Source organism: Paraburkholderia sp., from assembly GCF_028283785.1.
Taxonomy (GTDB): domain Bacteria; phylum Pseudomonadota; class Gammaproteobacteria; order Burkholderiales; family Burkholderiaceae; genus Paraburkholderia.
Genome location: NZ_JAPWKB010000007.1, coordinates 57,672 through 112,643, shown reverse-complemented (window position 1 = coordinate 112,643; position 54,972 = coordinate 57,672). Strand labels below are relative to the sequence as shown.

At 63.4% G+C, this 54,972-nt stretch carries 61 protein-coding genes, 1 tRNA gene, 1 pseudogene and 1 riboswitch (2 of these 64 running past the window's edge); of the genes and pseudogenes, 42 read left to right on the top strand and 21 right to left on the bottom strand.

Annotated elements, in window-relative coordinates; all coding sequences use genetic code 11:
- A protein-coding gene (locus PW947_RS09420) for an MFS transporter (protein WP_299631090.1) crosses the window boundary here: on the bottom strand, positions 1-55 show its 5' end (the start). It extends 1,205 nt beyond the left edge of the window; only the first 55 of its 1,260 coding nucleotides appear in the window; the start codon lies at positions 53-55; the stop codon falls past the left edge of the window.
- A 503-nt stretch (positions 56-558) separates the two neighbouring features.
- On the opposite strand from PW947_RS09420, the gene PW947_RS09415 reads away from it, so the two are divergent.
- Positions 559-1,449 carry a tyrosine-protein phosphatase gene (locus PW947_RS09415; RefSeq protein ID WP_299631089.1) on the top strand — a complete coding sequence of 297 codons (891 nt, stop codon included), beginning with the start codon at positions 559-561 and terminating at the stop codon, positions 1,447-1,449.
- Positions 1,450-1,683: 234 nt separating this feature from the next.
- On the opposite strand, the gene PW947_RS09410 is transcribed toward PW947_RS09415, so the two are convergent.
- Both PW947_RS09410 and PW947_RS09405 read right to left on the bottom strand, forming a co-directional pair.
- Positions 1,684-3,000 carry an ATP-binding protein gene (locus PW947_RS09410; protein WP_299631088.1) on the bottom strand — a complete coding sequence of 439 codons (1,317 nt, stop codon included), beginning with the start codon at positions 2,998-3,000 and terminating at the stop codon, positions 1,684-1,686.
- Positions 2,997-3,737: a response regulator gene (locus PW947_RS09405; RefSeq protein WP_299631087.1), complete on the bottom strand. Its 741-nt coding sequence runs from the start codon at positions 3,735-3,737 to the stop codon at positions 2,997-2,999. The genes PW947_RS09410 and PW947_RS09405 overlap by 4 nt, the downstream gene beginning before the upstream one ends.
- Positions 3,738-4,173: 436 nt before the next feature.
- Between PW947_RS09405 and PW947_RS09400 the strand changes: the two genes are divergently transcribed.
- From PW947_RS09400 to PW947_RS09385, 4 genes are all read left to right on the top strand, one after another.
- Positions 4,174-4,347 (top strand): hypothetical protein, encoded by a 174-nt coding sequence (locus PW947_RS09400; RefSeq protein WP_299631086.1) that lies wholly within the window; start codon positions 4,174-4,176, stop codon positions 4,345-4,347.
- Positions 4,348-4,362: 15 nt separating this feature from the next.
- Entirely contained in the window at positions 4,363-4,560 is a 198-nt protein-coding gene (locus PW947_RS09395) for a DUF6726 family protein (protein ID WP_299631085.1), read from the top strand.
- Positions 4,561-4,588: 28 nt separating this feature from the next.
- Positions 4,589-5,317: a hypothetical protein gene (locus PW947_RS09390; protein ID WP_299631083.1), complete on the top strand. Its 729-nt coding sequence runs from the start codon at positions 4,589-4,591 to the stop codon at positions 5,315-5,317.
- Positions 5,318-5,409: 92 nt separating this feature from the next.
- Complete coding sequence (locus tag PW947_RS09385; RefSeq protein ID WP_299631082.1) at positions 5,410-6,090, top strand: flagellar basal body L-ring protein FlgH; 681 nt, start codon at positions 5,410-5,412, stop codon at positions 6,088-6,090.
- Positions 6,091-6,175: 85 nt separating this feature from the next.
- Here the strand turns inward: PW947_RS09385 and PW947_RS09380 are convergent, their stop codons facing one another.
- The 4 genes from PW947_RS09380 to PW947_RS09365 form a co-directional block, all read right to left on the bottom strand.
- Positions 6,176-6,928 (bottom strand): response regulator, encoded by a 753-nt coding sequence (locus PW947_RS09380; RefSeq protein WP_299631081.1) that lies wholly within the window; start codon positions 6,926-6,928, stop codon positions 6,176-6,178.
- Positions 6,929-7,091: 163 nt separating this feature from the next.
- Positions 7,092-7,694, bottom strand: a complete 603-nt coding sequence (locus PW947_RS09375; protein ID WP_299631206.1) for a hypothetical protein — start codon at positions 7,692-7,694, stop codon at positions 7,092-7,094.
- Between the two features lie 472 nt (positions 7,695-8,166).
- Positions 8,167-8,967, bottom strand: a complete 801-nt coding sequence (locus PW947_RS09370) for an SDR family oxidoreductase (RefSeq protein ID WP_299631079.1) — start codon at positions 8,965-8,967, stop codon at positions 8,167-8,169.
- The gene (locus PW947_RS09365; protein WP_299631078.1) at positions 8,964-10,727 is read right to left on the bottom strand and encodes an ABC transporter ATP-binding protein/permease; all 1,764 of its coding nucleotides are present in this window, start codon (positions 10,725-10,727) and stop codon (positions 8,964-8,966) included. Before PW947_RS09365 ends, PW947_RS09370 begins: the two co-directional genes overlap by 4 nt.
- 352 nt (positions 10,728-11,079) lie before the next feature.
- A riboswitch (TPP riboswitch) is annotated at positions 11,080-11,202 on the top strand.
- A gap of 195 nt (positions 11,203-11,397) precedes the next feature.
- On the opposite strand from PW947_RS09365, the gene PW947_RS09360 reads away from it, so the two are divergent.
- The 28 genes and pseudogenes from PW947_RS09360 (at position 11,398) to tatC (ending at position 33,291) form a co-directional block, all read left to right on the top strand.
- On the top strand, positions 11,398-12,537 hold the full coding sequence (locus PW947_RS09360; protein WP_299631076.1) for an FAD-dependent oxidoreductase: 1,140 nt from the start codon (positions 11,398-11,400) through the stop codon (positions 12,535-12,537).
- Positions 12,538-12,629: 92 nt separating this feature from the next.
- Positions 12,630-12,827, top strand: a complete 198-nt coding sequence (thiS, locus tag PW947_RS09355) for a sulfur carrier protein ThiS (protein WP_299631073.1) — start codon at positions 12,630-12,632, stop codon at positions 12,825-12,827.
- 160 nt (positions 12,828-12,987) lie between these two features.
- Positions 12,988-13,803, top strand: coding sequence for a thiazole synthase (locus PW947_RS09350; RefSeq protein WP_299631071.1), 816 nt, complete (start codon positions 12,988-12,990; stop codon positions 13,801-13,803).
- Entirely contained in the window at positions 13,800-14,939 is a 1,140-nt protein-coding gene (gene thiE, locus PW947_RS09345) for a thiamine phosphate synthase (protein ID WP_299631070.1), read from the top strand. The genes PW947_RS09350 and thiE overlap by 4 nt, the downstream gene beginning before the upstream one ends.
- A 94-nt stretch (positions 14,940-15,033) precedes the next feature.
- On the top strand, positions 15,034-15,855 hold the full coding sequence (locus PW947_RS09340) for an ABC transporter ATP-binding protein (protein ID WP_299631069.1): 822 nt from the start codon (positions 15,034-15,036) through the stop codon (positions 15,853-15,855).
- Positions 15,852-16,619, top strand: a complete 768-nt coding sequence (mlaE, locus tag PW947_RS09335; protein WP_299631068.1) for a lipid asymmetry maintenance ABC transporter permease subunit MlaE — start codon at positions 15,852-15,854, stop codon at positions 16,617-16,619. The genes PW947_RS09340 and mlaE overlap by 4 nt, the downstream gene beginning before the upstream one ends.
- A gap of 151 nt (positions 16,620-16,770) precedes the next feature.
- The gene (gene mlaD / locus PW947_RS09330) at positions 16,771-17,346 is read left to right on the top strand and encodes an outer membrane lipid asymmetry maintenance protein MlaD (RefSeq protein ID WP_299631067.1); all 576 of its coding nucleotides are present in this window, start codon (positions 16,771-16,773) and stop codon (positions 17,344-17,346) included.
- 11 nt (positions 17,347-17,357) lie between these two features.
- Positions 17,358-18,311, top strand: coding sequence for a VacJ family lipoprotein (locus PW947_RS09325; protein WP_299631066.1), 954 nt, complete (start codon positions 17,358-17,360; stop codon positions 18,309-18,311).
- A 116-nt stretch (positions 18,312-18,427) separates the two neighbouring features.
- On the top strand, positions 18,428-19,057 hold the full coding sequence (locus PW947_RS09320; RefSeq protein ID WP_299631064.1) for a phospholipid-binding protein MlaC: 630 nt from the start codon (positions 18,428-18,430) through the stop codon (positions 19,055-19,057).
- Complete coding sequence (locus PW947_RS09315; RefSeq protein WP_299631063.1) at positions 19,054-19,359, top strand: STAS domain-containing protein; 306 nt, start codon at positions 19,054-19,056, stop codon at positions 19,357-19,359. The genes PW947_RS09320 and PW947_RS09315 overlap by 4 nt, the downstream gene beginning before the upstream one ends.
- A gap of 239 nt (positions 19,360-19,598) precedes the next feature.
- A pseudogene (locus PW947_RS09310) lies at positions 19,599-20,532 on the top strand (ABC transporter ATP-binding protein).
- Positions 20,529-21,293, top strand: coding sequence for an ABC transporter permease (locus PW947_RS09305; RefSeq protein ID WP_299631062.1), 765 nt, complete (start codon positions 20,529-20,531; stop codon positions 21,291-21,293). The pseudogene PW947_RS09310 and the gene PW947_RS09305 overlap by 4 nt, the downstream one beginning before the upstream one ends.
- A gap of 13 nt (positions 21,294-21,306) precedes the next feature.
- Positions 21,307-21,546, top strand: coding sequence for a BolA family protein (locus PW947_RS09300; protein ID WP_299631061.1), 240 nt, complete (start codon positions 21,307-21,309; stop codon positions 21,544-21,546).
- Between the two features lie 111 nt (positions 21,547-21,657).
- Positions 21,658-22,920 (top strand): UDP-N-acetylglucosamine 1-carboxyvinyltransferase, encoded by a 1,263-nt coding sequence (gene murA / locus PW947_RS09295; protein ID WP_299631060.1) that lies wholly within the window; start codon positions 21,658-21,660, stop codon positions 22,918-22,920.
- Positions 22,917-23,615 carry an ATP phosphoribosyltransferase gene (hisG, locus tag PW947_RS09290; RefSeq protein ID WP_299631059.1) on the top strand — a complete coding sequence of 233 codons (699 nt, stop codon included), beginning with the start codon at positions 22,917-22,919 and terminating at the stop codon, positions 23,613-23,615. The genes murA and hisG overlap by 4 nt, the downstream gene beginning before the upstream one ends.
- Positions 23,616-23,684: 69 nt before the next feature.
- On the top strand, positions 23,685-25,007 hold the full coding sequence (hisD, locus tag PW947_RS09285; RefSeq protein ID WP_299631058.1) for a histidinol dehydrogenase: 1,323 nt from the start codon (positions 23,685-23,687) through the stop codon (positions 25,005-25,007).
- Positions 25,008-25,178: 171 nt separating this feature from the next.
- On the top strand, positions 25,179-26,249 hold the full coding sequence (gene hisC, locus PW947_RS09280; protein ID WP_299631057.1) for a histidinol-phosphate transaminase: 1,071 nt from the start codon (positions 25,179-25,181) through the stop codon (positions 26,247-26,249).
- 105 nt (positions 26,250-26,354) lie between these two features.
- Positions 26,355-26,942 carry an imidazoleglycerol-phosphate dehydratase HisB gene (hisB, locus tag PW947_RS09275; protein WP_299631055.1) on the top strand — a complete coding sequence of 196 codons (588 nt, stop codon included), beginning with the start codon at positions 26,355-26,357 and terminating at the stop codon, positions 26,940-26,942.
- Between the two features lie 283 nt (positions 26,943-27,225).
- The gene (hisH, locus tag PW947_RS09270; protein ID WP_299631053.1) at positions 27,226-27,867 is read left to right on the top strand and encodes an imidazole glycerol phosphate synthase subunit HisH; all 642 of its coding nucleotides are present in this window, start codon (positions 27,226-27,228) and stop codon (positions 27,865-27,867) included.
- A gap of 170 nt (positions 27,868-28,037) precedes the next feature.
- Complete coding sequence (gene hisA, locus PW947_RS09265) at positions 28,038-28,790, top strand: 1-(5-phosphoribosyl)-5-[(5-phosphoribosylamino)methylideneamino]imidazole-4-carboxamide isomerase (protein ID WP_299631051.1); 753 nt, start codon at positions 28,038-28,040, stop codon at positions 28,788-28,790.
- 147 nt (positions 28,791-28,937) lie between these two features.
- Positions 28,938-29,711, top strand: a complete 774-nt coding sequence (hisF, locus tag PW947_RS09260; protein WP_299631050.1) for an imidazole glycerol phosphate synthase subunit HisF — start codon at positions 28,938-28,940, stop codon at positions 29,709-29,711.
- A gap of 1 nt (position 29,712) precedes the next feature.
- Positions 29,713-30,123: a phosphoribosyl-AMP cyclohydrolase gene (gene hisI / locus PW947_RS09255; RefSeq protein ID WP_299631048.1), complete on the top strand. Its 411-nt coding sequence runs from the start codon at positions 29,713-29,715 to the stop codon at positions 30,121-30,123.
- Positions 30,120-30,512: a phosphoribosyl-ATP diphosphatase gene (locus PW947_RS09250; RefSeq protein WP_299631047.1), complete on the top strand. Its 393-nt coding sequence runs from the start codon at positions 30,120-30,122 to the stop codon at positions 30,510-30,512. The genes hisI and PW947_RS09250 overlap by 4 nt, the downstream gene beginning before the upstream one ends.
- A 73-nt stretch (positions 30,513-30,585) precedes the next feature.
- Positions 30,586-30,987 carry a hypothetical protein gene (locus tag PW947_RS09245; RefSeq protein WP_299631046.1) on the top strand — a complete coding sequence of 134 codons (402 nt, stop codon included), beginning with the start codon at positions 30,586-30,588 and terminating at the stop codon, positions 30,985-30,987.
- A 29-nt stretch (positions 30,988-31,016) separates the two neighbouring features.
- Complete coding sequence (locus tag PW947_RS09240) at positions 31,017-31,382, top strand: histidine triad nucleotide-binding protein (protein ID WP_299631045.1); 366 nt, start codon at positions 31,017-31,019, stop codon at positions 31,380-31,382.
- Positions 31,383-31,549: 167 nt separating this feature from the next.
- Positions 31,550-31,786: a Sec-independent protein translocase subunit TatA gene (gene tatA / locus PW947_RS09235; protein ID WP_299631044.1), complete on the top strand. Its 237-nt coding sequence runs from the start codon at positions 31,550-31,552 to the stop codon at positions 31,784-31,786.
- 133 nt (positions 31,787-31,919) lie between these two features.
- Positions 31,920-32,474: a Sec-independent protein translocase protein TatB gene (gene tatB / locus PW947_RS09230; RefSeq protein ID WP_299631042.1), complete on the top strand. Its 555-nt coding sequence runs from the start codon at positions 31,920-31,922 to the stop codon at positions 32,472-32,474.
- Between the two features lie 34 nt (positions 32,475-32,508).
- On the top strand, positions 32,509-33,291 hold the full coding sequence (tatC, locus tag PW947_RS09225) for a twin-arginine translocase subunit TatC (protein WP_299631041.1): 783 nt from the start codon (positions 32,509-32,511) through the stop codon (positions 33,289-33,291).
- 145 nt (positions 33,292-33,436) lie between these two features.
- Here the strand turns inward: tatC and PW947_RS09220 are convergent, their stop codons facing one another.
- On the bottom strand, positions 33,437-34,651 hold the full coding sequence (locus PW947_RS09220) for a Do family serine endopeptidase (RefSeq protein ID WP_299631040.1): 1,215 nt from the start codon (positions 34,649-34,651) through the stop codon (positions 33,437-33,439).
- Positions 34,652-34,672: 21 nt separating this feature from the next.
- On the opposite strand from PW947_RS09220, the gene PW947_RS09215 reads away from it, so the two are divergent.
- From PW947_RS09215 to PW947_RS09185, 7 genes are all read left to right on the top strand, one after another.
- Positions 34,673-35,419 (top strand): Nif3-like dinuclear metal center hexameric protein, encoded by a 747-nt coding sequence (locus tag PW947_RS09215; protein ID WP_299631039.1) that lies wholly within the window; start codon positions 34,673-34,675, stop codon positions 35,417-35,419.
- A gap of 232 nt (positions 35,420-35,651) precedes the next feature.
- Positions 35,652-36,272 (top strand): ubiquinol-cytochrome c reductase iron-sulfur subunit, encoded by a 621-nt coding sequence (petA, locus tag PW947_RS09210; RefSeq protein WP_299631038.1) that lies wholly within the window; start codon positions 35,652-35,654, stop codon positions 36,270-36,272.
- On the top strand, positions 36,272-37,651 hold the full coding sequence (locus PW947_RS09205; protein ID WP_299631037.1) for a cytochrome bc complex cytochrome b subunit: 1,380 nt from the start codon (positions 36,272-36,274) through the stop codon (positions 37,649-37,651). Before petA ends, PW947_RS09205 begins: the two co-directional genes overlap by 1 nt.
- Before the next feature lie 23 nt (positions 37,652-37,674).
- Positions 37,675-38,430: a cytochrome c1 gene (locus tag PW947_RS09200; RefSeq protein WP_299631035.1), complete on the top strand. Its 756-nt coding sequence runs from the start codon at positions 37,675-37,677 to the stop codon at positions 38,428-38,430.
- Positions 38,431-38,524: 94 nt separating this feature from the next.
- The gene (locus tag PW947_RS09195; RefSeq protein WP_006052302.1) at positions 38,525-39,136 is read left to right on the top strand and encodes a glutathione S-transferase N-terminal domain-containing protein; all 612 of its coding nucleotides are present in this window, start codon (positions 38,525-38,527) and stop codon (positions 39,134-39,136) included.
- A gap of 143 nt (positions 39,137-39,279) precedes the next feature.
- Positions 39,280-39,768 (top strand): ClpXP protease specificity-enhancing factor, encoded by a 489-nt coding sequence (locus PW947_RS09190; protein ID WP_299631025.1) that lies wholly within the window; start codon positions 39,280-39,282, stop codon positions 39,766-39,768.
- 20 nt (positions 39,769-39,788) lie between these two features.
- Positions 39,789-39,864, top strand: a tRNA-Thr gene (locus tag PW947_RS09185).
- Positions 39,865-39,972: 108 nt separating this feature from the next.
- Here the strand turns inward: PW947_RS09185 and PW947_RS09180 are convergent.
- From PW947_RS09180 to PW947_RS09125, 12 genes are all read right to left on the bottom strand, one after another.
- Positions 39,973-41,286 (bottom strand): aminotransferase class III-fold pyridoxal phosphate-dependent enzyme, encoded by a 1,314-nt coding sequence (locus PW947_RS09180; protein ID WP_299631023.1) that lies wholly within the window; start codon positions 41,284-41,286, stop codon positions 39,973-39,975.
- Positions 41,287-41,294: 8 nt separating this feature from the next.
- Positions 41,295-43,004, bottom strand: coding sequence for a tryptophan 7-halogenase (locus PW947_RS09175; protein WP_299631021.1), 1,710 nt, complete (start codon positions 43,002-43,004; stop codon positions 41,295-41,297).
- On the bottom strand, positions 42,994-43,569 hold the full coding sequence (locus tag PW947_RS09170; RefSeq protein ID WP_299631019.1) for a hypothetical protein: 576 nt from the start codon (positions 43,567-43,569) through the stop codon (positions 42,994-42,996). The genes PW947_RS09175 and PW947_RS09170 overlap by 11 nt, the downstream gene beginning before the upstream one ends.
- Entirely contained in the window at positions 43,566-44,711 is a 1,146-nt protein-coding gene (locus PW947_RS09165) for a beta-ketoacyl-[acyl-carrier-protein] synthase family protein (RefSeq protein WP_299631017.1), read from the bottom strand. Before PW947_RS09165 ends, PW947_RS09170 begins: the two co-directional genes overlap by 4 nt.
- Positions 44,712-44,726: 15 nt before the next feature.
- The gene (locus tag PW947_RS09160) at positions 44,727-45,494 is read right to left on the bottom strand and encodes a hypothetical protein (protein ID WP_299631015.1); all 768 of its coding nucleotides are present in this window, start codon (positions 45,492-45,494) and stop codon (positions 44,727-44,729) included.
- An 11-nt stretch (positions 45,495-45,505) separates the two neighbouring features.
- Positions 45,506-47,095: a class I adenylate-forming enzyme family protein gene (locus PW947_RS09155; protein ID WP_299631013.1), complete on the bottom strand. Its 1,590-nt coding sequence runs from the start codon at positions 47,093-47,095 to the stop codon at positions 45,506-45,508.
- Between the two features lie 35 nt (positions 47,096-47,130).
- Entirely contained in the window at positions 47,131-47,415 is a 285-nt protein-coding gene (locus tag PW947_RS09150) for an acyl carrier protein (protein ID WP_299631011.1), read from the bottom strand.
- A 100-nt stretch (positions 47,416-47,515) separates the two neighbouring features.
- Positions 47,516-48,793, bottom strand: coding sequence for a cation:proton antiporter (locus PW947_RS09145; RefSeq protein ID WP_299631009.1), 1,278 nt, complete (start codon positions 48,791-48,793; stop codon positions 47,516-47,518).
- A 228-nt stretch (positions 48,794-49,021) separates the two neighbouring features.
- Positions 49,022-49,738 carry an autoinducer binding domain-containing protein gene (locus PW947_RS09140; RefSeq protein ID WP_299631008.1) on the bottom strand — a complete coding sequence of 239 codons (717 nt, stop codon included), beginning with the start codon at positions 49,736-49,738 and terminating at the stop codon, positions 49,022-49,024.
- Positions 49,692-49,910, bottom strand: coding sequence for a hypothetical protein (locus PW947_RS09135; RefSeq protein WP_299631007.1), 219 nt, complete (start codon positions 49,908-49,910; stop codon positions 49,692-49,694). Before PW947_RS09135 ends, PW947_RS09140 begins: the two co-directional genes overlap by 47 nt.
- A gap of 403 nt (positions 49,911-50,313) precedes the next feature.
- Positions 50,314-51,603 carry an MFS transporter gene (locus tag PW947_RS09130; RefSeq protein ID WP_299631006.1) on the bottom strand — a complete coding sequence of 430 codons (1,290 nt, stop codon included), beginning with the start codon at positions 51,601-51,603 and terminating at the stop codon, positions 50,314-50,316.
- Positions 51,604-51,627: 24 nt separating this feature from the next.
- The gene (locus PW947_RS09125; protein WP_299631004.1) at positions 51,628-52,020 is read right to left on the bottom strand and encodes a RidA family protein; all 393 of its coding nucleotides are present in this window, start codon (positions 52,018-52,020) and stop codon (positions 51,628-51,630) included.
- A gap of 135 nt (positions 52,021-52,155) precedes the next feature.
- Between PW947_RS09125 and PW947_RS09120 the strand changes: the two genes are divergently transcribed.
- Entirely contained in the window at positions 52,156-53,040 is an 885-nt protein-coding gene (locus PW947_RS09120; protein WP_299631002.1) for a TrmB family transcriptional regulator, read from the top strand.
- 390 nt (positions 53,041-53,430) lie between these two features.
- On the top strand, positions 53,431-54,555 hold the full coding sequence (locus PW947_RS09115; RefSeq protein WP_299631000.1) for a class I SAM-dependent methyltransferase: 1,125 nt from the start codon (positions 53,431-53,433) through the stop codon (positions 54,553-54,555).
- A gap of 65 nt (positions 54,556-54,620) precedes the next feature.
- Here PW947_RS09115 and PW947_RS09110 read toward each other — a convergent pair whose 3' ends face one another.
- Positions 54,621-54,972 carry the 3' portion of a TIGR03862 family flavoprotein gene (locus PW947_RS09110; RefSeq protein ID WP_299630998.1) on the bottom strand. Its footprint extends 935 nt past the window's final position, so the window shows 352 of its 1,287 coding nt (coding positions 936-1,287); the start codon falls outside the window, past its right edge — the gene reads right to left on this strand; the stop codon is at positions 54,621-54,623.

Sequence of the window (54,972 nt, the reverse complement as noted above, 5' to 3'; positions counted from 1 at the left end):
AGAGCGTGCGGCGCTCGCGGGTTGTCAACTCCGTGAACCACTGAAATGACGCCATCCTGTCTCCGGGGATCGTGTTACGACGCTCGCGCGGTGTCTAGTTCGTGTAAGAAATATTGAGTAGTCGTGCGGCGCTCGACGCGCCGGATACTGGCCCGTATTTTACGGGTGGCACAGGGCATCGAACCAGCCCGAAAAAAACGTGGAAAACAGCCCGAAACGGCTTGCGGATGCTCTGACGCGGTCCGCTGGAAAATTCAAAAAACTCAATGAAATCATCAGTAGAATGGGTATGCCCAAAGGCGGGGCAATCGATTTCTGTTCCTTACTGATTACTACCGTGTAACCCCGTAAAAATTATCGTCCGTTACACTCGCGCGGTCGCGCTTCGTCGTCGACGCCCGAGCCGCCCCAGTGGGGCCGCCTCCACGCAATTTAGTGCCATCCCGCGCGGTGGGCGCCTTACCAAGACACTCAATGAATTTCACCGAGAAAATCAGTTTGCCTTTCGGCGGTGCCCGTAGTGCGGCATCGGTCGCAAACCTGCACGGAAATGTGCACGTGGATGCACCCCGTGCGGTTTCGGGTTCGCGTCGCGCGTTCCTGAAAGGCTCGGCGAGCGTCATGCTGATGTCGGGTCTGGGCAGCAGTTTGCTGTCCGCATGCGGCGGCGGTGTCGGCTCCGATGCGAAGCCGACGGCAAGACTGTCGTCGGTGGATAACTTCCGCGATATCGGCGGCGCGGCAGCCGGTTATCCGACCGTCGACGGCAAGCAGGTGGTGCGCGGCGCGTTCTATCGCTCGAACGTGCTGACCTTGAGCCAGGCCGACGAAGCCACGCTCAATGCGCTCGGCATCGCGATGATCTACGACCTGCGCACACCCGCCGAAGTCTCGCATACGCAAGACGTGATGCCGGTCGGCGCGGCTTATACGAACATCAACGTGACGGGCAGCGCCGATGCGCCGATGAGCTGTTACTTGAACGGCGACATGCAGGGCAACGTGATCGCGGCGATGGAAGAGCAGGAGCGGCACTACGTGACCGATCCGAAGCAGCGGGCCAACTTCGGCGCACTGCTGACGCAACTGGCGAACACGCCGGGTACGCAGCTGATTCACTCGCAGGCAGGAAAGGATCGCGCGGGCTGGGTGGCGGCGGTGCTGCTGAGCATCGCCAACGTGCCGTTCGAAGTGATCATGCAGGACTATCTGCTGACGAATGTCTATTCGTCGCAATCCATCAAGGCGCACGTCGCGGAGATCGAGGCGCAACGCGGCGAAGCCGCCGCGCAAGCCACAGCGCCGATCTTCGGCGTGCAGGACAGCATTCTTCAGGCGGGTTTCGATCAGGTGCAGGCCAGCTTCGGCACGATGCAAAGCTATCTGACCGACGGACTCGGTCTGTCCCAATCTACCATCGACACGCTGCGCGCGCGACTGGTCGGCTGATACCCGTTTGCGCCCCGTTCGGGCGCCCCAAAAAAAAACAGTCCGCCCCACATTTGCAGGCGGACCAGAAAGGGCGGCATCGAGGTTGCCGAGACGAACTATAGGTCGTCTCATCCGATAAAAATCGAGCTGTAAGGTAGCGTAAGTGCGCGCGATGCGTCATCGCGTCGCGGCGCGTTACGCCTTTTGCGTAGTCGGGAAGAGAAGGCGCGGCCGGACGTGGCCGCGCCGCAATCAGTCGGCGCGCGCGACCGGCAACGCGATCCGGATTCGCAAACCGCCATCCGGATGATTGTCGACGTCGCAGCGTCCGCCGCGATCGTGTGCAAGACGCGCGACGATCGCGAGTCCCAGTCCGCAGTGTCCTTCGCCGCCACGCGCCGCATCGAGCCGCACGAACGGTTTCATCGCCGCGGCGATCCGGTCGGGCGGAATGCCGCCGCCGTGATCGCGCACGCAGATCACCCAGTGATCGTCGTCGCGCAACGTGGTGATGTCGACGGGCGGCGCGCCGTGTTCGAGCGCGTTATCCACCAGATTCGTCACCAGCCGGTCGAGCAACGTGCGGGGCAATGTGAATTGCGGCCCGGCTCGAAGATCGAGCGTGAACAGCGGCGGTTCGTCGGCGTCGGGGAGCGGCGCGTCGGCGGGCATCGCGTGTTCGTCCGACACTTCCAGCGACGACGAAAACTGCTCGCGCAGAAACTCTTCCACTTCGACGGGCGCACCGGCATCGGCGGCCTGTCCGGCGAATTCGAGAAACTGCTGGACGATATTGGTCAACGAATCGACGTCGCGAATCAGCCCGGCGCGTTCGTTTTCCGCGACCAGCACGGTCGCCCGCAATTTCATCCGCGTCAGCGGCGCTTTCAGATCGTGTGCGACGCCGGCCAGCATCACCGCCTGGTCGTCGCCGGCTTCGTTGATGCGCCGCATCATGTCGTTGAACGAACCGATCAGATCGCGCAACTCGCGCGGCCCGTGGACGTCCACCGGTTCCGGACGCGCGCCCGAACCGAACGCGCGCGCGGCATCGGCGACGCGCGAAAGCGGTCGCTGCATTTGCCAGACGGCAAATAGCGAGAGGATCAGCGCAGCGGCGAGCATCGACACGGCTTCGATGATGAAGCGCGGGCGCGGCGGCACATCGACCGGCACCACGACCCACATCGACTTGCCCGGATACAACACCCAAAGCCGTGGAGGACGCGAATCGTCCACGGAGATGCGGGTGCCGGGCGGCAGGTTGTTGGCGAGCTGACGCGTCAATTCGATCAGCGGTTTGTCGATCGGCGGGCGCAGACGGATCGTGGACGGCATGTTCCACGTCGGCACGAGATGCACGCGCAACGCGGGTGCGAGTTCGGTGCCTCTGACCGGCTCTCCGTTCACGGCTTGCAGCGCGAGCATCACGCCGCGCGCAAAGCCGTCGACTTCATGACGCGGCGGTTGCACCACCACCATCACGAACCAGCCTGCCTGAATCGCGAACAGCACGGCCGTCGACAGCAACGCCATTCTGCCGAACAGCGTGTTCAACGGATTCCTCATGCGTCGGGCGCGGCTCCGGGCGTGAAGGGCGTGCCGTCGGCGTCGGGGACGAACACGTAACCCTTGCCGCGCACCGTCTGCACGTAACACGGATTGGACGGATCGTCCTCGATCACGCGGCGCAGACGCCAGATCGGCACGTCGAGGCTACGGTCGCGGAAGGCGAGATTGTCGCGATGCACGAGATCGTGAATCAGCACGCGCGACAGCACCTTGTACGGGTTATTGACGAAGATCTTCAGCAGCGCGAATTCGCTATCGCGCAACGCCAGACGCGTGTCGTCGCGCGACAGCGTGCGGGTTGCGAAGTCGAGTTCGAACGGACCGAACTTGTACGGCTTGCGCGCTTCGGGCGCGCTCGTCGTCGACGGACCACGCCGGCGAAGCACCGTCTGGATGCGCGCGAGCAACTCGCGCGGATCGAACGGCTTCGTCAGGTAGTCGTCTGCGCCGAGCGACAGACCGACGATGCGATCCGCCACCGTACCGCGTGCGGTAACGAAGATGACCGGGATGTCGTCACCGGCGGCGCGCAACGCGGTGAGCGCGCGCAGGCCGTCGGTGTTCGGCATCATGATGTCGAGCACAACAACCGACGGACGTTCGCGTTCGAGCCGGCGTTGCAAGTGTGTGCCGTCGTGCAGCACGGACGCATCGAAGCCGTTCGATTGCAAAAACCTGCAAAGCAGATCGCGCACGACCGGGTCGTCGTCAACGATTAGGACCTGTGGATTCATGTCCAAATTTTAGACTGGGGTCTCTGAAGCTCGCCTATCCGTTTTCTTACTATTACTTACGCATCCATACATCGCGGCCGCCGATTTTTGGCGGGTCGCCCGGAGAGGCTTATTGCGTAAGGCGATGCGACAGAGGGTCGTTGCTATCTTTCGCAATACAAACCATTAATGCCTTACCGGGATGCCACCCTCTTTGTTACCGCGCAACACCCAGGGCAAGAAGTCTCACCAAAAAGAAATGCCTCGAAACTCCTCGTAAGCACTGTAGAAAAGCGCGCTTTGCTTCGTGCATCGCAGCGAACAGGGGAGCGCGAAGATTCGTCATGTTGTAGCCGTTCTCGTATTCCGCACGAACTTTCCGCTGTCCTGACGAAGCGAAATATCTGTCACGCGGCGACGGCGGCAACTTTTCGAAACAGCGTCAAACGAGGCTCACATGACGATTCAGAACCCCGTGGGTTCGGTCCCTACGCCGAATACCAGTCTTAACACGCCGCTCGGCCGTTCGTATCCCGGCGCATCCATGCCCGGGATCCCCGATTCGCGGACCGAACCCGAGCCGAAGCCGATTAGCCCGATGATCGGCAATCGCATCAATACCACTGCCTGACTAGAAGAGACCGTCGTGTCGAATTCGCGTTTTGTTACTCGCCTGCTTCGTGCTGCCGCATGGCTGACGTTGGGCGCAGCGTTGCTGCCGCTGGATGGCTGCGCGCTCGCAGCGTTGCCGTGCCGGATTACGTCCGCCGCCGTGAAGATCGTGCCGGTCGTTGGGCACGCAGCCTCGGCGCCGTTCGACGCCTGCGCCGACATCATCGATTAAAGCATTTGCGCCATCCGGAGCACTGGATATGAAACCGCACCTGATCGTCCGTTCGCTGGCCTTGCTATCCGGCCTTTGCGCCGCGCTTGCGCCAGTTGCCGCGACAGCCGGATCGTCCGCGACCGGCGCGGCGGCTTCGTCCAGTGCGTCGAATACAGCGAATGCGCCGTATGCGTTTCGCGGCATTCCGCTGGGCATCACGCTCGACGAATTCCGCGCTGGTTCGACCGTGCGCGCGACGCCGCTGGGCAGCGTGCCGGTCTGCGAAACCGACCTGCTGGCCGGTTCGCTCGGCATGCGTCTGAAGGCGCGCGAAAGCATGGTCGTCGCGTGTCGCTGGGCCCATCGCGGGTCGGATGGCTGGGCGGTCTCGCAAGCCGTCGTGGACGGAACGCCGGCACAGGATCACGTGCTGCGTTTCGCCCGCAAAGACGGTCAGAGCGCGTTGCGGCTCTACGAGATTTCGTTCGTGATCGACGAGGTCACGGCCGAGGATCTGCGCGACGCACTCGGCGAACGCTACGGGCCGCCGCACCTCGTGCGACAGAGCGCGCAAGCGTCGCAGACGGCCGATCACGCTTCGCCGGCGCTGGGCACCTTGCCGGTCTACGTGTGGGAGAACGCGGTCAGTTCGATCACGCTGTGTTTCCTGCCCGCCAGCCGCACCGGCACGTTGACGTATCTGATGAAAGACCCGGACGCCTGGGTCAAATCCGTCGTCAGGCAATGGCAAGGCACCCCGCCCGAAGCGGGTTGAGTGCGGGCCGGCGCCTGCGTCGACGGATTCACGTTTTACCTGCTTTATCTCTTTTAACGCTTTTCTACTATCTGATTCAGGCCGAGGACACCATGACGCCGCTTCGTTTGATTGCCGCGCTCACAGGCGCGATTTTTATCGCCGGCGGGCTCGGTGCGTGCGCCACTCATCAGGATTCGATCGTCGATACGCCGATGCTGCCGCCGCTCTCCGCGATGCCGCTCAACGTCAACACGCAAGGCTCGATCTATCAGGCGGGCGTGTCGGTGGCGTTGTATGAGACGCCGCGTGCGCAGCATATCGGCGATGTGCTGACCATCATCCTGTCGGAGTCGTACACGGGATCGAATGCGGCGACCGCGAACGCGAGTCGCGCGAGCGAGATTTCGGCGGAAGCGGCGGACAAATCCACCGGCGCGGCCGCACGGCTCGCACGGCTGTTCAACATCGGCTCGTCGAGCACGACCTTCAAGGGCTCGGGCAACCTGACCGACACCAACGCGATGAGCGGCACGCTCGCGGTGATGGTGATCGGCACGATGCCGGGCGGCAACCTGATGGTGTCGGGCGAAAAGGTAATTTCGATGAACGGCAACCGCGACCGTCTGCGACTGTCGGGCGTGGTGAATCCGCGCGATATCGGTCTGAACAATTACGTCGAATCGGGCAAGGTCGCGAATGCGCGAATCGAGCAGGCCGGCGTCGGCATGCTCGCCGACTCGACGACGCTCGGCTGGCTTCAGAAGATGTTCCTGAGCGTGCTGACGTTCTAGGTGGTAGAGGGATTCCGGTGGCCGGAATCCCGGTTCCGGCGACGGCGGCGAAGTTGCCGCGCGCCGGATATAGATCGGACGAGAATCAGGCTTCCTGCGACGGCAGCGGCGTGGACACACGTTCCGCCGCGCCGATCTCGCCATCCGGCACGAACACGTAGCCGCGTCCCCAAACCGTCTGCACATAACGCGGTTCCGACGGATCGACCTCGATCAGCCGTCGCAAGCGCCAGATCGACACGTCGAGACTGCGATTGCGGTGCGCCTCGCTATTGCCGTGCAGCTTTTCGAGCAATTGCGCGCGCGTCAGCACCGTCATCGCATGCGTGACGAACACCTTCAGCATCGCGAATTCGCTCGAACGCAGCGCAATCCGCTCACCGTCGCGGCGCAGTTCGCGCGCGGGGAAATTCACTTCGAAACGGCCAAAGCGATACGGCGCGCGCTGTTCCGGTGCGCCCGGCGCGATCGTGCCGCGACGGCGCAGCACGGTGCGGATACGCGCGACCAGTTCGCTCGGCTCGAACGGCTTGCCGAGATAATCGTCGGCGCCGAGTTCGAGTCCGATCACGCGGTCGATCACATCGGCGCGCGCGGTCAGCAGGATCACGGGAATGTCGTTGCCGGCGAGGCGCAGCGCGCGCAACGCGCTGATGCCGTCTAGCTCCGGCATCATGATGTCGAGCACGATCAGCGCGGGACGCTCGGTTTCGAGCGCGCGTTGAAGCGCCATGCCGTGTTCGACTACTGCCACGGTATAGCCACGGCCTTGCAGATATTCGCGCACGAGATCGCGCACGACGGGGTCGTCGTCGACGACCAGAATGGATTGGTTCATGCAGCCGATGGTAAGAGATAGCCCTTACCGCCGGAAGCGGGGGGATGCTTTCTATTCCTTTCCGGAGTAACGGACGGCAAGCTCGCGCCATCGGCTGCGGGCGTGCCGCGATAACGGGGCAGGATAGAAAGCGTGTGCGCTGTAAGGAAGTCGGAGAAGACGCTTACGGGCCAGGAACCGGCTCGATCATCACGTTGGCTTGCGTGGTCTGGATCGGCTGCATGGGAGCGGGTTTCAGTTCGAGCTGATTGACCACCATCTTGTCGATCAGCCCGCCGAGTTTTACCGACGAACTGGAGAACCGGTCGTGGCCGAGGCCGCCGGTCTGATAGCGCGCGGTCACGGCGATCCGGCCTTCCTGGATCAGCGTCAGGTCGATTACCGAAAGGTAAGGCGTCGGTTCCTCGCTGAACGCACGCCGGCCGTACTCGACCGCAGCGTTATACACGATCCGTGCTTCGCATGCGACCGGCGCGGTGCCGGGGTTGTACACGTCGGAGCGTACGCCGCGACGGTACAGCGCCAGTTGAAGCGCAGGCACGAAGTCGCTGACGGACACGTTCTGGTTGACCTCGATACACACCGAATGCACCGACGCCGCCTGTCCGTTGATGAAGGTCGGCGACGAATAGTTCGACGCGATCGCGTAACCGGCCTGGATGACCGAGCCGGTGGCGTCGGCGACCGAAACCAGCGTCCACGCGCAGCCGTTCAGCCCAAGTGTGAGCGATGCGACGGCGGCGAGCCGGGCGCAACGGCGCGGCAGCGCGGCCCACCGGGGACGGTGGCGCGGGGCGGCGCGCGATGAAGGGCGAAAGGCTGTCGAGTGGCTCACGATCGGTTCACAGTGGATCACGGTTAATTCACAACACAGGCGTGCCCGGCCGAAAGCTGGGTCAAGCTGAAAACGGGTGTTGTATTGGACGTCGGACGGCCGACGGGGTTATGAGGTGATCCGGGAGCGCGGATGCCAGATGAACCGAACGGATGAGTCCACATGGCAATCGTCGCCTCGAAGCCGTGTTTTCAAATCGCGGAACAGCCTGCGGGCTTCGAAACTGATTTCAAGGTGTTCAAAAGTCTTAACGCGCGTTTCCGTAAGTAATAATTAGTGAGGATATCGGCGCGAAAACGGGTGGAACCCGGCAAGAATTGCCGGACTCGCGAAGTGGGATTGTTGCATTTGCGCCACCGGAAAACGGGGTGGCATGAGGCTGCGATGCGATGGGACGACGGCGTCAGCCGAGCGTCAGTCCGCCGTCGATATGAATCACCTGACCGGTGATATGACGGGCGTCGTCGGACAGCAGAAACGCGATCAGCGCGGCGATGTCGGCGGGTTCGGCGACGTGGCCGAGCGGCGTGGCGTCGGCGGCGCGGGCCCACGCGGGCGCGTTGTCGGCGCTGGGGCCGCGATCCTTGCGGGTGTAACCGGGCGCGACGCAATTGACGGTGACGCCGTGCCGCGCGAATTCGGCTGCGGCGGTTTTCGCCAGCGATTCGACCGCCGCCTTGACCGCCGACGTCGCGGCGAACGGTGCGTCGGCGCGATAGCGGTGCGCGACGAACGAGCTGAGCGCCACCACCCGGCCGCGCGATGAGGCTTCGAGCAGCGGCGCGGCGCGCGTCAACAAGGCCGCGAACGCGCCGGGCATCGCGGCGAAAGCGGCGTCGAAGGTATCGGCATCGAGTGTTTCGAGGGTCTGGCGTTGCGCGTGTCCGGCGTTTGCAACCAGTTGATCCAGCGCGCCAAACGCGGCGTGCGTCGCGTCGACGATCCGTGCTGCCGAACCGCGTTCCGCCAGGTCGGCGAACACCGTGGCGCACGCCGCGCCGAGTGCGCTGCATTCGCTGGCGACGGCCGCGAGCCGCTCACGCGACGCGTCGTCGGCGCCGCGCGCGTGCAGCATCAACGCGACGCCCGGCGCGGCGAGCCGCCGGGCGAGCGCCGCGCCGATGCCCGAGCCGGCGCCGGTAATCAGCACGACGCGCGAGCGCGACGCGCCGTCCGGACGGTCAGTCTGCCGGACGTCGTTCACGCTTCGAGCGCCTCGTCGGCGCGATCGACTTCGAGCGTTTCGCCGTGGAACGCCGCCACCGACTCCCGATGCGCGACGCTGACGATCGCCGCGTTCGGCAACCGGTCGAGCAGCAGCCGATACAGATGCTCTTCGTTGACCGGGTCGAGCGCGCTGGTGGCTTCGTCGAGGAACAGGAAATCGGGCTTCGCGAGCAACACGCGCGCGGCGGCGAGGCGTTGCTGTTCGCCCGGCGACAACACGCGCGCCCAATGCGCCGATTCGTCGAGCTGGTCCACGTAGCCTTCGAGGCGCGCGGCGCGCAGCACGTCGCGGCACAGCTCGTCGCTGAATGCTTCGGCGGCGGCGGGGTAGGTCAGCGCGGCTTTCAGCGTGCCGATCGGCATGTAGCTTTGCTGCGGCACGAACATCATTTTCGCGCCGACCGGCGCGTCGATCGAGCCGCTACCGAACGGCCACAAGCCGGCCATCGCGCGCATCAGCGTGCTTTTTCCGGAGCCGGACGCGCCACGAATCAGCCAGCGCGAACCCGGTTCGATCGACACATCGCGGATCGCCGACAGCGGCGTGCCGTTCGGCAGCGCGAGTTGCAGGCTTTGCGTGGTGAGCTTGGGGGAATCGACGAAACGCAGATTGACGCCGCCATGCTCGGTGCCCGGCGACATCGATTCCTTCAGACGCGGCGCGCTCATCACACGACGGAATTCGCGCAGACGATTCACCGTAGCGCGCCATTCGACCAACGTGCTGTAACTGTTGATGAACCACGAGAACGAATCGCTGACCGTGCCGAACGCGCTGGAGATCTGCATCAGCGTGCCGAAACTGAACGCTCCCGCGAAATAACGCGGCGACGCGACGAACAGCGGAAAGACGATGGCGACCTGACTGTAGAAATTCAGCGCGATGTTGTAGCGCGCCGTGTACTTCATGAACTGCCACCAGTTGTCGCGAATCCGGCCGAACAGCGTGTGCGCGTGCGTGTTCTCGGTTTTCATGCCGTCGTACAGCGCGATCTGCTCGGCGTTTTCACGCACGCGGATCAGTCCGAAGCGGAAATCCGCCTCGACTTTCTGCATCTGATAGCTGATCGGCACCAGCTTGCGGCCGACGCGCTGGATCACGAACGAACCGACCAGCGCGTACAACGCGGCGGTCCACACCATATAGCCGGGAATCGTGACCGGCGTGCCGCCGAGACTGAAGGTGAGGGCGCCGGCGAGTGTCCAGAGAATCGTGATGAAGGACACCAGCGTGACCAGCGTCGACATCAGGTCGAGTGTCAGCGCGAGCGTGGTGTTCGCGAACGATTGCAGGTCGTCGCTGATCCGCTGGTCGGGGTTGTCTGCGAGACGGTCGCGCTCGATCCGGTAGAACGCGCCCTTGCCGAGCCATTCGTTCAGATAGCGCGTGGTCAGCCATTGTCGCCAGCGGAACCCGAGCATCTGCCGCAGATAGCGCCCCGCCACCGCGAGGATGATGAACGCGAACGCGATGCCGGTGAAGAACAGCATCAGACGCGGGAATTCCTCGACGTTCTTTGCTTGCAGCGCGTTGTAGAAGTCGCGGTTCCACGAGTTCAGGCGCACGTTGATCCAGACCAGCGCGAGATTGATGAGGATCGTCGCGATGAACAGCGACCACGCGGTACCGCGTTCCTCGGAGACCCAGTACGGTTTGATCAGGCTCCAGGTCGAGATCCTGTCGTCGGGATCGAGGGGCTTTTGCGGCGTGCTGCCAGGTGAAATATCGGGTGTCATGAGCATCCTGATGAAGTGCCGGCCCACGGCGTATAGCTGTGTGTGCGACGAATTGGCGAAGCAGACGGCTGTGCCGGCTGCACTGCTGACGCAGCCGTGGCGCGAAGTCTGCCGCCGGTGTCTTAAGCCTGAATTAAGTCGAAACCGCGTGAAGACCCGTCGCGGCGGCCTTCCGGCTGTGTCATTGTGCCAGAGCGATGCGGCACTCCGGCATCGGAACCCATCGCGCCGGATCGCGCTCCCAAACTCGCGCGACACCGCGTCCTGATCTCGCGCTAACAATAGAGAGATAACGACGCCGTCGGTCAGCCCCGCGTTTGCGGGCCGCGCGGCTTTTATGGTCTAATGACCTACGACGAAACAGGGGTGCTTCGCGCACAAATGCAGATCAACGCAGGCGTGTCGGCGAGGCTGAGAGAGACCCTTTGCACCCGATCCGGGTAATACCGGCGCGGGAAGTTTCTGGAATCGCTGGCAGTGTCAGTGGCCAGGTTTCCCTGTCCCCACCGGGCAGCATCCATACCGGATGCACACACGCCCGGCCGGCCTCGCCCGCCGGTTTCGTCCTTGGGTACGTGCGCTTTTCGCCGTACGGAAAGGATTCGATGACCGCCTATTCTTCAGCTTATTGTGCCGGACGTATTCCGTCGATTGTCGCGGAGGCTGCGCGATGACGTCCCACGTCCGTCTCTCCCAACCGGATTTCGCCGTGCTCGGCGGTGGCCTGTGCGGCCGGCTGGTCGCGTGGCAACTCGCCGGCGCGGGCCATCGCGTCGCGTTGTATGAGCGCGGTCCCGCCGACGGCTCGCAAGCGGCGGCGTGGGTCGCCGCCGCGATGCTCGCGCCGCTCGCCGAAGCCGCCAGCGCCGAATTGCTGATCACGCGTCTGGGCGCGGCGTCGCTGGATGCGTGGCCGCGACTGCTCGCCGATCTGCCCGAACCGGTGTTTTTTCAACGTAACGGCACGCTGGTCGTCTGGCATCACGCGGATCGCACGGAAGCGCCGCTGTTCGAGCGTCGCGTGCGTTCCAATGCACCGGACGACCTGCTCGACGGCGGCTTCGTGACGCTCGCGGGCGCGCAACTCGGTGCGGCCGAACCGGCGCTGGCCGGGCGTTTCGCGCAAGGCTGGCTGTTGCCGCGCGAAGGTCAGCTCGACAACCGGCAAGTGCTGAACGCGCTGGCGGCCGGTCTCGCGCAACGCGGCGTCGAAACGCACTGGAACACGGCGATCGGTGAAGGCAGCGTGCCGCCCGCGCGGATCGTGATCGATTGCCGAGGGCTGGGCGCAAAGGCCGTGATGCCGACATTGCGCGGCATTCGCGGCGAAGTCGCCCGCGTGCGCGCGCCGGGAATCGGCCTGACGCGGCCGGTCCGCTTGCTGCATCCGCGCTATCCGCTCTATATCGCGCCGAAGCAGGACGATCTGTACGTGATCGGCGCGACGGAAGTCGAAGGCGAGGATATGTCGCCCGTCAGCGTGCGCTCGGCGCTCGAACTGCTGAGCGCGGCGTTTTCGGTGCATCCGGGATTCGGCGAAGCACGCATCCTCGAACTGAATTCGCAGTGCCGTCCGACCTTGCCGGATCATCGTCCGGCGCTGGTGTGGGACGGGGCGCAAACCTTGCGCGTGAACGGCTTGTACCGCCACGGCTACATGATCGCGCCGGAAGTCGCCGACGAAGCCGTGCGCTTCGCGTCGGCGCTGCTCGATGGCCGGATCGCCGATGCCGACGCTTTCGACGGCTGGCGTCAGGACGCGCGCTGGCGCGAACTGTTCCGGCTCGACGCGGCGCGCGAGCCGGCGTGACACGAACGCAGCCGGGCCGGATCGACACGCGGTCACCGCGCAAGCGACACCGGCTGCACTGAGACAAAAACACGAGACACACACCGAACACCATGAATATCCAGATCAACCAGAAACCGTTGACCTTGCCGGAAGGCGCGACCGTCGCCGATGCGCTGACCGAGTTCGGCGCGCGTCCGCCGTTCGCGGTGGCGTTGAACGGCGATTTCGTCGCGCGTGGTCAGCATGCGGCGCGCGCGCTGCAAGCCGGCGACAAACTCGATGTCGTATCGCCGGTCGCAGGCGGCTAGCAGGCAACTAGCAGACAACTAGCAGACAACTAGCAGACAACTAGCAGGCGGTTCAGGCGATTAATCCGCCTCGGCCCACGCGGCCCGGTCGTGGGCGCAACACGGGCCGCAACGACCTGGCTCCAGTAACAGGCTTCAATCCAGTCGCAAGGATTCAACGATGACTTCTCCCGCACCCGCCGACGCGCTCACGCTGTACGGCCAAACCTTCCAGAGCCGCGTGCTGCTCGGCACGTCGCGCTATCCGTCGCTGCAATCGCTGTCCGATTCGATCGATGCGGCGCGGCCCGGCATGGTCACCGTCGCGCTGCGTCGGCAGATGAACGAGGGCGGCGCGGAAGCCGGCTTCTTCGACCTGCTGAAGCGTCACGGCGTGCCGCTGCTGCCGAACACGGCCGGTTGCCAGAGCGTGGCGGAAGCCGTCACCACCGCGCACATGGCGCGCGAAGTCTTCGACACCGACTGGATCAAGCTCGAACTGATCGGCGACGACTACACGCTGCAGCCCGACCCGGTCGGGCTGATCGAAGCGGCCGCGCGTCTGGTCAAGGACGGCTTCAAGGTGTTGCCGTATTGCACCGAAGATCTCGTGATCGGGCGTCGGCTGCTGGACGCCGGTTGCGAAGCGTTGATGCCGTGGGGCGCACCGATCGGCACGGGCAAGGGCGTGATCAATCCGTACGGACTGCGCGTGTTGCGCGAACGCCTGCCGGACGTGCCGCTGATCGTCGATGCCGGGCTCGGCGTGCCGTCGCACGCGGCGCAGGTGATGGAATGGGGCTTCGACGGCGTGCTGCTGAATACGGCCGTGTCGCAGGCCACGCACCCGGACGCAATGGCGCGCGCCTTTGCGCTCGGCGCGGAGGCCGGTCGTCAGGCGTATCTGGCGGGACCGATGGCGGAACGTGAAACCGCCCACGCGAGCACGCCGGTGGTCGGCATGCCGTTTTGGCATCAAGACGGGAGCGCAGCATGACGGATACCTTGAACCTGAACGGCCGCGATCTGTTCTGGCCGCCCGCCGACGAACTGACGGAAGCCGTCGAGCGGATCCGCGCGAGTCTCGGCGACTGGCCGCCAAGCCACGTGACGTGGCGGATCTGCCTGACCGCGCCGGACGACGTCAACGGCGGCGATCTGATCGTGCTGGCCGACGCGCACGCAGCAACAGAACCCGGCCAGCACGGCGACGACAGCAACGCCGAGCGGATTGCGCGCTGGCAGACGCAGGGCGCGGGCGTCATCGAAGCATTCGACAATCGCGCGACGCTGCACCTGGGCGGCGTGCGTTATTCGCTCGAAGGACATCTCGCGGAAGACTGGATTGCCGCGCTCGCGGCGTTCCTCGATTGCGGTTTCGAGCCGCACAACGCGTTGACGCTGGCGCTCGCCTGGCGCGACGGCGACGAGCGCGATCACACCGGCGAAGACGCGTGGCCGGTCGATCTTGCGCGTTTCCCGCGCGTGACCGGTTTGCCGGACGCGCCCGCGCAGCCGTTCGCGCGCTGCCCGGAACAGTTGGGCCTGTACGCCGTGCTGCCGACCGCCGATTGGGTCGGGCGAGTGGTCGAGCTGGGCGTGAAGACCGTGCAACTGCGGCTGAAGCGCGCGGAGCCGGCGCTGCTGAACAGCGAAATCGCGCACTGTGTCGCGGCAGGACGCGAACACGATGCTCAGGTTTTCATCAACGATCACTGGCAAGCCGCGGTCGAAGCCGGCGCTTACGGCGTGCATCTGGGTCAGGAAGATCTGACCACCGCGAATCTGTCCGCGATTGCCGCGGCGGGCGTGCGGCTCGGTCTTTCGACGCACGGCTATTACGAATTGCTCACGGCATTGCATTTCCGGCCGAGTTACGTCGCCTTCGGCGCACTCTTTCCGACGACTACCAAAGTAATGCCGACCGCGCCGCAAGGTCTGCATCGGCTCGCGCGTTTTGTCAGGTTGTTGCAAGGAAAGGTGCCGCTCGTGGCGATCGGCGGGATCGACCTGCAGGCGTTGCCGCGCGTGCTCGAAACGGGTGTCGGCAGCGCGGCGGTGGTGCGCGCGATCACCGAAGCCACGGACCCGGCGGCCGCTGTATCTGCGTTGCAGCAGGCATTTCAGCGATAATGGTCAAATCAAGTTAAGGGACAGGTCGGCAGAGAGCAGCTTTTGCACGATGACCCTATAATTCGGCCTTCCGTGTAAAAGGACTGTCAGTTTCGTGCCTTCCTCCTCCGAGACCCTTCTCGAGCTGCGTGACGTCGATTTCGGCTATGGCGACCGGCTCGTTCTGACCCATCTGAACATGCGTTTTGCGCGTGGTCAGGTGGTGGCGGTCATGGGCGGCTCGGGCTGCGGCAAGACCACGGTGATGCGACTGATCGGCGGTCTGGTGCGTGCAAATCGCGGCCAGGTGCTGTTTCAAGGGCAGGACGTCGGCGCGCAAACGCGTGACGGCCTGTACGCGCTGCGTCGCAAGATGGGCATGCTGTTTCAGTTCGGCGCGCTGTTTACCGACATGTCGGTGTTCGACAACGTGGCGTTCGCGCTGCGCGAGCACACCGACCTCCCCGAAGAACTGATCCGCGACCTCGTGCTGATGAAGCTCAACGCGGTCGGTCTGCGCGGCGCGCGCGACCTCGCGCCGTCCGAGATTTCGGGCGGCATGGCCCGCCGTGTCGCGCTGGCCCGTGCCATCGCGCTCGATCCCGAACTGATGATGTACGACGAACCGTTCGCCGGTCTCGATCCGATCTCGCTCGGCATCACCGCCAATCTGATTCGCGCGCTGAATCAGGCGCTTGGCGCCACGTCGATTCTCGTCACGCACGACGTGCCGGAGTCGTTCGCGATCGCCGACTACGTGTATTTCCTCGCCAATGGCGGGGTTCATGCGGAAGGCACGCCCGCCGAGTTGCGCGCATCGACCGATCCCACCGTACGTCAGTTCATCGACGGCGCGCCCGACGGTCCGTTCAAATTCCATTACCCCACGCAAACGCCGCTCGCGGCGGATTTCGGCATTGGCGGAGGTCAGGCATGATCAGCTCGCTTGGACGCTCGGTGCTGGGCGGTCTCGGAACCGCCGGCTATGCGACGCGCATGCTGTTGCGCCTCGTGCTCGAACTGTTTCCGTTGCTGCGCCGTCCGCGTCTTGTCACGAAGCAGATCCACTTCGTCGGTAATTATTCGCTGGTGATCATCGCGGTGTCGGGACTGTTCGTCGGTTTCGTGCTCGGCCTGCAGGGTTATTACACGCTGAACCGCTACGGCTCCGAACAGGCGCTCGGCCTGCTGGTCGCGCTGTCGCTGGTGCGCGAACTCGGGCCGGTCGTGACCGCGCTGCTGTTCGCGGGCCGCGCCGGCACGTCGTTGACCGCCGAAATCGGTCTGATGAAAGCCGGCGAGCAACTCACCGCGATGGAAATGATGGCGGTCGATCCGATCAAGGTCGTCGTCGCGCCGCGTCTGTGGGCGGGCGTGATCTCGATGCCTATCCTCGCCGCTATTTTCAGCGCGGTCGGGATCATCGGCGGTTACGTGGTGGGCGTGCTGATGATCGGCGTCGACTCCGGCGCGTTCTGGTCGCAGATGCAAGGCGGCGTGGACGCATGGCGCGACGTCGGCGCGGGCGTGATCAAGAGCATCGTGTTCGGTATCGCGGTGACGTTCATCGCGCTTTACCAGGGTTATGAAGCCAAGCCGACCCCGGAAGGCGTGTCGCGCGCCACGACCAAAACGGTTGTGTACGCGTCGCTGACGGTGCTCGGCCTCGACTTCATTCTGACCGCGTTGATGTTCAGCTAGGCGGTCGATCACCTATCCGGCACGGCGCTTCGGTCTGCGGTGTCCGGTCCGGTATCAGGCCTGTTATATCGCCGTAACCGCACGGCCTGTTTCGCAGCGCGCACGACGCCGCGCGAGACAGCCGGCGCGTAGGTTTCTCTTTGGGATGACGATGAAAAAGACTGCTCTCGACTTTTGGGTCGGCCTGTTCGTGGTGCTCGGTTTCGTGGCGCTGCTGTTTCTTGCGCTGAAGGCCGGCAACATGAGCGCGTTGTCGTTTCAGGCAACGTATCCGGTCAAGCTGAAGTTCGACAATATCGGCGGCCTGAAGGCGCGCGCGCCGGTGAAAAGCGCGGGTGTGACGGTGGGCCGCGTCGCGTCGATCGGCTTCGACAGCAATGCGTATCAGGCCGTCGTCACGATCGATCTCGACAAGGAATACCAGTTTCCGAAAGATTCCTCGGCGAAGATCCTCACGTCCGGCTTGCTGGGCGAGCAGTACATCGGCCTGGAGCCGGGCGGCGACAGCGAAATGCTGAAAGCCGGCGACACGATCGCGATGACGCAATCGGCGATCGTGCTTGAAAACCTGATCAGTCAGTTCTTGTACAGCAAGGCTGCCGATTCGGGCGCATCGAAAACCGGCGCAGCGGCGGGCACCCCCGACGCGACGCCCGCGCCGGCTGCGCCGGCACCTGCTGTGCCTGCCGTTGCTGCGTCATCCGCAGCGTCGGCGGCCGGTCAATAAGGAGAACAACAATGCAGACCATGCGCGTCGGCGGCGTACGTATCGCCACAATGGCGCTGGCGGCGACGCTGCTCGTCGGTTGCTCGACGGTGCAGACCCCCACGAAAGAAGATCCTCTCGAAGGTCTCAACCGTACCGTCTTCAAGTTCAACGACACGGTCGACCAGTACGCGTTGAAGCCGGTTGCGAAGGGCTACGTGTGGATCACGCCGCAGCCGGTTCGGGACAGCGTGACCAACTTTTTCTCGAATATCGGCGATGTCTACATCGCGGCGAACAACCTGCTTCAGCTGAAGATCACCGACGGTGTCGAAGACATCATGCGGATCGTGATCAATACGGTGTTCGGCGTGGGCGGTCTGTTCGACGTCGCGACGCTCGCGAAGCTGCCGAAGCATGAAAACGATCTTGGCCTGACGCTCGGCCATTACGGCGTGCCGGCCGGTCCGTATCTGGTGCTGCCGCTGTTCGGTCCGAGCACGGTGCGCGACGCGGTGGGTTCGATCGGTAATTACTACGTCAATCCGCTGACCTATATCGATCCGCCGGGTCTGAGCTGGGCGCTGTACGGGCTGAACGTGGTCAACGTGCGCGCGAACCTGCTGAATGCGGGCGACGTGCTGGAAGGCGCAGCGCTCGACAAGTATTCGTTCATTCGTAACGCGTATCTGCAACGCCGCCGTTATCTGCTGTCGGAGGGCAAGCCCAACGCGCTGCCGGATTACGGCGACACGCCTCCGCCGAATTACGACGACGCGGAAAGCGCGTCGGGTGCGGCAACCGCAGCGGCGCCGGCCGCGGCCAGCGGCGCTTCGGCACCGCAGGCGGCATCGGCGGCGTCGGCCTCCGACGCCGCTACGACGCCGCCGCTGGATCTGAACGGTGGCCCCGAAACCACCACGGTTCCGGCGAATTCGCTGGTGCCGCCGGGGCGCTTGAACTTCCCTGCGCTGAAGATTCGTTAAAATTTTTGGACCGTAACACCTGGAAACGACTCTCGCAGTTTGAGCATGGATTGCCGCTGAACTCGCGTGCTATCGTCCGCTCCAATGTGTGCACTATTTCTATTGCAGGGTTCGAAATGAAAAAATTCTTCCTCATCCCGTTTATTGCAGCACTGTTTTCGTTTGGTGGCGCGGCGTCGGCTCAGACTGTCGATACCAACTCGCCGGACGGCATGATCAAGACCGTCACGCAGCAGGTGATCGACGCGGTCCGTAGCGACGCATCCATCCAGCAAGGCGACATCAGCCACATCACGCAGCTCGTCAACGAGAAGATCCTGCCGTACACGGACTTCCGCCGCACGACGCAGCTGGCGATGGGCCGCAACTGGCGCACGGCCACGCCGGAACAGCAGCAACAGGTGGTCGAGCAGTTCAAGATGCTGCTGATCCGCACGTATTCGGGCGCGCTGGCGCAGGTTCGCGACCAGCAGATCCAGTACAAGCCGTTCCGCGCGAATCCTGACGACACCGACGTCGTGGTGCGCTCGGTCGTGATGAACAACGGCTCGCCGATCGAACTCGACTACCGTCTGTACAAGACGCCGCAAGGCTGGCGCGTGTATGACATCAACGTGCTCGGCGCATGGCTGATCCAGGCGTATCAGCAGCAGTTCAACGAGCAGATCCAGCAGCACGGCGTCGACGGACTGATCCAGTTCCTGACGCAGCGCAACCAGCAACTCGCGGCAGGCAAGAAGTCGTGAGCACGGTGTCGGTTGAGTCCGCCGCGCGTTCGGTGAACCGGTTCGAAACCGGCACGACGCTGACCCACGCGAGCGCGAAAGTCACGCTCGCGGCCGGTCTGCAACGCATCGCGGCTGGCGCGACCGGCGTCGATTGCGCGCCGCTCGCGCAATTCGATTCGTCGGCGCTTGCGGTGCTGCTCGCGTGGCAACGCGCGGCTGTCGCCCGCGGCGCCGCGCTCGATATCGTCAATCTGCCGGCTGGTCTCGCCAGTCTCGCGCAGGCGTATGGCGTCGACACGCTGCTGTCGGCACGACATTGACGGTTCTCTGAAGTCCTTCCCCAACGCGCCGCTCGACTGAGGTTTCGACCTCGCAACACGGTCCCGCAGCGAGCCGCGCGTGTCACGTCCGGATATCCCGAAGCCAGCTGACGAATCCGGTTCCGCTTCGGTTTGCCCTATAATCAAACACTTTTTGGGGCATCAAACGCCCCAAATTCTGTTTACTTTCGGCACATTTCGCCCCTTTTCGGCGCCGCGCGTCCCCGCGGCGCACTGTCATGCCAGCCATAGAAATCCGTAACGTCAAGAAGCGCTACAAGGAGCTTGCAGGCGCTCAAAGGCGTCAGCTTCACGGTCGAAGAAGGCGAGTTCTTCGGGCTACTCGGTCCGAACGGCGCGGGCAAGACAACGCTCATCAGCATTCTCGCCGGCCTCGCGCGCGCCAATGAAGGCAGCATCGCGGTGCGCGGCCACGACGTGGTCGACGACTTCCGCCTCGCGCGCCGCGCGCTCGGCGTGGTGCCGCAGGAGCTCGTGTTCGATCCGTTCTTCACGGTTCGTGAATCGCTGCGTATCCAGTCCGGCTATTACGGTCTGCGCAAGAACGACGCGTGGATCGACGAAGTGATGGCGAATCTCGACCTCACCGAAAAAGCCGACACCAATATGCGCGCGCTGTCCGGCGGGATGAAGCGTCGCGTGCTGGTCGCGCAGGCGCTGGTACACCGTCCGCCGGTCATCGTGCTGGACGAGCCCACTGCGGGCGTCGACGTCGAGTTGCGTCAGACCTTGTGGAAGTTCATCTCGCGTCTGAATCGCGAAGGTCACACCATCGTGCTGACCACGCACTATCTGGAAGAAGCGGAATCGCTGTGCGACCGGATCGCGATGCTCCGTCGCGGCGAAGTGGTGGCGCTCGAACGCACCAGCACGCTGCTGCAACGCTTTGCCGGCATGCAGTTGTTCCTGCGTTTCGCGCAAGGCGTGTTGCCGGTGGCGCTGCGTCCGCTCGAGGTCGAAAGCGGCAAGCTGAACGGCAATGGCCGTCAGCATCTGTTGCGTCTGTCTAATTACGACGAAGTCGAAACGATCCTCGCGCAATGCCGCGCGGCGGGTTGTACATTCGACGAAATCGAGGTCCGCAAAGCCGATCTCGAAGACGTGTTCGTTCAGGTGATGAACGGTCCGGAAGTGATCGAGGGGCTTGCATGAGCAGTTTCAGCGGGTTTCGCACCCTGTTTTACAAGGAAATGCTGCGGTTCTGGAAAGTCGCTTTCCAGACGGTGCTCGCACCGATCATCACCGCGCTGCTGTATCTGACCATTTTCGGCCACGCGCTGCGCGGTCATGTGCAGGTGTATCCGGGCGTCGAATACACGAGCTTCCTGATTCCGGGTCTGGTGATGATGAGCGTGTTGCAGAACGCGTTCGCCAACAGTTCGTCGTCGCTGATCCAGTCGAAAATCACTGGCAATCTGGTGTTCGTGCTGTTGCCGCCGCTGTCGCACTACGAGATGTTTTCCGCTTATGTGCTGGCGTCGTTGGTGCGCGGGCTGGCGGTTGGTTTCGGCGTGTTCATCGTGACGATCTGGTTCGTGCCGGTGAGCTTCGCGGCGCCGTTGTTCATCGTCGCGTTCGCGATTCTCGGTGCGGCGATTCTCGGCACGCTCGGTTTGATCGCGGGTATCGTCGCGGAAAAATTCGACCAGCTCGCCGCGTTCCAGAATTTCCTGATCATGCCGCTCACGTTCCTGTCGGGCGTGTTCTATTCGACGCACACGCTGCCGCCGGTGTGGCGCGAAGTGTCGCGGCTCAATCCTTTTTTCTACATGATCGACGGCTTTCGCTTCGGTTTCTTCGGGATGTCGGATATCGACCCGCTCGTGAGCCTCGCGATTGTCACCGGTTTCTTCGTGGTGCTGGCCGTGCTGGCGATGCGTTTGCTCGCGTCCGGCTACAAGCTGCGCCACTGACCAGGAGCATTACATGTTGCCCACTCCCGAACAGGTCAAAGCGTATATCGCCGCAGGACTCGCCTGCGAACATCTCGAAGTCGAAGGCGACGGTCAGCATTTCTTCGCGACCATCGTGGCACCCAGCTTCGAAGGCAAGCGCCTGATCCAGCGCCATCAGCTGGTTTATGCGGCGCTCGGCGACCGGATGAAGCAGGAAATCCACGCGCTCAGCATGAAAACGCTGACGCCCGCCGAATGGCAAAACGCGTAATCTGGAAAGTTAGTGCGAATTACACAAGATGGACACGCCGTCGCGAATGGCGCGTCGAATTCAGGCAATCGTGGCACGGCTGACAGCCGGGCCGATCAGGAAATGTCAGGCATGGACAAACTCGTCATTGAAGGGGGCCACCCGCTCGCGGGTGACGTCGTGATTTCCGGCGCGAAGAACGCGGCGCTGCCCATCCTTTGCGCCGGCTTGCTGAGCGCGGAACCGGTGCATCTGGACAACGTGCCCGATCTGCAAGACGTCCGCACGATGATCAAACTGCTCGAGCAGATTGGCGTGCGCGCGGAAAGCGCGAACGGCCGCGTGTCGCTGGACGCGTCGAAGGTGGATAACCTCGTCGCGCCGTACGAACTCGTGAAGACGATGCGCGCGTCGATTCTCGTGCTCGGTCCGCTGGTCGCGCGTTTCGGCCACGCGCGGGTGTCGCTGCCGGGCGGTTGCGCGATCGGTGCGCGTCCGGTGGATCAGCACATCAAGGGCCTGCAGGCGATGGGCGCGGAAATCACGATCGACCACGGCTTCATCGAAGCCCGCGCGAAGCGCCTGAAGGGCGCGCGCATCGTGACCGACATGATCACCGTCACCGGTACGGAAAACCTGCTGATGGCGGCGGTGCTGGCCGAAGGCGAAACCATCATCGAAAACGCCGCGCGCGAACCGGAAGTGGGCGATCTCGCGCATCTGCTGGTCGCGATGGGCGCGAAGATCGATGGCATCGGCACGGATCGTCTCGTGATCCAGGGTGTCGATGCGCTGCACGGCGCGAAGCACACGGTCATTCCCGATCGCATCGAAGCTGGCACGTTCCTGTGCGCGGTCGCGGCGGCGGGCGGCGACGTCACGCTGCGCAACGTGCGTCCGCAGATTCTCGAAGCGGTGACGGACAAGCTGCGCGAAGCCGGCGTGACGATCGAGGAAGGCAACGACTGGATGCGCGTGCATATGGATCGCCGTCCGAAAGCGGTGAGCTTCCGCACGTCGGAATATCCGGCGTTCCCGACCGACATGCAGGCGCAGTTCATGGCGCTCAACGCGATTGCCGACGGCACGTCGCAATGCGTCGAAACGATCTTCGAAAACCGCTACATGCACGTTCAGGAACTGAACCGGCTGGGCGCGAACATCACGATCGACGGCAAGACCGCGCTCGTGACGGGCGTCGGCGCGCTGTCCGGCGCGAAGGTCATGGCGACCGATCTGCGCGCGTCCGCGAGCCTCGTGATCGCCGGTTTGCGTGCCGAAGGCGAAACCATGATCGACCGCATCTATCACCTGGATCGCGGCTACGACCGGATGGAAACCAAGCTGACCGGCCTCGGCGCGAAGGTGCGCCGCGTGAGCGGGAGCCAGGCATGAACGCGATGGCGCAAACCTCGTCCGCACCTGAAGTGAACGCGCCGCTGACGCTGGCGTTGTCGAAGGGCCGGATCTTCGAAGAAACGCTGCCGCTGCTGGCCGCGGCCGGCATCGAAGTGTCGGAAGACCCGGAAACGTCGCGCAAGCTGATCTTGCCGACCACCAGCCCGAACCTGCGCGTGATCATCGTGCGCGCAACCGACGTCCCCACCTACGTCGAATACGGCGCGGCGGATTTCGGCGTGGCCGGTAAAGACGTGCTGCTCGAACACGGCGGCAGCGGCCTGTATCAACCGGTCGATCTCGACATCGCGCGCTGCCGGTTGTCGGTGGCGGTAAAGTCGGGTTTCGACTACGCGAATGCGGTGCGCCAGGGCGCGCGTCTGCGGGTCGCCACCAAATACGTCGAGGCGGCGCGCGAGCATTTCGCGTCGAAAGGCGTGCACGTCGATCTGATCAAGCTGTACGGTTCGATGGAACTCGCGCCGCTGGTGGGCCTCGCCGACGCGATCGTCGACCTGGTCAGCTCGGGCGGCACGTTGCGCGCGAACAACCTGGTCGAGGTCGAGGAGATCATGCAGATCTCGTCGCGCCTCGTCGTGAATCAGGCAGCGCTGAAGCTCAAGCGCGCGGCGCTGCGGCCGATTCTCGACGCGTTCGAACGCGCGTCGCAACACGGCAACGTGGCGGCCTGACCGTCATCTGAAGCAGGCAGCATTCACGAGATTCTGCTTTAAGCGCGCTTTACCGAAACGGATACCCGTATGTCTATCAAGATTCGCAAACTCGATTCCAGCGCCGTCGGTTTTCAAAAGGCGCTGCACGCGGTGCTCGCGTTCGAGGCGAGCGAGGATGAAGCGATCGAACGCTCGGTCGCGCAGATTCTGGCCGACGTGAAGACGCGCGGCGACGCGGCCGTGCTCGATTACACGAACCGCTTCGACCGTCTGGGCGCGTCGAGCGTGTCGGCGCTCGAATTGCCGATGTCGGAACTCGAAGCCGCGCTCGAAGGACTGGAGCCGAAGCGCCGCGCGGCGCTCGAAGCGGCGGCTGCGCGCGTGCGCGGCTATCACGAAAAGCAGAAGATCGAATGCGGCAGCCATAGCTGGCAATACACGGAAGCCGACGGCACGGTGCTCGGCCAGAAGGTCACGCCGCTGGATCGCGCGGGCATTTACGTGCCGGGCGGCAAGGCGGCGTATCCGTCGTCGGTGCTGATGAACGCGATTCCGGCGCGGGTCGCCGGTGTGCGCGAAATCGTGATGGTCGTGCCGACGCCCGACGGCGTGAAGAATCCGCTGGTGCTGGCGGCCGCGTTACTGGGCGGCGTGGATCGCGTATTTACGATTGGCGGCGCGCAAGCGGTCGCCGCGCTCGCGTACGGCACCGAAAGCGTGCCGCCGGTCGACAAGATCTGCGGACCGGGCAACGCGTACGTGGCATCGGCGAAGCGCCGCGTGTTCGGCACGGTCGGCATCGACATGATTGCCGGACCGTCCGAAATCCTCGTGCTGTGCGACGGCACGACCGATCCGCGCTGGGTCGCGATGGACCTGTTCTCGCAAGCGGAACACGACGAACTCGCGCAATCCATCCTTTTGTGCCCGGACGACGCGTTTATCGCGCGGGTGCAGGATGCGATCGACGAACTGCTACCCACCATGCCGCGCCGTGACGTGATTCAGGCGTCGCTGGAAGGGCGGGGCGCGCTGATCAAGGTGCGCGACATGACCGAGGCCTGCGCGATCGCCAACGACATCGCACCGGAGCATCTGGAAATTTCCGCGCTGGAACCGCATCAATGGGGTCAGCTGATCCGTCACGCGGGCGCGATCTTCCTGGGCCGTTACACCAGCGAAAGCCTCGGCGACTACTGCGCGGGGCCGAATCACGTGCTGCCTACGTCGCGTACCGCACGTTTCTCGTCGCCGCTCGGCGTTTATGATTTCTTCAAGCGTTCGAGCGTGATCGAAGTCAGCAGCGAAGGCGCGCAGACGCTCGGCGAGATCGCGGCGGAACTCGCGTACGGCGAAGGCTTGCCGGCGCACGCGCGCAGCGCCGAATACCGGATGAAGCACAGCCACTGATTGCGTTGATCGTGCGCGGCGGTGCCGGGCAATGCGGCGCGCGCGATCAGCGTCGCCGCATGCAAGCCGTGCACGGCCATGCATGCGCGCGCACCATAACTACACTGACCAACACTCCGGGCGGCCGAGTGCCGTTCGAGTCTGTCGCGATCGCGGCCGGGCTCAAGAACTATGACCACACCTCAAGACATCATCCGCCGCGACGTGCTCGCCATGACGAGCTATCCCGTACCGGATTCGACGGGCTTCGTGAAGCTCGACGCGATGGAAAACCCGTTCACGCTGCCCGCGCCGCTCGCTGCCGAACTCGGCGAGCATCTGGCCGGCGTCGCGCTGAACCGCTACCCGCAACCGCGCCCGAACGCACTGCTCGACAAGATCAAGCGGGTGATGAACGTGCCCGCATGCTGCGACGTGCTGCTCGGCAACGGCTCCGATGAAATCATCAGCATGGTGTCGATGGCGGTGGCGAAGCCGGGCGCGAAAGTGCTCGCGCCCGTGCCGGGCTTCGTCATGTACGCGCTGTCGGCCAAACTCGCGAATCTCGCGTTCGTCGGCGTGCCGCTCAAGGCCGATCTGACGCTTGATACCGACGCGATGCTGGCCGCAATCGCCGAACACGAACCGGCGGTGATTTATCTCGCGTATCCGAACAATCCGACCGGCACGCTGTACGACGACGCCGACATCGAGCGCATCATCGCCGCGGCCGGCAAGAGCCTCGTCGTGATCGACGAGGCGTATCAGCCGTTCGCGGGAAAAAGCTGGATGCCGCGCGCCGACGAATTCGACAACGTGGTCGTGATGCGCACCGTGTCGAAGCTCGGCCTGGCCGGAATCCGCCTCGGTTATCTGGCGGGCCGCGCGACGTGGCTCACCGAGTTCGACAAGGTGCGTCCGCCGTACAACATCAACGTGCTGACGCAGGCGGCCGCCGATTTCCTGCTGGATCGCGTCGATGTGCTTGATGCGCAGGCCGCGCAACTGCGCGACGAGCGCACCCGACTCGCCGAAGCCGTTGCCGCATTGCCGGGCACCGAAGTGTTCCCGAGCGCCGGAAACTTCCTGCTGGTGCGGGTTCCGGACGCGTCCGCGTTATTCGAAACGCTTCTGGCGGCGCGGGTTCTGATCAAAAACGTGAGTAAAATGCACCCATTGCTCGACAATTGCGTGCGTCTGACCGTCGGTTCCCCCGAAGAAAACGCGCAATTGCTGGCCGCACTGAAACTCGTGCTGCATTGAACGGCGTGCCGTGCAGCGGCGCCTCGCATGGTTCGACCATGTAGGCGCGGCGCGCGGCGTTCCCAACCACCCCCATCTAATACTGCTTTAATTCGAGGAATTACCATGCGCCTTGCGGAAGTCGTTCGCAACACCAGCGAAACGCAGATCCGTGTGAAGATCGATCTGGACGGCACGGGTCAGCAAAAGCTGAAAACCGGCGTGCCGTTCCTGGATCACATGCTGGATCAGATTGCCCGGCATGGCTTGATCGATCTGGATGTCGAGGCGCATGGCGACCTGGAAATCGACGACCACCATACGGTCGAAGATGTCGGCATCACGCTGGGTCAGGCGGTCGCGAAGGCGATCGGCGACAAAAAAGGCATTCGTCGCTATGGCCACGCGTACGTTCCGCTGGACGAAGCGCTGTCGCGCGTCGTGATCGACTTTTCCGGCCGTCCGGGCCTCGAATTCCACGTGCCGTTCACGCGCGCCCGGATCGGCACGTTCGACGTCGATCTCTCCATCGAATTTTTCCGCGGCTTCGTGAATCACGCCGGCGTAACGCTGCATATCGACAACCTGCGCGGCCTGAACGCCCATCACCAGATGGAAACCGTGTTCAAGGCGTTCGGGCGCGCGATCCGCATGGCCGTCGAACTCGACGACCGCGCGGCCGGGCAGATTCCGTCCACCAAGGGCAGCCTGTAACGTCGCAGCGCGAGCTGCGCCGGTTACGCGCAACCTGACGAGCGCCGGGTGATTACCCGGCAACTACAGGTCCGAACCGCAGACCTGTCCCGATGGATAGTCTGCCCGACTCGCGATGTCGCGGGCATCGGCCGTTCGGCCAGGTTCACAGCGTGGGGCCGTCCGGGTTAGTCTTGTCGTTGTCGGTCTGGATGCGGATTCGCGTCCGATGGTTTCGATGTAGCCGACGCTCGTGTTTCAAACGCGGCGTCGGCGGTCTGAAGGCTTTGCAGCCTAACTTGAAATGAAAACTTCGATAGCGATTGTGGATTACGGAATGGGCAACCTGCGCTCGGTGGCGCAGGCATTGCGCAAGGCTGCGCCGGAAGCGGACGTGGCGATCGTCGATCGTCCGGAAGCGATTCGCGCGGCCGACCGCGTCGTGTTGCCCGGCCAGGGCGCGATGCCCGACTGCATGCGCAGTCTCGCCGAGTCCGGCTTGCAGGAAGCGGTGGTCGAAGCGTCGCGCAGCAAGCCGCTGATGGGCGTGTGCGTCGGCGAGCAGATGCTGTTCGACTGGAGCGCGGAAGGCAACACGCCGGGCCTCGGCTTGCTGCCGGGCAAGGTGCTGCGCTTCGACCTCGAAGGCCAGGTGCAGGACGACGGCTCGCGTTTCAAGGTCCCGCAAATGGGCTGGAACCGGGTCCGTCAGACGCAGGCTCACGCGTTGTGGGAAGGTGTCGCTGACAACAGCTTCTTCTACTTCGTGCATAGCTACTACGTGGCCCCGGCCGACGCCGCAGTTACCTCGGGCGAGACCGTGTACGGCGGACCGTTCACGTCGGCGGTCGCGCGCGACAACATCTTTGCCACCCAGTTTCACCCGGAGAAAAGTGCCGAAACCGGTTTGCGCGTCTACCGCAACTTCGTCCACTGGAATCCGTAAAGCGGCACTTCTGTACCGGTTCCTGCGCGCTGCCGTACGTTCCACGCGGCAAGGCAGCAAGGGCACCGAAAGACTTGTACTAAACTAGCGGAACGGCGCGGCGCCGTAGCGGCTTTGTCCGATGGCCCGAGCCTGACCTTCAACCCCTTCCCAGACAACACCCGATTGCTATGCTGCTGATCCCCGCCATCGACCTGAAAGATGGTCAGTGTGTACGCCTCAAACAGGGCGATATGGACCAGGCGACGATTTTCTCCGAAGACCCGGCTGCAATGGCTCGACATTGGGTCGAGCGCGGCGCGCGGCGTCTGCACCTCGTCGACCTGAATGGCGCGTTCGCCGGCAAGCCGAAGAACGAAGACGCGATCCGTTCGATCATCCAGGAAGTCGGCAGCGAGATTCCCGTGCAGTTGGGCGGCGGTATCCGCGACCTGAACACCATCGAACGCTATCTCGACGACGGCCTGTCGTACGTCATCATCGGTACGGCGGCGGTGAAGAACCCCGGTTTCCTGCAAGACGCGTGTACCGCGTTCGGCGGCCACATCATCGTCGGTCTGGATGCGAAAGACGGCAAGGTCGCAACCGACGGCTGGAGCAAGCTGACCGGTCACGAAGTCGTGGATCTCGCGCGCAAGTTCGAAGATTACGGCTGCGAGTCGATCATCTACACGGACATCGGCCGCGACGGCATGCTGCAAGGCATCAATATCGAAGCCACCGTGCGCCTTGCGCGCGCGGTCAAGATTCCGGTGATCGCGAGCGGCGGCCTGTCGAATCTGGCAGATATCGAATCGCTGTGCGAAGTCGAAGATGAAGGCATCGAAGGCGTCATTTGCGGCCGCGCCATCTACTCGGGCGACCTCGATTTCACCGCCGCGCAAAGCCACGCGGACCGTCTGCGCGAATCGGACGACGCTTAATCCGCCCGACGCGCCGCTCCGGTCGCTCGCCCGGAGCGTTGTTCGCGCGGCATGGCCGCGCGAAACCGGCATCGTGCCGCTTTCGAAACCATCCACCGATGCGACGAAAGCGGCCTCATCAGCGGTATTGGCAAGAAACGCAAGATCATGGCTCTAGCTAAACGCATCATCCCCTGTCTGGACGTCACCGCAGGACGCGTGGTCAAAGGCGTCAATTTCGTCGAACTGCGCGACGCGGGCGACCCCGTGGAAATCGCGCGCCGCTACGACGATCAGGGCGCCGACGAACTCACCTTCCTCGACATCACCGCCACGTCCGACCAACGCGACCTGATCCTCCCGATCATCGAAGCGGTCGCGTCGCAAGTGTTCATCCCGCTGACGGTCGGCGGCGGCGTGCGCGCGGTCGAAGACGTGCGACGCCTGCTGAACGCGGGCGCGGACAAGATCAGCATGAACTCGTCGGCGGTTGCGAATCCGCAGCTGGTGCGCGACGCGACGGACAAATACGGCTCGCAGTGCATCGTCGTGGCAATCGACGCGAAGCGCGTCTCGGCCGACGGCGAACCGCCGCGCTGGGAAGTGTTCACGCACGGCGGCCGCAAGGCAACCGGCCTCGAAGCGGTCGAATGGGCGCGCAAGATGGCCGAACTCGGCGCGGGCGAAATCCTGCTGACCAGCATGGATCGCGACGGCACCAAGAGCGGTTTCGACCTCGCGCTGACGCGCGCCGTGTCCGATGCGGTGCCGATTCCCGTGATCGCCTCCGGCGGCGTCGGCTCGCTGCAACATCTGGCCGACGGCATCACCGGCGGTCACGCGGACGCCGTGCTGGCCGCGAGCATCTTCCACTACGGCGAACACACGGTCGGCGAAGCGAAGCGCTTCATGGCCGATCAAGGCATTTCGGTGAGGTTGTAACGTGGTGAATCCCTCCGGCGTCAACTGGCTCGACAAGGTGAAATGGGACGCGAACGGCCTCGTGCCGGTGATCGCGCAGGAAGCGTCGACCAACGACGTGCTGATGTTCGCGTGGATGAACCGCGAAGCGCTCGTCAAGACCATCGAGCTGAAGCGCGCGGTGTACTTCTCGCGCTCGCGCCAGCGGCTGTGGTTCAAGGGTGAGGAGTCCGGCCACGTTCAGCACGTCCATGAAGTGCGGCTCGATTGCGACGAAGACGTCGTGTTGCTGAAGATCGAGCAGGTATCGGGCATCGCCTGTCATACCGGCCGTCACTCGTGCTTTTTCCAGAAATTCGAAGGCGCGGCAGACGATGGCGACTGGGTCGCCGTCGATCCCGTGCTGAAAGACCCCGAACACATCTACAAATGACGCAATCCGCTGATTCCACGCAAACCACGCCTTCGACGACCGACACGCTGATGCGCCTCGCGGCCATCATCGACAGCCGCCGTGGCGGCGATCCCGACGTGTCGTACGTGTCGCGCCTGTTCCACAAGGGCGACGACGCGATCCTGAAGAAGATCGGCGAAGAAGCCACCGAAGTCGTGCTGGCCGCGAAAGACGCGCGTCATGGCGGCGCGCCGGCACCGCTGGTCGGCGAAGTGGCCGATCTGTGGTTTCACTGCCTCGTGATGCTGTCGCACTTCGAGCTCAGTCCCGCCGACGTGCTCGCCGAACTCGAACGCCGCGAAGGCTTGTCGGGAATCGAGGAAAAGGCGCTGCGCAAGGTGCGCGAGCGTGAGCAGAACGGCGGCTGACAGAGCCGGTTTCGCCGTCATCCGGAGCCGTTTTCCAACGCCCATTCGTTGCAACCCACGGGAGCACGCCAGCATGGAACAGCCGCAAGGCGGATATCCGCCGCCTGCCTATCGCAATGCCCTTGGCGGCGATCACGAGCGCGAGCGCGGTCTGCGCACGCTGACGCACGTTCTGTACGCGCTGTACGCGTTTCACTGGCTGACGGGCGGCGTGGCAATGCTGGTGGCGATCATCATCAACTACGTGAAGCGGGCCGATGTGGCCGGCACGCCGTTCGAAGCGCATTTCGAATGGCAGATCCGCACGTTCTGGTGGTGTCTGCTGGGTTATCTGATCGGCGGCGCGTTGTTCTTCGTGCTGATCGGCATTCCCATTCTGTGGGTCGTCAGTATCTGGATGCTGTACCGTATCATCAAGGGCTGGCTGTATCTGTACGATAACAAGCCGCTGCTGACCCCGCGCGCGTGGTTCTGACCACCGCACGCTTGCGCTTCAGGAACATCATGAGCCACGATCCGAACTGCCTTTTCTGCAAGATCGCCAAAGGCGAAATTCCGTCGACGAAAGTCCACGAAGACGACGAGTTCGTCGCGTTTCGCGACATCCGCCCAGCAGCCGAAACCCATGTGCTCGTGATTCCCCGAAAGCACATCCCCACATTGTCGAACTGCACCGAAAGCGATGCGCCGCTGCTTGGTAGAATGCTTGTTCTGACGGCGCGACTGGCGGAACAACTGGGCGTCGCCTACACGGGCGGCGAGACGGGTTTCCGCACGGTCATCAACACCGGGCCGGGCGGCGGGCAGGAGGTGTATCACCTGCATGCGCATATCCTGGCCGGGCCGCGTCCGTGGCAGCGAATGGGCTGACGTCGTAGTGTGCCGCTGTGGTGCATAGGCGACGCATATCGTCACGACATGCTTCGGCCATTTTGGCTATGCACAATGGCAGTCGCGTTGCGTGCTTCAATTCAGGCCGAAAGGCATAAGATGTTCGTCACGTCCGATACGTGGCGGCGGGGTCAAGGAGAGTAGTCATGGGTTCGTTGAGTATCTGGCACTGGCTGATCGTGCTGTTGATCGTCGCTCTGGTGTTCGGCACGAAGAAGCTGCGCAATATCGGTGGCGATCTGGGTGGCGCGGTCAAGGGTTTCAAGGAAGGCATGCGGGAAGCCGAAACGCCGGCCGACGCATCGAAGCACGAACTGCCGCGTAACGGCGCAGTCGACGTCGAAGCCAAGGAAAAGACGCCGAACTCCAGCGATTTCCGTTAAACCGGCATTCGCTTGCGATAGAAGGCGCGGAATCCGTCGCGCCTTCGCGTCGCCTGTTTCGCGTCCCAACCGGCGCTCGTGGTGGCTGGTTGGCACTCAGCCCGCTTTAATCGCGCACTGACGGAAATCCCTCATGCTGGACCTCGGTCTCACCAAGATGGCGCTTATCGGCGTCGTCGCGCTTGTCGTGCTCGGGCCGGAGCGGTTGCCGCGCGTCGCGCGTACGGCCGGCGCGCTGTTCGGCCGTGCGCAGCGCTACATCAACGACGTCAAGTCCGAAGTCACGCGCGAAATCGAACTCGACGAACTGCGTCGCATGAAGACCGAGTTCGCGTCGGCGGCGAGCAATGTCGAAAACACCATCCACGACAATCTGAACAAGCACGAGTCCGAGCTGAACGACGCGTGGAATTCGGGTACGTCGGTGTCGCCGAGCATCGCCGGCGGTACGGTCACCGAAGCCGACGCGGGCGGCATCACAGATTCATCCTGGCAAAGCATTTACAGCGGCAACGCCGGTCCGGTCGGCACGACCCCGGCGAAGCGCAAGAACTGGCGCGTCAAGCAGGCGGCAATGCCGGCGTGGTACAAGCGCGCCACATTGCGTCGCACGCGGGTCCAGTCGGGCGCCGCGCGCGTCGCGCGTCACACGCCGGCCACCTTGCGCCGGCCTACGCGCTTCTTCTGATGTTCCTGGCATTCATCTCTTACCGAGGGCCGGTGTGAGCGACCCGCAGCAAACCCCCCAGAGCGAAGGCACTGAAGAGACCTTCATTTCACATCTCGTCGAATTGCGCGATCGCATCATCCGCGCGGGCATCGCCGTGATCGTCGTGTTCGTGTCGCTGGTGTATTGGGCGCCCGATATCTTCCGGTTGCTCGCGCGACCGCTGATGGCGAATCTGCCCAAAGACGGCAAGATGATCGTCACCGACGTCACCGGTTCGTTTTTCGTGCCGATGAAAGTGACGATGCTCGTCGCGTTCGTGATCGCGTTGCCTATCGTGCTGTATCAGATCTGGGCGTTCGTCGCGCCGGGCCTGTATCAGCATGAAAAGAAGCTGGTCGTGCCGCTCGTCGGCAGCAGCTACGTGCTGTTCCTGTGCGGGATGGCATTCGCGTATTTCGTCGTGTTTCCGACCATTTTCCGGGTGATGGCGCATTACAACGCGCCGTTGGGCGCGGAAATGACCACGGACATCGACAATTACCTGAGCTTCGTGCTGACCATGTTTTTGGCCTTCGGCGTGACGTTCGAAGTACCGATCGTCGTCGTGCTGCTGGTCCGCATGAACATTCTGACGGTGAAGAAGCTGCGCGAAATCCGGCCGTACGTGATCGTTGGCGCATTCGTGATTTCGGCGGTGGTGACGCCGCCGGACGTGTTCTCGCAACTGATCCTCGCGGTTCCGCTGATCGTGTTGTACGAGGCGGGCATCATCGCGGCGCGTCTGATCGTCGGCAAGCAGCCGGCGGTTGCGAAGGAAGACGGCGCACCTGGTTGACGGGTGCGCGCAGCGCGTTATCCGCATGACGCTGGAAAAGCAAAAGGGGCAGTCCGCGAGGACTGCCCCTTTTGCTTTTCCACGCCGTTCGCGAACGACGTTGCCTGATCTTACCGCTCGACTGAAGCCACTCAACTCAATCGCTTCAACCGCCGTCGTCGCTATCGTCGCTTTGCTCGGCCGGTTGCTTCGGCGGCGGCGGGCGCTTGCCGATCGTCACATTCAGATCGAGTTCGCGATTCTTGCGCACCAGATGCACCTTCGCGTCGGTGCCCGGCTTGATCTGCGCGATCACGTTCAGAAGACGCGTGGTGTCGGTGATGTCCTGACCGTTCACGCTCAGCAGGATATCGCCCGGCTTGATGCCCGCGCGGTCGGCCGGGCCGTTCTTCAGCACGCCCGCGACGATCGCGCCGCTCTTCTGGTCGAGCCCGAACGATTCCGCAATCTCCGGCGTCACATCTTGCGGCTCGACGCCGATCCAGCCGCGCGTCACCGAACCGGTCGTGATGATGCTTTCGAGCACGCTGCGCGCCGTCGAAACCGGAATCGCGAAACCGATACCCAGCGAGCCGCCGGAACGGGAGTAGATCGCGGTGTTGATGCCGAGCAGATTGCCGTTCACGTCGACCAGTGCGCCACCCGAGTTGCCGGGATTGATCGCCGCGTCGGTCTGGATGAAGTTTTCGAACGTATTGATGCCGAGGTGATTGCGGCCAAGCGCGCTGACGATACCCATGGTCACCGTCTGGCCGACGCCGAACGGATTGCCGATTGCCAGCACGACATCGCCGACGTGCGTCTGATCCATCCGGCCGAGCGTGATGGTAGGCAGGTTGGTCATGTTGACCTTCAGCACGGCGAGATCGGTTTCCGGATCGACGCCGATCACTTTCGCGTTGGTCGTGCGACCATCGGCCAGCGCGATTTCAATCTGATCGGCGCCGTCGACGACGTGCTGGTTCGTTAGAATGTAACCTTCCGAACTCACGATCACACCTGAGCCGAGATTGGCCGCAGGTTGTTCCTGTTGTCGGCGGTTGTTGTTCTTGTCGCCGAAGAAGTAGCGGAACAGCGGGTCTTTGGCGCGCGGGTCGGGCGGCAACGAACCGTCTTTGCTGGAGAACACGTTGACGACCGCGGGCATCGCCTTTTGTGCGGCGTCTGCGTAAGAGGCCTGGGCAGGACCGTTGCCAATGCCAGGTGCGACTTCCCGCAGTGCGACGATCGGCTCCGCGAGCTGCTTGCCGAACTGCCCCTGGCGTTGCAGCCATTGCGGTTTGAGGGTGGCGACAATGAACATGAGCGCCAACAGCACGGTCACCGCTTGGGCAAAGAACAGCCAAAAGCGTCTAAGCATCTGAAGAGATTAGAGGTCTACATGGATCGGATCGAACTTGAATTGTACTTGAACAATCTTCTGCAAACCGCCAGGTTCAAGGACTACTGTCCGAACGGTTTGCAGGTTGAAGGGCGCCGCCGCGTCAACAAGATCGCGACCGGCGTGACGGCATCGCTGGCTTTTCTGGAAGCGGCGCTGGAGTGGGGCGCGGATGCCGTGCTCGTGCATCACGGCTACTTCTGGCGCAACGAAGCACCGCAGATCACCGGCCGCAAATACGCACGTCTCAAGACGCTGCTGTCGAACGATCTGAATCTGTTCGCGTATCACCTGCCGCTCGACGACCATTCCGAGTACGGCAACAACGCGCAACTCGGTGCGAAGCTCGGACTGAGCGGCGACACCCGTTTCGGCGATAACGATCTCGGCTGGATGAGCGTGCTGCAAACGCCGGTTTCGCTCGCCCACTTCATCGCGCAGGTCGAACAGACGCTCGGCCGCACGCCGCTCGTACTCGGCGACACCGACATCGAGCTGCGCCGGATCGCGTGGTGCACCGGCGGCGCGCAGAACTACTTCGACGCGGCAATCGACGCCGGCGCCGACGTCTATCTGACCGGCGAAGTCTCCGAGCACAATCTGCATACCGCCGAGGAGAGCGGCGTCGCGTTTATCGCGGCCGGCCATCACGCCACCGAACGCTACGGCGTGCAGGCGTTGGGCACGCATCTGTCCGAGCACTTCAACCTCGAACACGTATTTATCGATATTCACAATCCGGTTTGAAAACGCATACTCAAACCGCCGCTCGGAAATACCAATAGTCACCGCTTAATCCGAAGAGAACACTTAATAGAAGAGCACGAATAGTTTGCGCGTGGTGCGGGGAAACCCTGATTTATCAATGACTTCGAACGCTTTTTAGTATTCGGGCCTTGTAAATGCCAACTCCATTCGAGCAAACTAGCAGCGGTAGAGACGACGTGAAGGAAAATCCAACTCAGAAGTGGGGCGTGTGATGCGAGACAAAGAAGAGGTGCTCGTCGATGGAAGCCGGCGTACCTGGCTGATCGCGACGACCGTAGCAGGTGGCATCGGAGGCGTGGCCACTGTCGTACCCTTTGTAAGTTCGTTTGCACCATCCGAGAAAGCCAAAGCGGCGGGCGCGCCCGTCGAAGTGGATATCAGTTCGTTGAAGCCGGGCGACATGATGACGGTCGCGTGGCGCGGCAAGCCGGTGTGGATCATCAACCGCACTGAAAAGATGCTGGCCGACGTCAAGAAGGCGGACGGCGAAGTCGCCGACCCCGACAGCAAGAAGACGTTCACGATGCCGCTGCCGGAATACTGCAACAACGAATTCCGTTCGCGCGCCGATCACAAGAACCTGCTGGTCGCCGTCGCGGTGTGCACGCATCTGGGCTGCACGCCGACGCCGCGCTTCCAGGAAGGCGCACAGCCCAATCTGCCCGACGACTGGCCCGGCGGCTTTCTATGTCCGTGCCACGGCTCGACCTACGACATGGCCGGTCGCGTGTTCAAGAACAAACCCGCGCCGCAAAATCTCGATATCCCGCCTTACATTTTCACGTCGGCGACCCAGCTCGTCATTGGTAAAGACGAGAAAGGAGAAGCCTGATGGCGATCGACCACGAAGTAGAGACGACCGGGCTGGTCGGCTGGATCGACCGTCGCTTTCCGCTGACGTCCACGTGGAAAAAACACGTCTCCGAGTACTACGCACCGAAAAACTTCAACTTCTGGTACTTCTTCGGCTCGCTGGCGATGCTGGTGCTGGTGCTTCAGATCGTCACCGGCATCTTTCTGGTGATGAACTACAAGCCCGACGCGACGCTCGCGTTCGCGTCGGTCGAGTACATCATGCGCGAAGTGCCGTGGGGCTGGCTGATCCGCTACATGCACTCCACCGGCGCGTCGATGTTCTTCGTCGTCGTGTATCTGCATATGTTCCGCGGGCTGCTGTACGGGTCGTATCGCAAGCCGCGCGAGCTGGTGTGGATCTTCGGCTGCGCGATTTTCCTGTGCCTGATGGCCGAAGCGTTCTTCGGTTATCTGCTGCCGTGGGGCCAGATGTCGTTCTGGGGCGCGCAGGTGATCGTCAACCTGTTCTCGGCAATCCCGTTTATCGGCCCGGATCTGTCGCTGTGGATTCGCGGCGATTACGTCGTGTCGGACGTCACGCTGAACCGCTTCTTCGCGTTTCACGTGATCGCCATTCCGCTGGTGCTGATCGGGCTGGTGGTCGCGCATCTGGTGGCGCTGCACGAAGTCGGGTCGAACAATCCGGACGGCATCGAAATCAAGGCGAAGAAAGACGCGAACGGCATTCCGCTCGACGGCATTCCGTTCCACCCGTATTACTCGGTGCACGATTTCATGGGCGTGTGCATTTTCCTGTTCGTTTTCTCGGCGATCGTCTTTTTTGCGCCCGAAATGGGCGGTTATTTCCTCGAATCGAACAATTTCGTGCCGGCGAACCCGTTGCAGACGCCGCCTGAAATCGCCCCGGTCTGGTATTTCACCGCTTTCTACGCGATGCTGCGCGCCACGACCGATCCGTTCAAGATCGTGCTGATGGTGATCATCGGCTTGCTCGGGCTGTTCGCGATCATTCGCGCGCGCGGGAAATGGAAGGGCATTCTGCCGTTGGCGGCGATCCTCGTGATTCTCGCCATGGCGTTCACCGAGTCGAAGTTCTGGGGCGTGGTGGTGATGGGCAGCGCGGTAGTGTCGCTGTTCTTTCTGCCGTGGCTCGACCGCTCGCCGGTGCGCTCCATCCGCTACCGGCCGTTCTTCCACAAGGTGTTCTACGGCATTTTCGTGGCCGCGTTCCTGACGCTGGCGTTTCTCGGCACGAAGCCGCCGTCGCCCGCCGCGACGTTGATCGCGCAGGTTTGCGCGCTGATCTATTTTGCATTTTTCCTCGGCATGCCGTTCTGGACAAGGCTCGGCACGTTCAAACAGCCACCTGAACGTGTGCGGTTCAAGCCCCATTAATCGCGAGCCAGGAGAACCCCACAATGAGAAAAATACTGACGACACTCGCGCTGATCGGCGCGACTGCGCTCGCGCTGCTTGCCGTTCCCGCGCACGCGGACGAGAATTTCCCGCTCGACCGCGCGCCCGATAACGCGGACAATTTCGCTTCTTTGCAGCACGGCGCGCAAATATTTGTAAACTACTGCCTGAATTGCCATAGCGCGAACCTGATGCGCTATAACCGTTTGACCGATATCGGAATTTCGCCGAAGGAAATCCAGGCGAATCTGCTGTTCAGCACCGATAAAATCGGCAACACGATGTCGGTGTCGATGCGCCCGGAAGACGCGAAAGCGTGGTTCGGCGCGGCGCCGCCGGATCTGTCCGTCGAGGCGCGGGCACGCAACAAGGATTGGCTGTACACGTATCTCCGCACGTTCTACCGCGACGATACCCGGCCCACCGGCTGGAACAATCTGGTGTATGAAAATGTAAGCATGCCCCACGTGCTGTGGCAGCTTCAAGGGCAACGTACCGCGAAGTTCGAAGACGAAACCGACGAAAAATCGGGGGAAAAGGTACACAAATTCGTGGGCTTCCAGCAGGTCACGCCGGGGACGATGTCGCCGGTGGATTATGATTCTACTGTGGCCGACCTGGTGTCGTACCTGTCATGGATGTCGGAACCGACGCAGAACACCCGCCGGCAACTTGGCGTCTGGGTGCTGCTGTTTCTTGGCGTCCTGAGCTTTTTCGCCTGGCGATTGAACGCCGCGTACTGGAAAGATATCAAATAATCACGCCGTCACCGGCGTGGGGCCGGCGCCAGGAAAAACCTGCTGAACGGTTTTTCCGCGCGCTGGCCCTTCAGCTTTTTGAGGAAACGTAAACATGATGGTTCTGTATTCCGGCACAACTTGCCCGTTCTCCCAGCGCTGCCGGCTGGTGTTGTTCGAAAAGGGCATGGACTTCGAGATTCGCGACGTCGATCTGTTCAACAAACCGGAAGACATCGCCGTGATGAATCCGTACGGTCAGGTGCCTATCCTGGTCGAACGTGACCTGATTCTGTACGAATCGAACATCATCAACGAGTACATCGACGAGCGCTTCCCGCACCCGCAACTGATGCCGGCCGATCCGGTTCAGCGCGCGCGTGCCCGCCTGTTCCTGTTGAACTTCGAGAAAGAACTGTTCGTGCACGTCGGCACGCTCGAAAACGAAAAGGGCAAGGCTGCAGAGAAGAATCACGAGAAGGCGCGTCTGGCCATCCGTGATCGTCTGACGCAACTCGCGCCGATCTTCCTGAAGAACAAGTACATGCTGGGCGAAGAGTTCTCGATGCTCGACGTCGCGATCGCGCCGCTGCTGTGGCGTCTGGATCACTACGGCATCGAACTGTCGAAGAACGCAGCGCCGTTGATGAAGTACGCCGAGCGTATTTTCAGCCGTCCGGCTTACATCGAAGCACTGACGCCGTCGGAAAAGGTCATGCGCCGTTGATGTGAGTCGTTGCCGTTTCGTGTGAGTCGCGTGCCAGGCGCGCGGCTCGCATGCAGCGGTCTGGTTTTCAGCTTTCAGGATGAAACGTGGCGCGACGTCGGCATCGACGTCGCGCCACGCCGCATCCGGCATGAGGACAGTTGATGCAAGAAATCTCCACCAAGCCGTATCTGTTGCGCGCTCTGTACGAGTGGTGCACCGATAACGGCTACACGCCCCACATCGCGGTCCGGGTCGATAACCAGACGCGCGTGCCGCGTCAGTTCGTGCGCGACAACGAAATTGTGCTGAACATCAGCTTCGAGGCGACCAGCCAGTTGCAGATGGGCAATGAGTGGATCGAGTTCAGCGCGCGTTTTTCGGGCAAGTCGCACAAGCTCGAAGTACCCGTCGCGAACGTGCTCGCCATTTACGCGCGCGAAAACGGCCAGGGTATGGCGTTCCCGGTCGAGTCCGTGGGTGGCGAAGCGAATGACTCCGGCGCCGATGCGTTGTCGGCGGACGAAGAGGACGACGTGAAGGCGTCCGGGCCGGTCGCGGTGAAAACCGCCGAACCCGCCGCAACCGAACCCTCTCCGGATGACGATGGTTCGAAAGGTGGCGGACGAGCTCACCTCAAAGTCGTGAAATGAGATAAAATCCCGCTCTCATTGCCGGCTTAGCTCATCAGGTAGAGCGCTTGACTTGTAATCATGAGGTGGCGGGTTCGAGTCCTGCAGCCGGCACCAGTTGTACGCAAAAGGCCCACGCACACAATGCGTGGGCCTTTTGTCTTTTCGGCGCGCCGTCTTTGCCGTAACCGTGTTTCGTTCGGTGCAACGACTCGCGCCCACGGGTCAAACCGTGGCGAAGCACGCATCGAGCACGTTCAAACCGTGTTCGAGATGCGCAAGCTCCAGCGTCAGTGGCGGCAGAAGTCGCAACACGTTGCCGTCCATCCCGCCCGCAAGCAACAGCAGACCGCGTTCGCGCGCGGCCGCGACGATCGCCTTCGTGTATTCCGCCGCGCTTCGCCCCGGCGCGTGATCCGCGCTCCCGGCACCACTCACTCCGTCGTCGCATACCGCCTGCAACTCCACGCCGATCATCGCGCCTAAGCCGCGCACGTCGGCAATCGCCGGATAGCGACGTTGCATCGACAGCAACGCGCCGCGCATCGTTTCACCGATCTGCCGTGCGCGCTCGACCAGCCGTTCGCGTTCGATCACATCGAGCACGGCCAGCGCCGCCGCACACGCGACCGGGCTTCCGGCGAAGGTCCCGCCGAGGCCGCCCGGCGCCACCGAATCGACCAGCGCCGCGCGCCCGACGACGCCCGACAACGGCATGCCCGCCGCCACCGATTTTCCGAACACCACCAGATCCGCCGACGCACCCATCTGCTCGATCGCGAAGAACGAGCCGGTTCGCGCCGCGCCGGTCTGCACTTCGTCGGCGATCAGCACGATGCCGTGCCGGTCGCACAGCGCGCGCAATCGCTGCACGAACGACGCCGGCGCGACCTGTGCGCCGCCTTCGCCCTGCACCGGTTCGAACACGATCGCGGCGATATCGTCGGGTGCGGCGTCGCTCCGGAAAATGCGCTCGATGCTGTCGATCGCCTCGTCCACGTCGACGCCGTGACGTGCGTCCGGAAACCGCGCGCGATACACGTGACCCGGCATCAGCCCCATCGCGCTCGCGTATGGCGCCACCTTCGCAGTCAACGCGAGCGTCATCAGCGTGCGGCCGTGATACGCGCCGGTGAATGCGATCACGCCGCTGCGCCGCGTGTGCGCGCGGGCGATTTTCAGCGCGCTTTCGACCGCTTCGGAACCCGTCGTGAACAACGCCGTTTTCATCGGGCCATCGCCCGGCATCAAGCCGTTGATCCGCTCGCACAGCGCGATGTACGGCTCGTACGGCAACGCCGCGAAGCAGGTGTGCGTGAACGCCGCCAGTTGCCGGTCGATCGCCGCCATCACGTGCGGATGACGGTGCCCGGTATTGAGCGCGGCAATGCCGCTGGTGAAGTCGATGTACGGCTTGCCGTCGGTGTCCCAGACGCGGTCGTTGACGGCGCACGCGGCGTAGATCGGGTGAGCCTGATTGACGCCGCGTGCCACCGCGTCGCGTCGCCGCTGCTGGAGATCGTCGTAAGTGGAAGACATCGCGGCGCTCACTTCATCGCGGTTTCGGGCGTCATCGCCGCTGCGAGCAGCGCATCGGCGCGCGACGCAAGCGCAAGACGGTCGCCGTATCGATACGCGTCGAGGAAATCGAACGGCTTCGTGTTCGGCCCGCGCGCGAGCTTCGCGGCGAGACCGTCGGGCGCCTGATTCGCCCAATCGACCAGCGACTTCGCAAACTCGACCGTCGGTCGCGACACGTAGCGATTGGTGAAATTCGAGAAGTCGATCGGCAGATGCGCGCGGTTCTCGACATACAGCCCGTGCAGCGTATCGATGGTGTCGCGCTCGGTGATCTCGCCGGACCCGAAGCGCTCCATCGTCGCGCACGCCGTGTCGAACATCGTTTCGTAGCGGCGACTTTCGATCGACAGATGGCCCGGATACGTGGCGTTTTCGAACTCGGCGCGCAACGCGTCGTCGTCGTGTGTCTTGTGATACTCCGCGAGAATCTTGCGCAGCCGCAACACGCCGATATAGCTGCCGCTCAGCCAGATCCGGAACCACGCGTTCCACAGCGGAAACGACTTGAAGGCCGTGTACGAATTCGCGACGAGCCGGTCGTTGATGCGGACGACTTCGAGGCTATAGCGTTCCAGCGACATCAGATTGCCGCGCTGCCATACGTCGGTTTTCAGCGCGTCGAGCAAGGTCGGCACCACGCGCACGATCGATTCGAACGTGTTCACGAGGCCGCGCGAAAACAGCGGATCGACGAAACCGACCGCGTGTCCGAGCAGGCAATAGCGGTCGCCGACCGTTTCGCGGCTCGTGTAATTCAGACGTGGCGCGACGGTCCATTCACGCACGCGCGACGCGTTCCTGAAATGCTTTGCCGTGGACGGATGGTCGAGCAGGAATTGCTGGAATTCGGCTTCCGGATCGCGCGTCGCCGGACCGTGTTTGCCGATGTCGAACTGCAAGCCGACGCTGCACAGCGGGTTCGTGCTGAACGGCTGGTTGTTGAACGGAATGATCCACAACCAGCCGCAATCGAACATGTGATGCAGCGTGGTTTGCGACAACGCGGTCGGCGAGCCGTGGCGTTCGACCGGCGCAATCGCGTCTTCGTACAGATCGACGCCGACCATATGCGTGAACAGCGAGCGCGTGTTCGCCTGCATCGGACGCGCGTCGTCGCGCAACTTCAGCGCGTCGGCGAGCGGCGCGCGAAAACCGGCCGCATCGACGACGAAGCGCGTGCGCAGCGTGGTGCCGTCCGCGAGCGATAAAGTCACGCCGTCATCGGCGATGTCGAGTTGCTGGATGCGCGCCTGCTGTCTGATCGTCGCGCCGAAGCGGGCGGCCAGCGCCACGTAGTACGCGTCGATATCCTGGCGGAACAGATGCGCTTCCGGCGTCAGCACCGGCGTGGATACGACGTCGGCGAGGTCGTGCTCCTTGCCGAAGCCATTCCACGCGAAGCTGAACGCGAGCTTGACGCCCGCGGCCGAGGTGCCGATGTGCCGGTTGATTTGCGCGATATTGCCGGGATACGCGAGTTCGGGAATGCCGTAGCGTTCGGCCAGCAATTCGAGCAGCACGGCGCTTTCCGGCACCATCGATTCGCCGACGGCGAAACGCGGATGCGTGCCCGCATCGATGACGATCACGTTCGCGCCGTGTTTCGCGAGAATGGCGGCGAGCATCGCGCCGGAAATGCCGGATCCGATGATGGCGATATCGTGGTCATACGTCATGGTGGTGTACTCCGGTGATTGCAGTTGAAAGTGGGAGATGCGCGCCAGTCGCGTGGATCAGGCGGACGGTTACGGCGATGTCGGCGTCGATGGCTGCGTCCGGCGCGTCATCCGCTTCGATCAGAAACAGGTACTGCGCGTCGCGTTGCGCGAGCCAGCGCGCGGCCAGCGCATCGACCATCGCGCGCGCTCGCGTCGATGGCATCGTCAGGTTCAGCGTCGGGCCGCGTAGTCCGAAGCGGGTGCAGCAGATCGATAGCGCCGCGCCCGCATTCGCGTTGATAAAGGCGACCGGCGACACGCGGCCGCTGCGCGCGATATCCGCGATCACGCGTTGCGCGGTCGCTTTTGGAAACGCGCTGCCGCTCTGAATCACGCCGGTTGCGTCGCCGTGCGCGTCGAGTTCGCGGCGATGCGCGCGATACACGCGTCCCACCGCTTCGAGCACGGGCCAGACGGCGGGGTCGGCGTTTTTCATGCCGCTGCGCACGTCGTCGTGAAGGTGTTCGTATCCGATGCCGCGCAGCGCGCAGCGTTCGATCACATCGAAGGACCGCGTCGTCATCGTGCGTCAGCCGTGGAAAAAATCAGACTCGTATTGAATCCGCCGAAACCGATGGTCAGGCTCAGCGCACAGGCCGCGTCCACCGCGCGCGGTTCGCGAACCGGCAAGGGCAAGTCGAACCCTTCCAGCGGTGTGTCGAGTCCGCAGATCGGCGGGACGACGCGGTGCTGTAACGCGAGGATCGTCGCGATCGCTTCGAGCGCGCCGGTCGCGCCGAGCGTGTGGCCGAACGCGCCCTTGGTCGCGAAGACGGTCGGCGGCGTCGGCGAGCCGCCGAACAACGCCTGGTAGGCGGTGCTTTCGATCCGGTCATTGGTCAGCGTTCCCGAGCCGTGCGCGTTGATCAGCCCGATATCCGCGTGACGCAAACCCGCGCACGTCAGCGAGCGTTCGACCGCGAGCCGGATGCCGTTGCCTTCGCTGTCAGGCGCGGTGAGTCCGGCTGCGTCATTCGACGATCCCGCGCCGCGCAACACGGCAAGCGGTGTCGCCGACGGTCGCGCGCCGCGTCTTTCGAGCACCAGAAAGCCGACGCCTTCGCCGAGTATCGTGCCGTCGTGACGCTGGTCGAAGCTGCGCAAGATCGTCGCCGACATTGTGCCGAGCGCGCTGTGCGCGAGCCGTTTCGAGTCCGCGAGCACGTCGGCGCCGCCGCAGATGCAGCGGTCCGCGAGACCTGCGCGGATCAGTTCGGCACCGAGCAGCAGCGCGTCCGAACCCGACGAACACGCAGTGGACAACGCCACGGTTTCGAGACCGGATTCCGCGCCGATCGCATCGATCCAGCGTTCGAGCGGTTCGGCCGCAGAGCGCGCATCGTCGAGCCGCGCGCCGAAACTCGTACCGACGATCAGCAGCGTGCGCGCGGCGTCGCGTGATCGTGCGCGAGATAAATCGAGTTGCGCATGGTCGGCTGCCGCCGCGAGCGTCCGGCGCGTCAGATGGTCGAGCGTGTCGCGCACATCCGGCGGCGTGGTTCGGTTCGTCAGCGCGACGCGTGCCGCCCGGTCGTTTTTCAGCGGATACGTCGAGGCGACGGGCGCAATCCCGCTGTCGCCGTCGAGCAGTCGCCGCCACACGCCGGGCAACGTATGGCCGAGCGCGGTGTGCCACGCCATGCCGGTCACGACTATGTCGGTCATCGTCGGGTCCATAATTTAGCCTGAGTGAGCGAAATGCGGTGCGGGCGCGTAGACGCGCAGGTAGTCGTCGGTGGCGGGTTTGCGGGTCGCATTGACGGTGGGCTGCGGGGTGAAGCTGTCGCGAATCGTGTCGCCGTCGAGCGTGATGGCGCGTTGGACCGGTTCGCTTTGCAGCCAGCGTTCACTGACGACGAAGCGCGGTTCGATGTCCGCGTAGTCGAAACCTTGCAGCGCTTCCGGACGCATGAATTTGCGGCGCGACGGATCGAACACCTGCGCGTAGGCGGATGCATCGAAATAGCGAATGCGCGCGCTGCTGCGGCCGCGCTCGACCAGCGCGTTGATGCAATGCCAGCGCTGCGGCAGGTACAGATAGTTCACGTAGATCTGGCGAATCGCGTAGACCGGCTGGTCGAGCAGACTGCTGACGATCGCCCCGGCGACGTCGCTCATCTCCGAACAGAAACACGGCAGACGCGGTGCGTCCGGATCGTCGAGAAACGCTCGCAGATAGTCGGTCAGACTCAACGACGCGATCACGTCGTCGCGATAGTGCGCATAGACCGCGTCGTGTTTCGCCCATTCGTCGCGGGGATAACTCAGTCGCACGATGCCCGGCATATACGTGTGGAACACGTCGGGTTCCTGCGTGACGTGACACATGCGCGTCGGCATCATCGCGAGCACATCGTCGATCGTCGTCAATGCGTGCCGTTCGATGATCTGCTGCGTCAGGCTGCCGATCGCGTCGCTGTGGTCGTTCTGATCGCTATCGTTGTTCATGGCGGTCGTCCTCATTTGTAGAATTCGTGTTGCTGACGGCTCACGGCGGTCAGCGTCAGCGTGGTCGGGCGCTCGTAGTGCTTGAGGCCTTTCAGGATGCGTGCGCGAATCGCGTCGGCTTCGTGCGGACCGACCAGCAGATCGTCGACGGTTACTTCGAGGAAATAGCCGTTCACCGTTTCCGCGCGTCGCAGCGATTTCGTCTTGCAGGTCAGCACGCCGGGGAGCGACCGGCAAAATTGTTTGATCGCGGCGAGGTTCACTTTTTCGTCGTTCAGCACGATGAAATCGGAGCGGCGATGCTTGAAGTACAAATAGCCGTCGAGGTCGATTTCGAAGATGTCGCCGGTTTTTAGCCACGCTTTGCCGTCGAGATGGATCAGCGGGTCTTGCGCACTACGGCCGATCTTGCGTTTGAGCAGCGTGTCCGAATGCACCAGCAATTCGCCTTCGCGCGACGCGTGCCATGCGTGGCCGTAATCGCGCGTGGCGGCATGGACATGCGTGGACGCGTGGGCTTGACCGGCATCGAGCAGACGCACTTCGACGCCCTGCATCGGTTTGCCGACCGAGGCGAATCGCCGCGAGTCGCGCGCGCCATCGTGCGCCAGACCGGTTGCGACGCGCGGGCCTGCTTCCGTGATGCCGTAGGTCAGATAAAGCTGCTTGTCCGGATAACGTTCGACGAACGCCGCCGCGTGTTCCGCCTGCAGAAAATCGCCGCCGACCGTGAGTGCGCGCACGCAATCGGGCAACGCGACGTGCGGTTGCGGGTTCGCATGTAAGTCCGCATGCGGGTGCCGATGCGTGTTTCCGTGCGCGAGCAGATCGCGCATCAACACGGGCGTCACCGAACTCACCGTGACGCGATGCGCGTCGAGATCCGCGAGATAGCGCGCGCCGAGGAACGGCGGCCCGCTGATGACCAGCCTTGCGCCGCATTGCAGGCTCGCCAGTGCCTGCGCGACCAGCGCGAACGAGTAGTAGAGCGGCAGGTTGACGAGCACGGTATCGCTCGCGCTCAGGCCGATATCCGCCGCGTGTTTGCGCGCGTTTTCCCGCAACGATGCGAAGGCGTGCACACAACCGCTGCTGAAATCCGACGACGTGCCGGACGTGGTCAGGATCACGTCGCCGGGTTCGGTCAGCGGCGTGGTGTCCCACTGGCCGTCGGCGTCGAAACGGCCGGTTTCCCACGTCGCGTCGTCTCCGCTTTCGACACGGCCGATGCACAGTTCACGGCGCAACGCGTCGCCGATGCGCGGCTTTACGAGCGCGGCCGCGTGGAAGTCTTCGGCCATGTGCCGGATGCGTTGCGCGGGTGTGGTCGGCGACAGCATCGCAGGCACGTAGCCGGCGTCGATCAACGCAAAGAACTGTTGCAGCAACGTGCGGCCGTTCGGCATGCACATGAGCACGACACTGCCCGGCGGCAAGCGCATCGCACGCCACGTGGCGACGCGCTGCGCGTGGGTCGTGCGGGACGCTGCCGCGTCGGCGGGCGCGGCCGGCGAACGCAGCGCGGCGGTTTCGGTAATCAGATGAGCGAACGCGGCGTCGAGGTCGATACCGCGATTCGGGTTGAAATCAGTCAGGCGCATGGCAATGTCCGTCGTCACCGTGGAATGGCCGCGCGTCAATGCGCGCTCAGCCGGGCGAGCAGGAAATCGGACAACGTGTCGCAATTCAGGAAGTTGTCCGGCACGAAGTCGTCTTCGTCGATCTTGATGCCGAAGCTTTCTTCGCACTGGTAGCGCAGCTCGATAAAGCCGATCGAATCGACGCCGACGACGGACTGAAAGCCATCGGTTAGGCCGATCCGTTCCGGCGCAATGTCGAGATCGAGTCGGGTCGCGATGATGTCGCGGATCGTCTCGACGATGCGTTGCTTGTTCAGCGGTTGAAGGGCGGTAGTGGACATGAGGCGCTCCGAAGTTGAGGTGGACGGTGATGCCGGTGGAGGTGTTGCAGGTGCGATAGCCATTGCAATGGCGATTGCGTGGCCGTTGCGGCGCAATGTCTTAGCGCTGGGGATCGGGCAGCGGCGCATGGGCCGCACGGAAGTGATGTCGCAAGTGATGGCGCACGAGCGGCGTCGTCATCGCGGTGGTGACGAGCGCGAAAAGCACGAGAATCGTGTAGACGCGCGTGGGCAAGATGCCGAGTTGCAAACCGATCGACAGCACGATCAGCTCCATCAGGCCGCGCGCGTTCATCAGCGACGCGATCACCGACGCGTCGTTCGACGGCAAGCCGCACACCCGCGACGCGAGATAGGCGCCGCCGTATTTGCCCGCGAAGCCGGCGACGAGGAACGCGCCGAACCACAGCCACGCGTCGTAACCATCGACGGATGCGATCGACGTATGCAGACCGGCATACGAAAAGAACACCGGCATCAGCACGATTCGCACGAAGCCGCCGAGCGTGCGTTCCCACTGTTCGCGCACGACGTCGACGTCGCGCAGCAAGATGCCTGGCAGCAGTGCGCCGAACGCGCTGTGAAAACCGAGGTGACTCGTCGTCCACGCCGACAGCAGCACGCAACAGGTGACGAGCGTGAACACGGCTTGCGTGTCCTGCCGCGCGGCGGCGCGCATCAGCCACGGCTTGACGAGGTAACGCACGCCCGCGATGCAGCCGAGCGCATACAGCACGATCGACGCGAGCGGCCGCAGCAATCCGGCCGCGCCGTCGCCGCCATGCTCCGCACCGGCAATCGACGCGATCGCGGCCAGCATCAACCAGCCGGCGATGTCGGTGAGCATCGCGGCGGACATCGCGGCGGTCGCGAGCGGATGACGGGCGAGTTTCAGATCGACGACGATGCGCGCCATCACCGGCACGGCGGACACGGCCAGCGCGACGCCGCAAAAGAGCAGATAGGGCGTCGCGGCTTGCGCGGGCGCCAGCGTGCTTTTCGAGCAGAACGCGACGATGACGCCGAGCGCGAACGGCAGCAGCAAACCGAAAACCGCGACGAGTGCGGGCAGCTTCGCGCTGATCGGGGCGCGCTTGAGGTAGCCGCTGTTGTTGCGATTTCCGCCGGATTGCATATGCAGTCCGATCTCGAACATCAACAAAACGAGTCCGATTTCGCCTAGCTGAGACATACCGGCAGTCGCGGCCGATGCAAACATCGTGGTGTGAAATTCCGGCAAAACAGCACCCAGCACCGACGGTCCGAGCACGATTCCGGCGCTGATCTCACCGACCACCCGGCATTGCCCGACACGTTCCGCCACATAACCGCACACATGGCACGCCGCGATAATCAGCACGAGTTGTAATAGCCACATAATCAAGAACCGGTTTGAAATGAATCGATTGCGGTGTAAATCGATCGGGTTGGTTTGATGCGGATTCACGACATCACGCTGAATCCGGTTTCGCAGGATTGATTCGAATCTTGAGACGAAAAATAGCGCGGGCGCCAATGTCGCAACAAGCTCCAGGAAATGAGAGGGGTGTCGGCCGGTAATCTTAAAAACCGGCCGTTTCTGGTGAAAATTCAACGGTTCAATGCGTCACGCAATCAATCCGAGTACGGCGGCGCGTGTGGCGGCTTGTGTTTTGTTGACGCCGCCGAGTTTGCGGGTTGCATTGCCGATATGAAAAATGCACGTGGTTTCTGCAATGCCGAGCAATAAGCCGATTTCGGCGGCGGTTTTGCCTTCGGCGGTCCAGCGCATCACTTCCCGCTCGCGCGGCGACAGACGCGGAATTCCGCCGGCGAGTAAGCCTGGCAACAAGAAGGCGCTCATCCGCGCATGCGCCAGATGCGCGAGCCAGATCATCGTGTATTCGTTGATTGCCAGTTCGTCCGCGCCGATCGCCGATGAATTGCGCGCGAGCGTGAACCAGGTCAACGCGCCGGCCGGGCCGCGCATCGACATTGACCAGCCGAAGCGCGCGGTCCACGAGAGCGGGGTCTTGCGATTCCGGCTGCCCGGCCGATGCGGTTCATTCGCCCAAACCAGCGGCACCGTCGAATTCAGGCAATGGTGGAAAATCGGATCGACTTCGAGATTGTCGGGTTTCGGACAGTCGTCGAGATAGTTCGCGGGAAAATTGCTGCGAATCGCCGTGAGCGGCCGCGATATCGGGATCGGTAAGCGGATGCCGAACATCCAGTATTTAAAATCGAGAATGTCCGCACACGTGCTTATTTCCGCGTGAAGCTCGCCCTCCGAAAGTTCACGTTTCGCGAGCCTTTCGATTTTTTCCTCGTGCCACTTGCGCATTTGATTTTTCTCCGAAAATAATCGGGTCGGAGAATGCGTCGAAAGGCGGTTTGGCCATCCGGTAAATACCTGCTGCGTTAAAGCGCGGGAACGCTTTAATCGACGCACGGTTTATCGACGAATGCGCGCCATTTCCGGCGTTTTGCGGGATGGCGGAGAACAGGCTCGGCAAGTCGGGGGCGTCCGTTCGGCCTAAGAAACGGCAAAGCCCGCGCTCGGCGGGGACGAGGTGGCACGCGCATCGATGCGTGCGCCACGAAGGGACAGGGGGATGCCGGCCGGTTGACGGAAAGCCGGTCTGGAAACGGGCTCGCCGGGTGGCGGCCCAGATGCGCGTCGAACGCGCGGAAGTGCGATGCGCCGTGTCACCGGAGCGGGGCCACGCGTGACGCACGGGTGCGTTGGCGTGGCGAGCAACGGTGTTCGGTCCGGCGTCTGCTTATGCGGCGTGCTGCGGTGCGCTGTGGTCTAAAGCGGGGTGTTGCGGTTGGTGCGGGTGTTGCCGATGTTGCGGTTGTTACGGCTCACGTTGCTGCGTGTGGTTTCTGTGTCGTTTTGCACGACTCGACGATCGCTCAGCGACTGTCGCGGCCATGCCCGGACAGGCGCGCCTGATGCGGGAGCGGGGCGTGTCGCGAAACCGGCCGGCTGGACCTGCGCGACGCGAGATGCCGCGCGACGGTGATCAGCAATCCGGCGACGGCGATCGCTGCCGCGAGCTGACACACCGTTTGCCAGCCGAAATGCGCCAGAATCAGCGGCCCGACGATCGAACCGGCTGCGCCCGCCGCGTAATACGCGAACATGTAGACGCTGTAGATACGGCTGCGCGCGTCGGCATCGATTGCGAGCAGGCGGGTCTGATTGGCGACCTGCGCCGAGAAGCAACCGATATCGAACAGCACGACACCAACGGCCGTACCCGCAATCGACGACGGCGCGACCAGCAGCACCGCCACGCCGGCAATCACGATGACGAAACCGGTGGCGATCACCTGCCGCGAACCGAACCGATCCGATGCGCGACCGGCCACGCGCGTGGCGAGCAGGCCGAGCGCACCGGCGAAACCGAACATCCCGGCTTGCGCCGGGTTGAGGTTCAGCGGCGCTTGCGACACGCTGATCACCAGCGTCACCCACAACATGCTGAAAACGAAGTACCAGCACGCGCCGACTGCGATCCCTTCGCGCAGCAGCGGATAACGCCGCACCAGCGCGGGCAGCGATGCCAGCAGCTGCAGATAACGGGTTTCGTTGCGCGTGCGGTCGATGGGCAGAAGGCGCCAGCACAGAAACGCGAGCACTAGCGCACCGACGCTGGACGCGATCAGCATCACTCGCCACCCGGCCTGCTGCGACAGCAGACCGCCGACGAACCGGCTCAGCAGAATGCCCGCGACGATGCCCGTGCCGACTGTGCCGACCGCCCGGCCGCGCGCATCGGGCGGCGCCGAACGAAACGCGACCGTGGACAGATGCACGGCATTGGTGGCGGCCGCGCCTATCACGCAACCGGTGGCGATCAGCACGGGAAGCGTGGGCGAACAGGCGGCGAGCGTCAGCGCGAACGCGAGCGCGAGAAATTGCCAGAAGACGAGGCGGGTAGGCGAGAGTTTGTCGCCGAGCGGCACCAGCAGCAGGATGCCGAGCATGTAGCCGACCTGCATGCTGCCGGCGACGAGCCCGACCGCGGTCAGCGACGCCCCGAAGGTTTGCGCGACGGCGGGCAGCGCGGGTTGCAGCGTGTAGTTATTGGAAATAGCCACACCGGCCGCGGTCGCAAGAAACGCGATCAGCCAGTTTTTAGGCTTGGGCTGCGACGCGACCGATGGTTCGGCGTTGGCGTCGCGCGGTGTGCTTTCCATGATGGTTGGCGGAGGGGCGGGCGGTCAGGCGTTGTTTTCGCGCTTGACGGCGGTGATTTCCATTTCGATCAGGATCTTCGGATCGACGAAGGGCGCAACGTGCAACAGCGTGAGTGCCGGGCGAATGTCGCCGAACACTTCGCCGTGCGCACGGCCGGCTTCTTTCCATTCCGCGACGTCGGTGACATACAGGCGGCTTTGCACGACGTCTCTGAAATCGAAACCGGCGTCGCCGAGTACGCTGCCGAGTTTTTCCAGAATGGTTTTGGTCTGCGAGTACAGGTCTTCACCGACGATCGAGCCGTCCGGGCCGCTGGATGCGGTTGCCGATACGTAGAGCGTGTTGCCCGCCTGAATGGCGCGCGAATAACCGATGGTCGATTCCCACGTGGAACCTGACGAAAACCGCTTGTGCATGATGCTCTCCTGACGTTCTGCGACGGCGCGCCCCACGGACGACCTGTTCCCCGCCGGCTACCCTACCGGTGTAGTGAATATATACACTACCGATGTAGTGTAGCTCGATCAAGTGAGTTGTGCTAGTCTCTGCGCATGACGACACAAATCCCCGACGACCTCATTGCAGCGTTGATTCGCTTAGGTTTTTCCCAATACGAAGCACAGGCTTACTGCGCTTTGTTGCAGCGTTCGCCGATGAACGGTCACGAGGTGGGCAAGCTCTCCCACGTGCCGCCATCCAAGATCTACGAAACCTTGCAACGCCTCGACGCGAAGGGTGCGATCCTCGCGCACCGCTCTGAACCCGTGCGCTATGCGGCAGTGCCTTATGTCGAAGTGCTCGCGCGAATTCGCGCGCGTTTCGAGGGCGATCTCAACCTGATCGACAAGGGTTTGTCGTCGTTGCCGGCGGCGCGCGAGCCCGGTCTGGTCTGGTCGTTACGCGATCAGACGGCCATCGTCACCGCTTTCAACTCCACGATCGAATCCGCCAAGACGTCGCTGTTCGCGGCGGTCTGGGACGAGGAAATGCCGCTCGTGCGCAACGCACTTGAAGCGGCGGCGAATCGTGGTGTCGACGTGCATGTCGCGATTTACGGCATGGCCACGCTGGCCGGTCCGCGTTGCTACGACTTGCGCGAGTGCGGCGAGAGTGCGCGGCGTCGGTTGGGCGGGCGGCGGCTGTCGGTCGTGGTAGCCGACGAACAGGACGCGATCACCGCCGAATTCGGCGCGCTGTCCATCGACGAAGCCGTGATCACCAACAATTCCGTGATCAGCCTGCTCGCAATCGAATACGTGAAGGCCGACGTGATGGGTCGTCTGCTGATCAACTCGATGGGCAAAGTGGCGTTCGAGAAAGTGCTGGCCGGCGAAGAAATGCGCGCGTTGCTCGGTTTGCTGCCGCAAACGCCGCTGCCCATGAGCGTCGGTTCCACCACGTTGACCGCGACGACGCTGCGTCGGCATCAGTCGTAAGGCTTCAGCAACACGCCGCGTCCGGCTACTGTCCGACGCGGCGAGTTTTACCATCAGTAAAGCCGCACGGTGACATCGCTCGCCGCGCCCGGCGGTCCCAGATTCCCTCCGTTTGCTCTCCGCCGCCACGCGCGCCCTGGCGCGAATATTCTGTACACACGCGGCGCCCGCTGCCACACTTTCCCTTTCCCGATATTCAACGCATAGACCGCAACCCGGCGCGAACCGGCGACCGTTGCGGTGTGTGCGCTTCTATCCGTTCCTGGCCGGCCGGGCCGTCGTCGTCGTCGTGACCTGTGTGATTCGTGTGAATCCCGTGATTCGCAGATTGCCGACCTCGCACCGCAAGCCCGCGCAGCCGTCCATTTCGAAAGCCCGATTGCCTCATCGATGACCACGCCTCCCACTTTGACCTGGCCCGAAGCCGACGGCCCACGCACCGCTCGCTGGCGTTCCGAAGCCGCCGTGCCGCCGCCGAAACGCGTCGTGCAAGCCGACGACACGATCACCGCCGACGCCGCCTACCGGCTCGCATGCGAAGGCACAGCGCTGCTGTGGCGCGGCGATTTCCAGAATGCGCGGCAACTGCTGCAGGCCGTCACGCGACGCGCCGAGCGCAAGCCCCGCAAACCACCCACGACGCCGCTCGACGCGTTCAACCAGCATCGTCTGACGCAATCGCAGAAGGCGCGCGTGCTCGGCATGATCCTGATTCCGCTCGACGCCGATTACACGATCCCGCTGCGCCGCGCGCCCGACGTCCGTGACGCCTGCGTCGAAACATACGGGCTGCCGGGCGACGATACGTCGGCGGTGTCGTTGCGGGAATTGCTGGGGTTGATCGGCGCGCACGAGTGGCGCAAGAAGGGTGTCGAGATTCCGGCGCTCGGCGACCGGATTCACCCGCACTACGGCGTGTTCTCGCCGGTTCGCGGCGAATATGTCGATCTGGTCGCGAGGGCGCCGCTGCCGTCGACGGAACTGGCGTTCGATATCGGCACCGGCACCGGCGTGCTGGCCGCATTGCTCGCGAAGCGCGGCGTCAAACGCATCGTCGCGACGGATCAGGACCCGCGTGCGCTCGAATGCGCGCGCGAAAATCTGACGCGGCTCGGCGTGCAATCCCAGGTTGAAATCGTCAAGGCGGATCTGTTTCCGGAAGGCCGTGCGCCGCTGGTGATCTGCAATCCGCCGTGGGTGCCGGCCCGGCCCGCGTCGCCGATCGAATACGCCGTCTACGATCCGGACAGCCGGATGCTGCTCGGTTTCCTGGCCGGACTGGCCGCGCATCTGACGCCGGACGGCGAAGGCTGGCTGATTCTGTCCGACTTCGCCGAACACCTCGGCTTGCGCAGCCGCGACATGCTGATGAAGGCAATCGAAGAAAGCGGCCTGACGGTAGCAGGTCGCGACGACATCCGTCCGCGTCACCCGAAAGCCGCTGATCCGTCCGATCCGCTGCACGCGCCACGCGCAGCGGAAATCACGTCGCTGTGGCGTCTTAAAGCGCGTTAACTTCGTACTAACGTCGCGCTTCAGCGCTTCAGCGCTTCAGCGTTCCAGATACGGGCAACGTCGGCTCAGGCGTTCGCCCGTTCGAGATAGGCCGCGGCGCCACGTCCCGCAACTAGCCCGCTCGCGAAGCACGCGGTCAGCAGATAGCCGCCGGTCGGCGCTTCCCAATCCAGCATTTCTCCCGCGCAAAACACGCCCGGCACGCGCGCGACCATCAGCTGCGCGTCCAGCGCTTCGAACGGAACGCCACCCGCCGAACTGATCGCCTCTTCGACGGGCCGCGCGCGCGTCAGACGCAACGGCAGCGCCTTGATCGCATGCGCGAGTTGCACCGGGTCCATGAAAGCGTCTTTCGACAGACACTCGTGCAATAAACCCGCTTTTACCCCGCCTAAACCGATCCGGCTCTGAAGATGA

What these genes read in the sequence shown, in the direction of transcription:
- PW947_RS09250 (WP_299631047.1), top strand. Translation starts at nt 30,120, where the DNA reads ATGACGCAATCCGCTGATTCCACGCAAACCACGCCTTCGACGACCGAC.
- PW947_RS09130 (WP_299631006.1), bottom strand. Translation starts at nt 51,603, where the DNA reads ATGGAAAGCACACCGCGCGACGCCAACGCCGAACCATCGGTCGCGTCG.
- PW947_RS09380 (WP_299631081.1), bottom strand. Translation starts at nt 6,928, where the DNA reads ATGAACCAATCCATTCTGGTCGTCGACGACGACCCCGTCGTGCGCGAT.
- PW947_RS09325 (WP_299631066.1), top strand. Translation starts at nt 17,358, where the DNA reads ATGCAGACCATGCGCGTCGGCGGCGTACGTATCGCCACAATGGCGCTG.
- PW947_RS09115 (WP_299631000.1), top strand. Translation starts at nt 53,431, where the DNA reads ATGACCACGCCTCCCACTTTGACCTGGCCCGAAGCCGACGGCCCACGC.
- PW947_RS09405 (WP_299631087.1), bottom strand. Translation starts at nt 3,737, where the DNA reads ATGAATCCACAGGTCCTAATCGTTGACGACGACCCGGTCGTGCGCGAT.
- PW947_RS09400 (WP_299631086.1), top strand. Translation starts at nt 4,174, where the DNA reads ATGACGATTCAGAACCCCGTGGGTTCGGTCCCTACGCCGAATACCAGT.
- PW947_RS09365 (WP_299631078.1), bottom strand. Translation starts at nt 10,727, where the DNA reads ATGACACCCGATATTTCACCTGGCAGCACGCCGCAAAAGCCCCTCGAT.
- PW947_RS09160 (WP_299631015.1), bottom strand. Translation starts at nt 45,494, where the DNA reads ATGAACAACGATAGCGATCAGAACGACCACAGCGACGCGATCGGCAGC.
- PW947_RS09125 (WP_299631004.1), bottom strand. Translation starts at nt 52,020, where the DNA reads ATGCACAAGCGGTTTTCGTCAGGTTCCACGTGGGAATCGACCATCGGT.
- PW947_RS09200 (WP_299631035.1), top strand. Translation starts at nt 37,675, where the DNA reads ATGAGAAAAATACTGACGACACTCGCGCTGATCGGCGCGACTGCGCTC.
- hisA (WP_299631051.1), top strand. Translation starts at nt 28,038, where the DNA reads ATGCTGCTGATCCCCGCCATCGACCTGAAAGATGGTCAGTGTGTACGC.
- hisF (WP_299631050.1), top strand. Translation starts at nt 28,938, where the DNA reads ATGGCTCTAGCTAAACGCATCATCCCCTGTCTGGACGTCACCGCAGGA.
- petA (WP_299631038.1), top strand. Translation starts at nt 35,652, where the DNA reads ATGCGAGACAAAGAAGAGGTGCTCGTCGATGGAAGCCGGCGTACCTGG.
- PW947_RS09410 (WP_299631088.1), bottom strand. Translation starts at nt 3,000, where the DNA reads ATGAGGAATCCGTTGAACACGCTGTTCGGCAGAATGGCGTTGCTGTCG.
- thiS (WP_299631073.1), top strand. Translation starts at nt 12,630, where the DNA reads ATGAATATCCAGATCAACCAGAAACCGTTGACCTTGCCGGAAGGCGCG.
- hisG (WP_299631059.1), top strand. Translation starts at nt 22,917, where the DNA reads ATGAACGCGATGGCGCAAACCTCGTCCGCACCTGAAGTGAACGCGCCG.
- PW947_RS09215 (WP_299631039.1), top strand. Translation starts at nt 34,673, where the DNA reads ATGGATCGGATCGAACTTGAATTGTACTTGAACAATCTTCTGCAAACC.
- murA (WP_299631060.1), top strand. Translation starts at nt 21,658, where the DNA reads ATGGACAAACTCGTCATTGAAGGGGGCCACCCGCTCGCGGGTGACGTC.
- PW947_RS09180 (WP_299631023.1), bottom strand. Translation starts at nt 41,286, where the DNA reads ATGTCTTCCACTTACGACGATCTCCAGCAGCGGCGACGCGACGCGGTG.
- thiE (WP_299631070.1), top strand. Translation starts at nt 13,800, where the DNA reads ATGACGGATACCTTGAACCTGAACGGCCGCGATCTGTTCTGGCCGCCC.
- PW947_RS09165 (WP_299631017.1), bottom strand. Translation starts at nt 44,711, where the DNA reads ATGACCGACATAGTCGTGACCGGCATGGCGTGGCACACCGCGCTCGGC.
- hisB (WP_299631055.1), top strand. Translation starts at nt 26,355, where the DNA reads ATGCGCCTTGCGGAAGTCGTTCGCAACACCAGCGAAACGCAGATCCGT.
- PW947_RS09245 (WP_299631046.1), top strand. Translation starts at nt 30,586, where the DNA reads ATGGAACAGCCGCAAGGCGGATATCCGCCGCCTGCCTATCGCAATGCC.
- PW947_RS09320 (WP_299631064.1), top strand. Translation starts at nt 18,428, where the DNA reads ATGAAAAAATTCTTCCTCATCCCGTTTATTGCAGCACTGTTTTCGTTT.
- PW947_RS09190 (WP_299631025.1), top strand. Translation starts at nt 39,280, where the DNA reads ATGCAAGAAATCTCCACCAAGCCGTATCTGTTGCGCGCTCTGTACGAG.
- PW947_RS09205 (WP_299631037.1), top strand. Translation starts at nt 36,272, where the DNA reads ATGGCGATCGACCACGAAGTAGAGACGACCGGGCTGGTCGGCTGGATC.
- hisC (WP_299631057.1), top strand. Translation starts at nt 25,179, where the DNA reads ATGACCACACCTCAAGACATCATCCGCCGCGACGTGCTCGCCATGACG.
- hisD (WP_299631058.1), top strand. Translation starts at nt 23,685, where the DNA reads ATGTCTATCAAGATTCGCAAACTCGATTCCAGCGCCGTCGGTTTTCAA.
- PW947_RS09150 (WP_299631011.1), bottom strand. Translation starts at nt 47,415, where the DNA reads ATGTCCACTACCGCCCTTCAACCGCTGAACAAGCAACGCATCGTCGAG.
- PW947_RS09305 (WP_299631062.1), top strand. Translation starts at nt 20,529, where the DNA reads ATGAGCAGTTTCAGCGGGTTTCGCACCCTGTTTTACAAGGAAATGCTG.
- PW947_RS09385 (WP_299631082.1), top strand. Translation starts at nt 5,410, where the DNA reads ATGACGCCGCTTCGTTTGATTGCCGCGCTCACAGGCGCGATTTTTATC.
- PW947_RS09240 (WP_299631045.1), top strand. Translation starts at nt 31,017, where the DNA reads ATGAGCCACGATCCGAACTGCCTTTTCTGCAAGATCGCCAAAGGCGAA.
- PW947_RS09195 (WP_006052302.1), top strand. Translation starts at nt 38,525, where the DNA reads ATGATGGTTCTGTATTCCGGCACAACTTGCCCGTTCTCCCAGCGCTGC.
- PW947_RS09300 (WP_299631061.1), top strand. Translation starts at nt 21,307, where the DNA reads ATGTTGCCCACTCCCGAACAGGTCAAAGCGTATATCGCCGCAGGACTC.
- PW947_RS09155 (WP_299631013.1), bottom strand. Translation starts at nt 47,095, where the DNA reads ATGCGCCTGACTGATTTCAACCCGAATCGCGGTATCGACCTCGACGCC.
- PW947_RS09170 (WP_299631019.1), bottom strand. Translation starts at nt 43,569, where the DNA reads ATGACGACGCGGTCCTTCGATGTGATCGAACGCTGCGCGCTGCGCGGC.
- mlaE (WP_299631068.1), top strand. Translation starts at nt 15,852, where the DNA reads ATGATCAGCTCGCTTGGACGCTCGGTGCTGGGCGGTCTCGGAACCGCC.
- PW947_RS09140 (WP_299631008.1), bottom strand. Translation starts at nt 49,738, where the DNA reads ATGCGCAAGTGGCACGAGGAAAAAATCGAAAGGCTCGCGAAACGTGAA.
- PW947_RS09175 (WP_299631021.1), bottom strand. Translation starts at nt 43,004, where the DNA reads ATGACGTATGACCACGATATCGCCATCATCGGATCCGGCATTTCCGGC.
- mlaD (WP_299631067.1), top strand. Translation starts at nt 16,771, where the DNA reads ATGAAAAAGACTGCTCTCGACTTTTGGGTCGGCCTGTTCGTGGTGCTC.
- PW947_RS09390 (WP_299631083.1), top strand. Translation starts at nt 4,589, where the DNA reads ATGAAACCGCACCTGATCGTCCGTTCGCTGGCCTTGCTATCCGGCCTT.
- PW947_RS09120 (WP_299631002.1), top strand. Translation starts at nt 52,156, where the DNA reads ATGACGACACAAATCCCCGACGACCTCATTGCAGCGTTGATTCGCTTA.
- PW947_RS09220 (WP_299631040.1), bottom strand. Translation starts at nt 34,651, where the DNA reads ATGCTTAGACGCTTTTGGCTGTTCTTTGCCCAAGCGGTGACCGTGCTG.
- PW947_RS09350 (WP_299631071.1), top strand. Translation starts at nt 12,988, where the DNA reads ATGACTTCTCCCGCACCCGCCGACGCGCTCACGCTGTACGGCCAAACC.
- PW947_RS09360 (WP_299631076.1), top strand. Translation starts at nt 11,398, where the DNA reads ATGACGTCCCACGTCCGTCTCTCCCAACCGGATTTCGCCGTGCTCGGC.
- tatB (WP_299631042.1), top strand. Translation starts at nt 31,920, where the DNA reads ATGCTGGACCTCGGTCTCACCAAGATGGCGCTTATCGGCGTCGTCGCG.
- PW947_RS09145 (WP_299631009.1), bottom strand. Translation starts at nt 48,793, where the DNA reads ATGTGGCTATTACAACTCGTGCTGATTATCGCGGCGTGCCATGTGTGC.
- tatA (WP_299631044.1), top strand. Translation starts at nt 31,550, where the DNA reads ATGGGTTCGTTGAGTATCTGGCACTGGCTGATCGTGCTGTTGATCGTC.
- hisH (WP_299631053.1), top strand. Translation starts at nt 27,226, where the DNA reads ATGAAAACTTCGATAGCGATTGTGGATTACGGAATGGGCAACCTGCGC.